Source organism: Alcanivorax sp. S6407 (genome assembly GCF_023016115.1).
In the GTDB taxonomy this organism is placed as follows: Bacteria; Pseudomonadota; Gammaproteobacteria; order Pseudomonadales; family Alcanivoracaceae; genus Alcanivorax.
In genome coordinates this window covers 1-57,671 of record NZ_JALKBH010000011.1, presented here as the reverse complement: position 1 = coordinate 57,671, position 57,671 = coordinate 1, and the positions used below count along the sequence as shown (strand labels likewise).

Sequence of the window (57,671 nt, the reverse complement as noted above, 5' to 3'; positions counted from 1 at the left end):
CTGGCTGAGCAGTTGCGTGCCGCCGGCAAGACCGTACTGCTGACCCGTGAGCCGGGGGGCACGCCACTGGCTGAATCCATCCGTGAGGTATTGTTGGCGCCCGGCGCAGAGACCATGGCTGACGACACCGAGCTGTTGCTGGTGTTTGCCGCTCGTGCCCAACATCTGGCGGAAAAGATCCGCCCGGCGCTGGCGCGGGGAGAGTGGGTGCTATGTGACCGTTTTGTGGATGCCACCTGGGCCTACCAGGGGGCCGGCCGCGGTCTCGATCAGAGTGCGATTGCCGCACTGGAAAAGCTGGTGGTAGCGGATCATCAACCACACATGACCATCCTGTTCGATGTGCCTGTGGAAGTGGGCATGGCCCGTGCCGGTAAACGGGCGGCGCTGGATCGCATTGAGCAGGAAGACCAGGCTTTCTTCGAGCGTATCCGCCATTGTTATCTTGAGCGTGCCAGCGAGCAGCCAGAGCGGTTTCGGGTGCTGGACGCCGCGCAACCGCTGGAGCAGGTGCGTGGCCAGCTCGAGCCGCTGATTGAGGAGATGCTGTCATGGCCGTAACGGCGCCGGTACAGGTGCCTTTACCCTGGCACCAGGACGAAATGTCACGGTTGCTTGACCAGCATCGTCAGGATCGTTTGCCTCATGCGCTGCTGATCAGCGGCCCAAAAGGGATTGGCAAGCTGCGCCTGGCCGAGTCCCTGGCCCAGACCCTGCTGTGCAGCAGCGGCAGTGATTTTCCCTGTGGCAAGTGTCAGGGCTGTCAGCTGAGCACAGCGGGCACCCACCCCGACTATCACCGCCTGAGCCCGGAAGAGGGCAGCAAGGCCATCAAGATCGATCAGGTGCGCCAGCTGGTCAGCTTTGCGACCCGTACCGCCCAGTATGATGGCTACCGGATTGCCATCGTGGCACCGGCGGAAGCTCTGAATCGCAACGCCCAGAACGCCTTGCTGAAAACCCTTGAAGAGCCAGGCAGCAAGACCCTGTTGATGCTGGTGAGTGATCAGCCAACCCTGCTTCTGCCCACCATCCGCAGCCGTTGTCAGCAGCGTACCTTGCCGCTGCCGCCCCGCGAGCAAGCGCTGGAGTGGCTGCAAGGCCAGGCCAGTGACCCGCAGTCCCTGCTGGATGCGGCCCAGGGGGCGCCGCTGCAGGCGCTGGCCCTGGAGCAGGCGGACTGGTTTGCCGAGCGTTCCCGGCTGCTGGAAACCCTGGTCTCGGTGGCAGAAGGGCGTCAGTCCTCTGCCCAAGCCTCGTCAGTACTGGCCAGGCATGATCCCGCCGAGATGGCGACTGTAATCTATGGCTGGCTGGGTCGCAGTCTCAAGCAGTCGCTTTCCGGTGAAGAGAGTGCCGATGCGCAGCTGGCGCCGTTGCTCAAGCGGCTGGCGGCAGCGGTGCCGGCGGCGCGCCTGTTGCGGGCCGCCCAGCGGGTGTTGGAAGGGCGCCGGGCGTTGCTGTCCGGGGCCAATCCCAACAAGGAACTGCTCTACGAGCAGTGGCTGCTGGTGCTGACCGGCGTTGACGCTGCGCCTGTGGGCTACTAATCTTTATTCAACTTTAATAATAAAGTCGTACTGGCCGTTCGGTTGATTACTGCGTCCATAACGACCATGAGGCAAATCCTATGAAGATGCCCGGCGGAAGAAGCGGGATTCTTTCATTGTCCATCAAGGACAAGGCAGTTCTGTATTCGGCGTACATGCCCTTTATCACCAATGGCGGGCTGTTCATTCCCACCGACAAGCAGTACAAGCTGGGTGAGGAAATCTTCCTGCTACTCAACATCATGGATGAGGCAGACAAGATTCCGGTGGCGGGCAAGGTGGTGTGGATCACCCCTAAAGGTGCCCAGGGCAACCGCAGCGCGGGCATCGGCGTGCAGTTCTCCGATCAGGACGACACCGCCCGCGTTACCATCGAGAACCATCTTGCAGGCTCCCTCGAGTCGGACCGACCGACGCATACGATGTAGGAGACGCACCACGCTTCACGCAACACGCAACAACGCGGATGACGTTTCTGCTATTCTTGTACCCTTGAGGCCGCGCCCATGCCTGAGCGCGGCCTTTGACGTTTTAATGCTTGATACCTTTTTCGCGTTGTTGCGTGCAGCGTGATGCGTGTTGCGGTCTTAATGGAGCTTTATATGCCTGCTGCCACTTTTGTGGACTCCCACTGTCACCTTGATCGTCTCAATCTGGAGGCCCATGGCGGGGATTTTTCGGCCATGATGGCGGCGACGGAAGAGGCGGGTGTCAGCCACATGTTGTGTATCGGCGTGGATCTGGAAACCTTTCCGGATGTGCAGGCACTGGCCGAGCAGTACCCGCAGGTGTTTGCCAGCGTTGGGGTGCATCCGCTCTACAAGGAATCCCGTGAGCCTTCAGTGGCTGAGCTGCTGGAACGGGCGGCGCATCCCAAGGTGATCGCCATCGGCGAAACCGGGCTGGATTACTTCTATGCCAAGGAAGAGCGGGAATGGCAGAAGCGATATTTTATTGCCCATATCGAGGCAGCACGGCAAACCGGGTTGCCGCTGGTGGTGCATACCCGGGGGGCCAAGGACGATACCCTCAATCTGCTCCGCGAACATGGTGGTGGAGAAGTGAAGGGCGTGTTGCACTGTTTCACTGAAGATCTGGATATGGCCCGGCAGGCCATCGAGCTGGGTTTTTATATTTCCATTTCCGGCATCGTCACCTTCCGCAATGCGGAATCCCTGCGCGACACGGTCAAGGCCCTGCCCATGGAGAAACTGCTGATCGAAACGGATGCTCCCTGGCTGGCCCCGGTGCCCTTTAGAGGCAAGCCCAACGAGCCGCGCTTTGTGGCCAATGTGGCGGAATGTGTGGCGGAACTGAAGGGCGTCAGTATTGAAGAACTGGCCAGCATCACTGCCGATAATTTCTTCACCCTGTTCAACAAGGCGCAACGATGAATCCTTACCTGATACCTGCTCTGGCCGCGTTTGGCGGCGCTGTCCTGGCGGCATTGCTGGTGTGGCTGCTGGAGCGCCGCCGGCAAGGGCAGCTCGCCATGCAATGGCAGGAAGAAAAGCACCAGCTACGCGAGCCGCTGGCCCAGTTGCCGTTGCTGCGTGACCAGCTGGAGGTGGCAAGCCGTCAACAACGGGAGGCGGAAAGCCATGCCCGGCAACTGTCGGCTGAGAGGGCGCGGTTGGAAGAGCGATTGGCGGGGCAGGAAGAGAAGCTGGCCTTTGCCGAAAAGAGCCGTGAATTGCTCAAACAGGAGTTCGAGAACCTGTCAGCGAAGATCTTCGAGCAGCGCAGCAAGCAGTTGCAGGAGCAGCAGCATCAGGGACTGGATGGGGTGCTGAAGCCGTTCCGTGAGCAGCTCACCGACTTTCGCCGCCGGGTGGACCAGATCCACAGTGATGAGACGCGAACCCAGGCGACCCTGATGGAGCAGTTGAGTCAGCTCAAGGGGCTCAATCAGCAGATGCATGAGGATGCCAAAAACCTTACTGATGCCCTCAAGGGGCAGGTAAAGACCCAGGGTAACTGGGGTGAAATGATCCTTGAGCGGGTGCTGGAGTCTTCCGGGCTGACCCGCGGGCGGGAGTATGAAACCCAGGTGGCCTTCAAGGCCGAAAGCGGCCAGCGCCGCTTGCCGGATGCCATTGTGCGGTTGCCGGAAAACAAGGATGTGGTGGTGGATGCCAAGGTGTCCCTGCTGGCCTATGAGCGCCTGTCATCGGCGACCACCCAGGAAGAGCGCGAGCAGGCCCTGCGTGAACATCTGGCGTCCCTGCGAAGTCATATCAAGGGGCTGGATATCAAGGACTACAGTGGCCTTGAGGGCATCGAGAGTCTGGACTTCGTGCTGTTGTTCATCCCCATCGAGGGGGCGTTCATGGTGGCCATGGAGCAGGACTCCACGCTCTATACCGACGCCTTTGCCCGCAATATCGTTTTGGTAAGCCCTACCACGCTGCTGGTGACCTTGCGCACCATCCAGAATATCTGGCGCTATGAGTACCAGAATCGCAATGCTCTGGATATTGCTGACCGGGCCGGCAAGATCTGTGATCAGGTATCCCTGATTGATGAATCCCTCGGTGATCTGGGTGACAAGCTGGAAAAGGCCCACAGTGCCTGGGAAACCACCCATAACCGGCTTACCCAGGGCCGTGGCAACCTTTTGCGACAGGCAAACCAGCTGGTAGACCTGGGTGCCAAGGCCCGGCGGGCCTTGCCCCGCGCCGACGACGATTCCGACGACACCTCCTCCTGATCTCCTTCCGCCGCCTGGTTGCAGGCGGCTGCTCTCCTGATTCATTTTCCCGTGGCCGGGACCATTCCAATGTGGTGCTGCCTTCGCGTGTGCCTGATGGGTTTTCGCCAGGCTACAGATCCTGAGTAGTCTTTTCGTGTAAGCAATTCTTTGTGTATCAATCTTCGTCAAAAATAAACGCATATGCAGCAAAGTTGTTAGGAAACTACGCTGACTTGCTGGTCATTGCTCATTTTTGCTAATGATTTTTTATCAGCTTACTAATACCTGAACTGAGTCACATAGTACTTTGTCGTTAGTTGGTTAGTATCCTTGTGTATCTTATTCGTAGACAAGGGTATCTATATGTATCGTTTGATGTTGGTTCTGTGTTTCTGTGCGGGGCTCGTTCAGACGGTATCGGCTTTTGAAGCTCAGCCCCGAATCATCGGGGGACAGGACGTAACGACTGCAAGGCCGTGGATGGCCGAAGTGGAAATCAGCCGTTCCGGCAATCAGTCAGAAGCTGCAACCCTGTGCGGGGGTACACTTATCGCACCTCAGTGGGTAGTAACAGCGGCACACTGTGTGGTGGCAGAAGGGCAGCAGGTGGCTCCCAATGTGCTGTTTGTTTCCCTTGGCGGGACCAACCGCCTGGGTACTGCCATGGAGAAACACTCGGTGAGTGCGGTGCTGGTTCATCCTTACTACCGCTCCGACAACTACCACAACGACATTGCCTTGTTGCGTCTGGGTACGGCCAGTCAGCTGGAAACCATGGATCTGGCCAAGTCGGCGGTTACCAAGGATATCGCCGCCAACCCGAAAGAGTCCCTGCTGGCTCTGGGCTGGGGCTATACCAGCAATAACACCCTCCAGCTCTCCGATACCCTGCAGGAAGTACAACTGGATTACGTCTCCGATAGCTACTGCGCCAGTCAATGGAGTCAGTTGTGGAGCGGCCAGATCTGTGCCGGTGAGATGGACCCGGCGCCCCTCGCCCAGGACACTTGCCGCGGTGACAGTGGCGGCCCGCTGATTTACAGCCAGGACGGCCAGCAGTGGCTGGTGGGTATTACCAGCTACGGTCACGAAACCTGTGCCACCAATGGGGTTCCCGCCGTCTATACCCGTATCGACAGCTACCTGGACTGGCTGGAAAGTGCCACTTCCGGTCTGCTGGTGGATCTGGAAACCGTGGGGCTGCCTGCCAGTCAATATCAGGCACCGGGTACCACCGTGACCCTTAATGCCGGACTGGTGAATCGCAGTGTGCTGAACACCGCCACCAATGTGGGCCTCACCATCTACCATGCACCGGGACTGGATGTGTCCGTCACCGGGCTCAAGTGTGTGGCGGAAGGGAGTGATCAAACACGCTGTTCCGGCGGCAAGAATCTTTACGTGGGCGATGACCTCGGAGCTATCACCCTGAAGCTGGCCAATAGTGGTCAGGAATGGGCCGGCAAAGTGGATGTGCGCCCGTCCAGCGATGGCTACGACTACTTCAACGTACCTTCTGAGAGCTTCAAGCTGGTCTTTAGCGACCAGCCGGATGTGGTCCTCAACGTGTCCAGTCAGCGTCGTTCTGATGGCAGTGTGGTGATGACTGCGCGGGTAGAGAATCAAGCCACCCACAGGGCGGCGGCCAGAGTCCGTCTGGGCTTCCAGATGCCCAGTGGCTGGCAGGCGCAGGTGCCGGATGACTGTTACGGTTCATCTCTGGTGCAGTGTGGACTGGGTGATCTGGCTCCGGGCCAGGAGGCCGTGCAGAAGCTGGTGATGGAAGGCAGTGGCAATGGTGTGGTGTCAGTGAAGGTGTGGACCGACAACGGCGATTTCCCTGCCGGAGATACCCAGGCCGCCAGCTACCCGGCGCTGGCTCGTAGCGTGGTGAGTAACAGCTCCTCCAGCAGTACTGCAGTTGCGTCTGATAGCGGTGGCGGTGGCGGTGCCCTGTCAGGGCTGGTGGTACTACTGCTGGTGGGGGGAGCCGCTCGCCGGCGGTTCCACCAGTGACAGATGTCGCTGGCGCTCCGGTGCCAGCGCTCCCTGGTTCCCTGTCCAGGGAACCGCATCCATCCCCTTGGGGACGGCGCCCAGCTGGAACGGCGCCTTGATGATTTCAAAATAGGGCGAATGGTCGAAGTCTGCGGCGGTCACCGCCCGCGGTTGCAGGCGAAGCAGGCGGGCACCGGCCCCATCCTCCTTTACCAGAGGTAGCACCGGGAATTGCACAAAGCTGAAGGCATCGGAAATCACGGTGCCGCTCAGTGCCTTGATCAATTCTCCGGCCCAGCGACGGTAAATGGCCGAGCGCCAACGTAGCGGCATCCAGCGCCAGGGCACCAGGGCCATCAGGCTCAAGGCTGCCCAGGAACGGCCGCCGCCGGCGCCGATACGGCTGATTGCATAGCGCAGCACATCCTGGGCTTCATTGTCGCTCAGGCCCTGAGCCCGGCAGACCCGTAACTGACGACCTTCCAGAGCGGATAATGGCTCCACGATCAGGCCTCGCTCGAGACTGGCATCAATCACCAGTTGGGTGTCCGGTTCGCAAGGGGTGTAGTCAGCCAGCAGGGCGCGCAGAGCGGGATCTGCCACATCGTGCAGTCGTCCTACATACAGAACTGCCCGCGCATAGCGGCTGTCGCCGATCACCTTGAAGGTACGATCGAGACTGCTGTGGCCGGAAACCAGCAACACATCGCAGGAGCGGATAACAGTGCGCAGGCTATCCAGGTCGGCACTGGGCTGACCGCTGTGACTTTCATCGCGCTGCAGTTGTCTACAGCACCATTCATACACCGCCCGCTGTTTGCTCATTGACGCTCGCTGTTCATGGTTTGTTACAGAATGAAAGCAGCTTACAACAGGGCCAGCGCCCGGTCGATGACCGAATATGCCGTATAAAAGTGGGGCGAGAAGCGGATCCCGCCACCTCGTTCTGCACAGACCACGCCCTGCCGCTTGAGTCGCTGAAAAGTATCACTGGGAGCTTCATCAGGTAGTACAAAAGTTACGATCCCGGCGCGTTTCTCCTCATCCACTGGGCTGAGCAGGGTGGCCCCGTGGCGTAGCAGTCCGTCAATCAGGTATTGAATGCGTTCCTGCAAGGCCGCTTCTACTGCCTCCATGCCGGTGTCCTGCAGCAAGGACAAAGAGGCGTCCAGGGCATGGGCCCCGAGCATGTTGGGACTGCCGCATTCAAACCGTTTGGCATTATCTGCTACCTGCCAGTCCGTCTGGCTGTAGTCACCGGCATTGGCAATCATGTGCCAGCCGTGTTGGCGCAGGATGAGCCGGGATTGCAGCTCGTGACGGCAGTAAAACAGGGCGAGCCCCTCCGGGCCGAGCATCCATTTATGGCCATCAGCCACCACGAAATCCGCGCAGGCGGCTTCAGCATCAAAGGGCAGGGCACCAAGAATCTGGATGGCATCCACACAGAACAGGATGTCGCGATCACGGCAGGCCTTGCCTATTCGCGCCATATTCATCAGCAGCCCGGTACCGTATTGCACGGCAGAGAGTGAGACGAGCCGGGTGCGCTCGCCCATTGCATCTATCACCGCCTGTTCCGGATCGTCGTTGTCGAGGCAGACTTCGATGACCTCCACGCCCTGATCTGCCAATGCCTGCCAGGGAATGCGGTTGGACGGAAACTCCTGGTCGCTGATGATGATCTGGTCGCCCGGTTGCCAGCGCAGTCCCTGGGCAATCACGGAAAGGCCTTCCGAGGTGTTTTTCAACAGGGCAATTTCGTCGCGGTTGACGCCGCCAATGAGCCAGGCGAGACGGTCGCGCAAACGCTGTTCGACCTTGAGCCACTGCGGATAGTCCCGTGCTCCAACATGGCAATTGGCATCGGCGAAAGCATGCACAGCCTGTCGGGTCCGTTCTGGCCAAGGCGCCACCGCAGCATGATTAAGGTAGATAAGGTCTTCCTGCTGAGGAAAGTCAGGATGATCCGGGATGGAGGTGTTCATGGTGACTCCTGGCGAACAAATCGATGGGGCCATGCTACCGGCCTTCGCGCCGGGTAAACAGATTGATCGTAATCCGCCGCTGTCGTATGCGCACCAAATCGGAATACGTTAGAATTGTGACTGCAGAACACCGGATGATGCCAGGCAGCCCAGGGCCGCCTGAACCGGGATGGTTTCGGGGCGATGCGCCCTGTTGATCTCAAGGAGATATGGATGGGTGACCTGGAAAAGGCCACGCGCAAAGCGCAGGAATTTCGTCAGCGTGAACGCCAGATTCTGGATGCTGCTCTGGAACTGTTTCTGGAGGAAGGCGAAGACCGGGTGACTGTAGAGATGATTGCTGACCGGGTAGGCATCGGCAAGGGCACCATCTACAAGCACTTCGAAACCAAGAACGAGATCTACCTGCTGTTGATGATCCGCTATGAAGAGGACCTGGCGGAGGTGTTCAAGCAGATCTCGGATGCGGACAACAAGGAGAGGCTGGTGCGGGAATACTTCCGCTTCCGCATTTCTGACCCCAAGCGCTATCAGCTGTTCGATCGTCTCGAGAACAAGGTGATCAAGGATCATGCGCTGCCGGAGCTGGTGGAAAAATTGCACAGCATCCGTGAGGCCAACTTCGCCCGTCTCACCGAGATCGTGGAAGCGCGGATGGCAGAAGGCTCGCTGGAAGACGTGCCACCGATCTATCACATCTGCTCCGCCTGGGCGCTGGCCCATGGGGCGGTGGCATTGATGGAATCCCCGTTCTACAAGCGCCTGATCGATGACAAGGAAGACTTTCTCGATTTCCTTATCGAAATCGGCATCCGCATGGGCAACAAGGGGCAGCGGGGCCCGCGATGAGTCGTACTGATGATCTGTTCTCCCTGCTGGAAAAGGCCGACAGGGATGAACAGGGGCTGCCGCCGGTGGAGGAATGGAAGCCGGAGCGACATGCGGATATCGACATGCGCATTGCCCGCGATGGTACCTGGTTCTATGAGGGCTCGCCCATTGAGCGCGAACGGATGGTGGCGCTGTTTTCCACCATCCTGTTGCGTGAAGGGGAAGACTATTTCCTGATCACTCCAGTGGAAAAACTGCGCATCCAGGTTGACGATGCTCCCTTCGTCGCCGGCGAAGTGCAGCAGGTGGATGGCAAACTGGTTTTCACCACCAATGTGGGCAGCCATGTGGTGGCCTCCGCCGAACACCCTATCCGGGTTGAAACCGATCCGCACAGCGGCGAACCGTCCCCCTACATTACCGTGCGCAAGAACCTTGACGCCCTGATTGGCCGCAGTGCCTTTTACCAGCTGATTGACTGGGGAAGGGAAGAGGATGGACGGTTGGTGGTTGAGAGTGGAGGGGTGGGGTTTGAGTTGGGGGCTCTGGAATAGTTAACAGTTAACAGTGAATAGTTAACAGCGTCGCGAAAAGCGACTTTAGGGTCTTAAACGCATGAGGCCGCGCCCAAAGTTTGGGCGCGGCCTCATACGTTTCAAGATGCACGGCGTTGCTCGCGCAACTGTTCACTGATTCAGGCTGACGCTAATCAACAACAACATCACCAGCACCATACAAGCGCCTTTCCACATTCGCAGCTCGTTGACGCTATTGTCCTTGACCGCTTTTATGTTGCGAACCGGTCGGCGCAGGGCGTCGCGGAATTCGGCGGCGTCGGCGAAGCGCTGGTTGGGTTGGCGCTGCAGCACAATCTGCAACACGTTGTTGATCCACAAGGGGATAAATGCATTGAGTCCCTGCAGTGGCGGCAGCGGCTGGTGGGAGGCTTTTTCATAGCGCCCTTGCCAGGGCAGGGCGCCGGTGAGCATTTCATGAATGATGACGCCCACCGAGAACAGATCACTTTGTTCCGAGGGGGGGCTGCCTTCCACCAGTTCCGGCGCGCTGTAATCGCGGGTGCCAAGGGGAATGCCGGCATTGACCTGTTCCATGCCGCGGCAGTGACAGCTGCCGAAATCCACGATGCGCACCAGGCCATTGCTGTCGACCATGATGTTTTCCGGTTTCAGGTCGCCGTGGATCACATCGGCCCGGTGCAGGGCGCGAATGCCGTTGAGCAACTGGTCTGCCAGATACAGCTTTTCTTCCACCGGGGCATCGGGGTGATCCTTCAGCCAGCGCTTGAGGGTGACGCCGTCGATAAACTCCAGCCGCTGGTAAAGGCAGCTTGGGTTGTCCTGAATGGGCAGGTAGCGCAGCAGGTGAGGGTTGCGCAGGCGGTTGCCCACCCAGCCTTCCATGACAAAGCGCTCCAGTGAAAAGCGATCGTCCTCGAGATTGACTGAAGGGGTTTTCAGAACCGAGCGTTCGCCATCTTGATCTTCCACCAGATAAAGGTGGCTACGCACGCTGGCATAGAGTTCGCGAACCACAGTGAAGCCATCTACCTTGACTCCGGGACTGAGCGGCGGCGGCAGCGGCAGATTCCCGCGCTGGCGCAGCACTTCGTCAGCACCGGCATCCGGTAAGGCATCTACCACCATGACCTGGCAGCTGACATTGTCGTCACTGCCATTGGCCAGGGCAGCTTCCACCAGCGTCCGGGCGCAGAGTTCCGGCTTCTGGCTGGCGCGCAAAATACCCTGCATGCGCGAACGGCTGAGAAAACCGTGTACGCCGTCGCTGGTCAGTAGATAGGTATCTCCCACCTGCACATCGCAACTGCTGTAATCCACATCCAGGCGGGTGTCGCCGCCCATCACCCGGGTCAGAACCTGACGATTGTCACCAATCTTGCGGCTGTGATCGCGGGTCAAACATTCCAGTTTGTCGTTGCGTAAACGCCAGATTCTGGAGTCGCCCACCTGGAAAAGGTGGGCAGTTTGCGAACGCAGAATCAGCAGGGAAAGTGTGCATAAATGGCTTTCACCGGCCTGGGTCTGGCGGCACAACCAGCGGTTTAATGCTTCAAGTACCTTCTGTGCCGAGCGCGGCACACTCCACAGGGAAGGCGTTGAATAGTAATCGGTAATGAAACCCAGCACGCAGGATTCGGCCGCTTCCCGGGCGGCTCCGGCGGTGGACAGGCCGTCCGCCAGTGCTGCCACAATCCCCTTGGTGCGGAGCAGGGCACCTTCCGGGATCTGCATGGCCAGTGCATCCTGATTATGTAGCTTGGGGCCACTGTCAGAGAACTGTCCAATACGTACCCGCGGTGCCAGATCCGGATCCTTGCGGTTGTCTGGCGAACTGTTGCTGGCGGGAGATACCGGTGCGGTTGAAGCGTCCATGAGCAATCCTTTCATCCTGAGCGGGCCGGCCTTGTAGGGCCGGCCCATGTTGGCTCAGCCCACTTTGATAAGCTGAACTTCACCCTTTTCATCAATTTCTGCAATGTGACCTTTCGGCTCATCGAGGAACTGTACCGCAGCCAGGGCAACGGCGGCGCTGGCGGCGATCACCAGGAAGAAGGTGCTGGGATCCACAAAGGTGAGCACAGTCAGGAAAATCACCGCACCGGTGTTGCCGTAGGCGCCTACCATGCCGGCAATCTGCCCGGTAAGACGACGCTTGATTAGCGGAACGGTGGCGAACACGGCGCCTTCACCTGCTTGCACGAAGAAGGAACAGCACATGGTGGCCACCACCGCCAGAGCCAGAGGCCAGGTGCTGCCGATCTGGCTCATCAGACCGTAACCCACCATCAGGCCGGCCAGCAGAATGATCAGGGACTTCTTGCGGCCAAACTTGTCGGAGAGCCAGCCGCCACCGGGGCGTGCTGCCAGATTCATGAAGGCATAACCGGAAGCCAGCAGACCGGCCATTACGGGTTCCAGATTAAAAGTGTCGGCGAAGAACAGCGGCAGCATGGAAACCACAGCCAGTTCGGAGCCAAAGGTCACCAGGTAGGACAGATCCAGAATCGCCACCTGCTTGAAGCTGTAACGGTCATGTTCGTTCACGCCTTCCGCCAGGTGTTCACGATTCACCCGCCAGGCCTGGCCGATCTGCACAATGCCCAGCGCCAGTACCAGTGCGGTCAGGATGTACTGGGTAGAGAGGTCATATAGTGCCAGGTTGGCAGGTCCAAGACGCCATACGATTACCAGCAGGGCGGCATACAGCGGTACGCTCATGGCCAGATAGAAATACAGGTCTCGCTTGGTGCTTACCTCGAGTGCCGCGCTGCGCTTGGGCTTGAAGTAGGACGATCCCTTGGGGGTGTTGCGGGCTTTCCAGAGGAAGAAGAAACCGTATAGCAGAGCAATCAGGCCGGTGCTGGCAATGGCCCAGCGCCAGCCGTCATCGCCGCCGAACAGCATGGCCACGGTGGGCAGGGTAATGGCCGCTGCGGCAGAACCGAAGTTGCCCCAGCCGCCATACACACCTTCTGCCAGACCGACTTCATTGGCCGGGAACCATTCGCCGATCAGACGGATGCCCACCACAAAGCCGGCACCGACAAAACCGAGCATAAGGCGGGTAATCGCCAGTTGCTCGAAGGTGGTGGACATGGCGAATGCCCAACAGGGAATGGCGGAGATGATCAGCAAACAGCCAAACACCTTGCGCGGACCAAAGCGGTCTACCAGAGAACCAATAATCACCCGGGAGGGGATGGTCAGTGCCACATTAAGAATAAGCAGGGCCTTGACCTGTTCGGTGGAGAGGTCGAATGCCTCACGCAGGTGACCCATCAACGGCGCATGGGAAAACCACACGACAAAGGTGATAAAGAAAGCGACCCAGCTCAGATGCAGCAAGCGGATTCGCGGTGCGGAAAAGTTAAGAAGATTCAGTTTGTCGGCGCTCATGATGGCTCCATCCACGGGCGGTTGATCGATGCTGTGGACAAAGCAATAGCCGTGCCAATAGGTAACTGATTGATATTTAATGGAAAAATTAATTTCCGGTGTCGTTTTCAAGGGTTTTGTGCAGGATGATGAGGCTTTTGGCTGCATTGTGGGGCGAAAAAAATGCACGACTCTCGTGCGTAATGGGGTTTTCCGGCCTGTGCTTTATATCTGTGCCAGTTACGGGTTCAAAGATTGTGCTCTTCAGATGGCGAGCCAGGCTACCCGTGGCAGAGATAATGTGTCTTGTGAGCTGCAATCATCAGTAAATTGTGGGAGGTAAAGATCGTTTCTTTGTATAAGGAAGGAGGAGAACGGTGTGGCGTTCGTTGGTGCGCTTGCGGTTTGGGCAAGGTTTGCAGGGCGATTATCGAGGGGCGTACCGGTCTGGCGCGCAGGAATGATTCATAAGGGTGCACGAAAAAGTGCATCCTGGCCGTGCATAAACGCATTAAATAAATGCATTGAAATCATGTTTTTATCCAGAAAATAAAAGAAAAGCAATAAAAAACAGGAGGTTAACAAGTTGGCACAGGCCTTGCTGTACTGGCTCTGTCAGTTACGCACCGCGAGGGTGAGCCTTATGGCCAAGCAACAACTTCTTTTGATCGGACACGGGATGGTAGGTCAGCGTTATCTGGAAGCGCTGGTTGCCCAGGGTGGCCGTGAGCAATTCGACATTACCGTACTGTGTGAAGAGCCGTTGCCGGCTTACGACCGTGTCGGATTGACCAGTTATTTTTCCGGCAAGACTGCCGATGACCTGTCGCTGGTGCCGCAGGGTTTCTTCGCAGAGCACGACATTGCCCTCAAGCTGAAGACCCGTGCCGACAGCATTGACCGCGCAGCGAAAACGGTCACTACCAATACCGGCGAAACCCTGGCCTACGACAAACTGGTGCTGGCTACCGGTTCCTATCCGTTTGTGCCGCCGATTCCCGGTAATGATCGTGATAACTGCTTCGTGTACCGCACCATCGACGATCTGGATGCCATGATTGCCGCCAGCAAGGGTGGCAAGGTCGGAACCGTAGTGGGCGGTGGTCTGCTCGGTCTGGAAGCGGCCAAGGCGCTGCATGATCTGGGTCTGGAAACCCATGTGGTGGAATTTGCCCCGCGCCTGATGGCCGTGCAGGTCGATGATTTCGGTGGCGCCCTGCTGAAGGACAAGATTCAGGAACTGGGCGTGACTGTGCATACCAGCACCGGTACCCAGGAAATTGTCGATGGCGAAAGCTGCAAACACCGCATGGTGTTTGGCGAAGACAAGCACCTGGAAACGGATCTTATCGTCTTCTCCGCCGGTATCCGTCCGCAGGATGCCCTGGGGCGTGCCTGCGAGCTGGAACTGGGCGAGCGTGGCGGCATCGTGGTCAACGACCACTGCGTGACGTCTGATGAAGATGTCTACGCTATCGGTGAAGTAGCACTGTGGAATGGCCGTATCTTCGGTCTGGTGGCGCCGGGCTATCAAATGGCGGAGGTTGCTGCCGAGCATCTGATGGGCAAGGCAGACAATGCGTTCCAGGGTGCCGACATGAGCACCAAGCTCAAACTGATGGGCGTGGATGTGGCCTCCATTGGTGATGCACACGGTAACACTCCGGGTTGCCGTAGTACCGTGTTCATGGACCAGACTGCTGGTATCTACAAGAAGGCAGTGATCAGTGAGTGTGGCAAGAAACTGCTGGGTGCCGTGCTGGTAGGGGATGCCGCCGATTACGGCAACCTGCTGCAACTGTGCCTCAACGAAATGGACCTGCCCGGTGATCCGGCTGCCCTGGTGGCGCCGGTGTCCGATGGCGCGCCGCTGCTGGGCGCGGATGCGTTGCCTGATACCGCCCAGATCTGTTCTTGTAACAACGTGTCCAAGGGGGACCTGTGTGCTGCCATCGATGATGGCGCCATGACCGTGGGTGATCTTAAGACCTGTACCAAGGCCTCTGCCACCTGTGGTGGTTGTGCGGCGCTGGTGAAACAGGTGCTGGACAGCGAACTGGAAAAGCGCGGTGTGGAAGTGAACAACCACCTGTGCGAACACTTCGCGTTCTCTCGCGAAGAGATCTACCACCTGGTACGCGTCGGTGAGATCAAGACCTTTGACGAGCTGCTGGAAAAACACGGTCGCGGTGATGGCTGTGATATCTGCAAGCCCACCGTGGGCTCCGTGCTCGCGTCCTGCTGGAACGACTATGTGCTGGAGAAGCCTCACGCGGGCCTGCAGGACACCAACGATTACTTCCTCGGCAACATGCAGCGTGATGGTACCTATTCCATCGTGCCCCGTGTGGCCGGTGGCGAGATCACCCCGGACAAGCTGATCGTGCTGGGTGAAGTGGCCAAGAAATACGATCTCTATACCAAGATCACCGGTGGTCAGCGGGTCGATCTGTTCGGTGCCCGCGTGGATCAGCTTCCCGAGATCTGGAAGATTCTGGTGGATGCCGGTTTTGAAACCGGTCACGCCTACGGCAAGTCCGTGCGGACGGTAAAATCCTGTGTGGGTTCTACCTGGTGTCGTTACGGCGTTCAGGATTCAGTCGGCACTGCCATCCAGATTGAAGAACGCTACAAGGGCCTGCGCAGCCCGCACAAACTCAAGTTTGCTGTCAGTGGCTGTACCCGTGAATGTGCCGAGGCACAGAGCAAGGATGTGGGTGTGATCGCCACCGAGAAAGGCTGGAACCTGTATGTCTGCGGCAACGGCGGCATGCGTCCCCGTCACGCAGACTTGTTTGCTTCCGATCTCAGCGACGAAGAACTGATCAAGTACACCGACCGTTTCCTGATGTTCTACATCAAGACCGCCGACCGTCTGCAGCGCACCAGCGTGTGGATGGAAAACCTGGAAGGCGGTCTGGATTACCTGAAAGACGTGATTATCAATGATTCCCTGGGTATCGGTGAAGAACTGGAAGCGCAGATGCAACATGTCATCGGCACATACCAGTGCGAATGGAAGACCACCATCGAAGATGAAGAAGCGGTGAAACGCTTCAAGCACTTCGTCAACGATGATGCGACCGATGACAACCTCAAGTATGTGCGTGAACGTGGCCAGCGTCGTCCGGCCTACGAGCACGAGCGCATTGAACTGGTCGAGGAGGCCTGATCATGAACAGCTCTGTAGCGGTGGAATGGAAAGCCGTTTGTCATGTCAGTGATGTGTTGCCGGGAACCGGGGTAGGTGTACGCCTGCCCGGTGGCCAGGCGGCATTGTTCTGTACCCGTGATGGTCAGTTCTTCGCGCTGGATAATCTTGACCCTTTCAGCCAGGCGAATGTGCTGAGCCGGGGGCTGCTGGGATCGTTGGGCGACAAGAAAGTCGTCGCTTCGCCGATCTACAAGCAGCATTTTGATCTGGAGACCGGTCAGTGTCTCGAAGATGAAACCGTCACCTTGAATGTCTATCCGGTTCGGGTGGAAGGCGACGTCATCGAAGTTGCCACTACGGCAGCTAACTGACCATTGAGGGCCAGGCAGTAATGAAGAAACTGGTAGTCATCGGCAACGGCATGGCGGCGATCCGCCTGCTGGAAGAGGTCACTCGGCTGGCACCGGATCTGTATCAGATCACGGTGGTAGGCGAGGAGCCCTTTGCCGGTTACAACCGGGTCATGCTGTCCCCCTTGTTGGGTGGTGGTACCGACGAAGTCACTATCACCACCCACCCGCACCAGTGGTACCGGGACCGGAATATTCGACTCATAACCGGTTCACCGGTGGTGGCTATCCGCCGCCACCGTCGTCAGGTGGTCACTGCCGCCGGCCACAAGCTGGACTACGACCGCCTGGTGCTGGCTACCGGGGCTGCGCCCCGCAAGCTACCCGTTGAGGGTGTTGAATTACAGGGTGTCATGAGCTTTCGCGATCTCTATGACGTCCGCAAGTTGTTGTCGCTCCCGGCCGCCCGTGTGGTGGTCGTGGGCGGCGGCTTTTTAGGGCTGGAGGCCGCTGATGCGCTGGTGAAACAGGGGCACGATGTGACCCTGGTGCACAGCCGCGGCCACCTGCTCAATCAGCAGCTGGATGAAGCTGCGGGCAAGCGTTTGCAGCACGACCTGGAAGCCCGGGGGGTGAAATTTGTCATGCAGGCCCGCACCCAATCCATTGAAGGCTGTGATGAAGACGGTAACGGGCAGAGCAGGGTGGCTGCCGTGCATCTGGCAGATGGCCAGCGCCTGCCCGCTGATTATGTGATTCAGGCCGTGGGTATCGTGCCGCGGACTGAACTGGCCTTTCAGGCAGGCTTGAGCGTTAACCAAGGTGTACGTGTGGATGACACCTTGCAAACGTTTGACCCTGCCATTTACGCCATTGGCGAATGCGTGGAGCACCGCAACCGCACCTTTGGTCTGGTCGCACCCTTGTATGAACAGGCTGCAGTCTGTGCCAGTCATCTGGCTGAACTGGGCCACCGCCGTTATCTGTTTGCCGACAGTGCCACACGACTGAAAATCTCCGGCATTGATCTGGTATCCCTGGGAGATTTCCAGGGCGAGGGTGAAACCCTGCAACTGTCCTTGCCGGGTAGTTATCGTCGCCTGCAGATCGTCGATAACCGGATTATCGGCATGGTGTTGTACGGCGACGTGGCAGACGCCAGTTATTACGAAAACCTGTGGCGGGAGCGCAGCGATATATCATCCCTGCGCCAGGTTCTGCTGCTGGGTGAGGCGTTCTGCAAGGCAGCGGCGAAGCGCGGTGACGGCGAGGAGGAAATTGCCGCATGAGTAGTATCTGTACCACCTGTCCTTACTGTGGTGTTGGTTGCGGTATTCGCACCGATGGCAACACCCTGCAGGGTGACGAGATTCATCCTGCCAATGGTGGCCGCCTTTGTGTGAAGGGCTCCTCCGTGCTGGAAACCCTGGGCGATCAAGACCGCCTGCTGTACCCGGAAATCGATGGCCTGCGTGCCAGCTGGGACCACGCCCTGAATGAAGTGGCCAGTCGCTTTCGTAGCATTGTGGATGAGCATGGCCCGGACGCTGTTGCATTTTATGTATCCGGTCAGCTGCTGACGGAAGATTATTACGTCGCCAACAAACTGATGAAGGGCTACATCGGTAGTGCCAACATCGATACCAATTCTCGCCTGTGCATGAGCAGCGCGGTGGTGGCGCACAAGCGTGCTTTTGGCGAAGATGTGGTGCCCGGTAGTTATGAAGATCTGGAAATTGCCGATCTGGTAATCCTCTCCGGCTCCAATACCGCCTGGGCACATCCCATCGTTTACCAGCGCATCGCAGCCGCCAAGCAGATGCGCCCGGAAATGAAAGTGGTGGTGATTGACCCCCGTCGCACCGCTACCTGTGATCTGGCTGACCTGCACATCGCAATACGCCCGGGACAGGATGTGCCGTTGTTCAATGGCCTGCTGACCTGGCTGGATGATCACAACGCGCTGAACAACGACTACATTGCTTCGCATACCAACGGCTTTGATGCCGCCCTGGCAACAGCCAGGCAACAGGGCAATGATTGGGATGCGCTGGCCACACAGCTCGGCGTTTCCAAGGTTGATCTGACTACCTTCTATCACTGGTTTGCCACCTGCGACAAAACCGTGACGGTCTTTTCCCAGGGGGTTAATCAGGCGCGCAATGGTTCTGATCAGGGTAATGCCATCATCAATGCTCACCTGGCCACCGGCCGGGTAGGCAAGCCGGGTGCGAGTCCGTTCTCCATCACCGGCCAGCCCAACGCCATGGGGGGCAGGGAAGTAGGTGGCCTTGCCAACCAGCTGGCGGTGCATCTGGATATCGATAACCCAGAGCACCACGCTGCGGTAGCGGATTTCTGGCAGACCGAAAACCTTGCCAAACAGAATGGCCTCACGGCCGTGGATCTGTTCAATGCGGTGGAAAGCGGGAAGGTAAAAGCTGTGTGGATCATGGCCACCAACCCGGTGGATTCCCTGCCGGAAGCGGACCGTGTGCGCCATGCCTTGATGGCCTGCGATACCGTGGTGGTGTCCGACTGTGTTGCCAGTGGCGATACCCTGGCCTGTGCGGATATCCGCTTGCCGGCTCTTGGCTGGGGTGAAAAGTCCGGCATGGTGACCAACTCCGAGCGGTGTGTGTCCCGCCAGCGGCCCTTTGTGCCTGCACCGGGTGAAGCGAAAGCAGATTGGTGGATCATTACCGAGGTGGCCCGTCGTATGGGCTATGCCGATGCGTTCGGCTACCAGCATGAACATGAAATTTTTGCCGAGTATTCGGCGCTCACCGCGTTGGCTGGACGGTTTGGCAAGCGGCTCGACCTGACTGCCGCAGCGGAACTGAGCGCCGACCAATATGAAAGCTGGGAACCACAGCAGTGGCCCCTGCAAGGGGATGCCCGTTGCTTCGGCGATGGCCAGTTTTCCACCCCGGATCATCGCGCACGTTTTATCAACTGCGAGAATCCGGTGGTCCACAAGATCGGTGAAGCCTTCCCGATCATTCTCAACAGTGGCCGTATTCGCGACCAGTGGCACACCATGACCCGTACCGGTCGAGCCGGTCGCCTGTTTGCCCACTTGAGTGAACCCTTTACGGCACTGCATCCCAAGGATATCGAGCGTTATCGACTTAGTGACGGCGGCTTTGTGCGCCTGACCAGCAAGGTCGGTGATGCCCTGGTGCGGGTGAAAAGTGATGCCGGGCAACGCCCCGGTACCGCTTTCATGCCCATGCACTGGACTGATCAGTTTTCACGTCGGGCCAGGGTCGATGCCCTGGTGCCGGCACGTCTGGATCCGCATTCCGGCCAGCCAGCGTTCAAGCATACGCCGGTCAATGTCAGCGACTGGCAACCCCGCTGGCATGGCTGGTTGTTCACGGCGGCTACCCCGCCTGCCGTGGAGTACTGGGCCCGAGTTCCCGTCGATGCATTTTTGCAGGCGGGCCAGGTACAACGCTATCGGCTGGCCGGCGATGCGGACCTAACCGAACAACAACTCCATGAATGGATGCCGGAGGCTGCGCAGTGGCTGGCGTTGAATGATCCCTCCAGCGGTCATTTTCGTCGTGCAGCACTGGATCAGAATGGCAAGCTGATTGCCTGGCTCGCCATTGGTGAGAGTTTGCCGCTGTGTGATGTGGAATGGCTGGCAAGCTGCTTTGCTGATGAACAGGACGTGCAACCTTTGTCCATCCTGGCAGGGCAACCCGCCGATGCCGGACCCGATCTCGGGCCGGTGATCTGCAGTTGCCATCAGGTCCGCCAGAAAACCATCGAAGCCCATGTGGAAGAGGGGGCCGACACGGTGGAAGCCATTGGCCAATGCTGCAAGGCCGGCACCAACTGTGGCTCTTGTATTCCCGAGTTGAAAGGTCTGCTTGCCACCAGTGCAGTATGACCCTGTAACATCCCGTCCCGGCAGGCATCCAATCAGCGAATGTCTGCCGGGGTTCCCATGAAAAGTCTCAAGTCTCTGTTCATTTCCGCCCAGATTACCCTTGCGGTGATCACTGTGCTGGTTGCCGTCTGGTTGGCGGTCGGCAGTAACCCTTATGGCTTCACGCTGCTGCTGCCCGCTGCGCCCTTGCTGATATTTCTGGCGCGCCTGTTTCTGTTCCCTACAGCGCGTACCAGTGCAAACCTGCCGTGGGTATTCTGGCCAACCTTGCTGGGCGCGCTGGTGGTACTGGGATTGTTCGCTGCCGGGAAAGCCTGCTGGTTAATGAGCACACTGGCGGTGCTGAATCTGGTGGGCGTGCATTTGTATCTGCGCTGGTACAGCCGATACCCGCAACGTTCCCTTGTTGCTGAAGTTGGCGAACCGTTACCTCCGGTCAGCTTTACTGATCTCGATGGTAGGCAGGTCACCCCGAAAGCATTCGCAGGCAACCCAGTGATTCTGATGTTCTATCGCGGCAACTGGTGCCCGCTGTGCATGGCTCAGATTCGGGAAATCGCAGAGCAGTATCAAGCGCTGCAAAAAGCAGGCGTGCGGGTGGCGCTGGTGAGTCCGCAGTCCCATGACCAGTCCGCGGCGCTGGCAAGACAGTTTTCCGTCGAGTTCGATTTCCTGCGCGATGACAACAATCAGGCGGCGACGCAGTTGGGAATTATCGACAGTGGCGGTACCCCTGCCGGGCTGGAAGTCCTCGGGTAGGACACTGATACGGTAATGCCAACGGTACTGATTCTGGACGGGGAAGGGAGATTGATCTATCAGCACCTGACCGACAATTACCGGCTTCGTCCGGAGCCCTCGTTGTTTATAAAGGTGCTCACAGAGCATGGTTTGATATGAGGAAAGAGTTGAAAGTTTAAAGTGAAAAGTTGAAAGCTGGCTCCGCGCTGCTATTCGCTCACGAGATCGGGTAGTCCGGTCAACACCCGGAAGCGCGGGGTGATTCGTTCCAGATTAACATGACATCTCTCCGCGCTTTTGAACTTTAAACTCCTTCCCGAGCCCTGCCTTTCGAAACTCATAGCTCGCAGCCGTCATTCCTTCCCCTTCAACGACAACTTCGGCAATTCCGTCCCGCACTGTTTACAGAACCGCGCATCCGGGTCATGGGAGTGACGATGGCAGCCGGTGCACTCCCGCTCGTACTGCATGCTGGTTCTTGCTGCCGAGATCTCCGCGGTAACGATGCCGGTGGGCACGGCGATGATGGCGTAACCGGTGATCATGGCCAGGGAAGCAATCAGTTGTCCCAGCGGGGTATGTGGCGAAATATCCCCGTAGCCCACAGTGGTAATGGTGACGATGGCCCAGTAAATACTGCGAGGAATGCTGGTAAACCCGTTCTTGGGGCCTTCCACTACATACATGACGCTACCAAAAATCACGATCACCACGAATACCGAGAACATGAAAATGGCGATCTTGCGGCGGGTACGTACCAATGCCAGGCCCAGCTGGTTGGCTTCGCCCATGAACTTCACCAGCTTCATGACCCGGAATACTCTCAGTACTCGCAAGGCGCGAATGGTCAGCAGGTAGTTGGAGCCGGCCACGACCAGGCTCAGGTAAGTAGGAATAATCGACAGTAGATCGACAATGCCGTAAAAGCTGCGGGCATAGCGCAGGGGCCTCTCACTCACCCACAGGCGTACCCCGTATTCCAGTGTGAACAGAATGGTGAAGAACCATTCTGCGGCATACAGCCAGGTGCCGTAGTCGACATGCAGGCTCGCCACACTGTCCAGCATCACAGCCACCACGCTACCCAGAATCGCGATGATCAGGATCACATCGAACAGCTGACCGGCCGGCGTGTCGGTGCCGAAAATAATATGCCGCCAGCGTTGTCGCAGACTTTCCATACCCTGATCCTGATCGCGTTATTATCCACAAAGCTGTGCGTATTGTGGCTTGTTACGAAACTGATGACCACTTAGTCTGGCAGCATACCTATTGAGCGCGTACCGAGATGGACAAAAACAACAATACCGTGTTTCCGGGTACCAGCTGGCAGAGCAGGGTGGTTATCCGTTCCCTGAAGACGCTGGTGAAGCCGGTGGTCAATCGCATTCGCTTCAGCCGCCGTTTCATGAAGTTTTCCCAACTGGGATTCGATACGGTCACGCTGGCGCTGCCGGTTCACTCCGATGTACATATTTCTCCGGCGCTGGTCGGTGGTGTGCCCGGTGAATGGTTGATTGCCGGCCGTAATGTGCGCTCCAATCGGGTGGTGCTGTATTTTCATGGTGGCGCTTATTTTTTTGGTTCGCCCCGTTCCCATCGCGCCGTGACCTGGCGTATGAGCCAGTACTGCAAGGCCAAGGTTCTGGCGCTGGATTACCGGCAGCCTCCGGACTGGGCCTATCCGGCGCCTATCGATGATGCGGTGCGTGCTTACAAGGCGTTGCTGGAACTGGGATATGATCCTCAGCACATTGTCTTTGCCGGCGATTCAGCGGGTGGAAACCTGTCACTGGTGACCATGCTGCGACTGCGTGAACTGGGATTGCCGCAGCCCTCCTGCGCTGTACTGATCAGTCCCTGGGCGGATCTCACCTGCAGTGGCGAAAGTATTGTCAGTAATAATCGGCGCGACCCCATGATTCCCATCGACGCATTGCGCTTCGTCTCCGGTTCCTACAGCCGTCAGCATGATCCTGCCTCTCCGCTCATTTCTCCCGTCTACGCTGATTATGCAGGGTTGCCTCCTATGTTGATTCAGGTCGGCAGCACCGAGGTGTTGCTCAGTGATGCCGAAAGGGTTGCTGAGCAGGCGGCGAAGGCAGAGGTGCCCTGCCAGCTGCAGGTCTGGGAGAACATGCCTCATGTTTTCCATGCTTTGGCGTCGCTGGTTCCCGAAGCCCGGCAAGCCCTTCAGGAGATAGGTGCCTTTGTGCATGATCACCTCAGTCAGCGTGATGCCGAAGGTCATGTTCGCGCCCACGCCCGGGTGGTGCGCGGGCGACAATGATTAGAGGCTCGCTCCCTTGTCCTGAACTCATTTCGTAAGGTGTGAGGCTTTCAGGCATCCAGCGAGCTCTGCGATGGATTAAGACGGGGGCATGCCTCTCATGGACCCTTGCCGTTACTTCGTGATGAACCAATTTTTGCAGTGTGTAATCTTGAGCGGCTTGCGGACACCAAGCGGTTACGATGACTACGCTTGGTTACATACCGTCAACCCCCTTGCTCTACAGTAGATTGCACATCCCCCGCATAGTCCCCCATGCACATTCCCCAAACAGGGAAGTAATAACGACAAAGCATGATGGAGGGGTTCATCTTGGCCAAACAAATCAAACTCATGGTAGGTACCAGCGCCCTCGCGGCCATGCTGGCAGCCTGTGGTGGCGGTGGCAGCAGCTCCGCACCTGCCGCAGATGCCGGTGCGGCTGCCCGCGCTCTGCCACCAGAGATCGCTGCAATTATCGATCAGGAAAATCCGCTCACTGACGCCCTGTGTCCGCTGACCAGCGCGGCACCGGATGAGCTGGGTAACATCAGCCCTGAAGCCTGTCTTGAAGAAGGGGAAGACGAAGCCGAGGAAGATAGCGGTTACGAGCTGTCCCTCAATCCTGTTGTTCAGCAGTTCTGTCCCGAAGCCGCCCAGGCTTTCGATGCGACCCTGACCTTCAACGGCGAAATGCTGGATCAGGACTTTGTCTATGATACCGACACTTCATTCGATGGCAGCGCTACCTTCCCGGCGGCCTGTCTGGAAGAAGCGGCCGGTAATTTTGGTGACTTCGGTGACATGATTGGCGGTGCCAACCCGATCACTGAAGCTATCTGCCCTGAAGAAGCGGCCGACGGCGAAGTCGATCCCGCGAACTGCTTCAGCGAAGCGCTTGCCGGCGGCAATCTGCCCGGTAGCGGTGAGGGTGGTGATGGCGGAGATCCATTCGCTGATCAACTGTGCCCGGAAACCGGTTCGGTTGAGCCGAACCCTGAAGCACCTACCGAGTGTCTGGATGAGGCGAGCCGTGTCTACATGACCATTGTGGACATGATCACCGCCACCAACCCGCTCACCGAGCAGCTCTGCCCCATTGAGTCTGCCAGTGGCCGATATGATCCACAGGATTGTTTCGCAGAAGCCATCATGGGAGAGGGTGGATTCCCGGGTGATGGTGGTGGCGACGGCGGCGATGGTGGTACTGGCGGTGATGCCAGCAACCCGTTCGCCCCGTTGATGGAACAGTTCTGTCCGGAAACGGCAGCCGCGCCTTTGAGCGAGAGCACTGCCATTGACTGTCTGGCAGAAGCCGGTGGTAACTTCCAGGAGGTTCAGGATCTGCTGACCGGCCCGAACCCACTGACCGAGAACCTGTGCCCGGAAGCGGCCATGACCAGCCCGATTGATCCGGCTGCCTGTTTCATGGAAGCCGCTGGCGGCGGTCTGCCCGGTGGTGGCGGTGGTGATATGGAGAACCCGCTGGCCCCGGTACTGGAGCAGTTCTGCCCGGATACCGCTGCTGGCGATCTGGGTCCGACCACCCCGATCGATTGTCTGACCGAAGCCGGTTCTGCCTTTGGTGATGTGGAAGAGCTGATTGGTGGAGCCAATCCGCTGACTGAAGCCCTGTGTCCGGAAGCGGCCCAGAGCAGCCCGATTGATCCTGCGGCGTGCTTCATGGAAGCCACCGCTGGTGGCATGCCGGGCGGCGACATGGAGAATCCGCTGGCGCCGGTGATGGAGCAATTCTGCCCCGAAACCGCCCTGGATGGCTTGAGTGAAACCACTCCGATTGACTGCCTGACTGAAGCGGGTAGTAACTTCCAGGACGTGCAGGACCTGCTGCTGGGCAGCAACCCGCTGACCGATGCCCTGTGTCCGGTGGCTTCTGCAGACAGCCCGGTGGATCCGGCCGCCTGTTTCGAAGAAGCCGCAGCCGGCTTTGGTGAAGGTGGCCTGCCCGGTGGCGAAGGTAACCCGTTTGCCCCGGTAATGGGTCAGTTCTGCCCTGAAACCGCCATGGCGGATCTGGGTCCGACCACTGCCATCGACTGTCTCACCGAAGCCGGTGCAGCCTTCGGTGACGTGGAAGAGCTGATTGGCGGCGCCAACCCGTTGACTGACGCCCTGTGTCCGGAAGCGGCGCAGAGCAGCCCGATTGATCCGGCAGCCTGTTTCATGGAAGCCACCGCTGGCGGTGGTGACATGGAAAACCCGTTTGCCCCGGCACTGGAGCAGTTCTGCCCCGAGACTGCCATGGCAGATCTGGGTCCGACGACTCCCATCGACTGTCTGACTGAAGCGGGCAGCAACTTCCAGGACGTGCAGGACCTGCTGTTGGGCAGCAACCCGCTGACCGATGCGCTGTGTCCGGTGGCCTCTGCGGAGAGCCCGGTGGACCCGGCAGCCTGTTTCGAAGAAGCCGCAGCCGGCTTTGGTGAAGGTGGCCTGCCCGGTGGCGAAGGCAACCCGTTTGCTCCGGTGATGGGTCAGTTCTGCCCCGAGACCGCCATGGCAGATCTGGGTCCGACCACTGCCATCGACTGTCTGACCGAAGCCGGTGCGGCCTTCGGTGACGTGGAAGAGCTGATTGGCGGCGCTAACCCGCTGACGGAAGCCCTGTGTCCGGAAGCGGCGCAGAGCAGCCCGATCGATCCGGCGGCCTGTTTCATGGAGGCCACTGCTGGCGGCATGCCGGGCGGCGACATGGAAAATCCGTTTGCTCCGGCTCTGGAGCAGTTCTGTCCGACCACTGCAGAAGCTGAACTGAGCCCGACTACCCCGATCGATTGCCTTACAGAAGCAGGCAGCAACTTCGGTAACATCGAGGACATCCTCGGTGGCAGCAACCCGCTGACTGACGCCCTCTGTCCGGTAGAGTCATCTGATGGTTCCGTAGATCCAGCTTCATGCTTCGAGGAAGCGGTTGCTGGTGGCGGTATGGGCGGCGAGAATCCGTTCGGTGGCGCACTGGAACAGTTCTGTCCGGTGACCGCCGGTGGCGAGATTGGCCCGAGCACGCCGTCTGACTGTCTGATGGAAGCGGGCGCCAACCTAGGCGCTCTGGAAGAGCTGCTCGGTCCGCTGAGCGAGCCCAATGAGCTGACCAATCAGGTCTGCCCGGAAACCTCTGCCACTGGCAGTGTGGATCCCACGGCCTGCTTCATCGAGTCTCTGGACAACATCGAGTTCCTGGACATTCCGCTGTCCGAAGAGTGCTCCCTGTTGAGCGGGACCAACGATGAAGGCGACGTCTCCCTGACCCTGGGGCTGGGTTGTCTGCTGGAAGAACTGTCTGGTGCGGATGCGGAGGAGAACCCGCTGACCGGTCTGTTCGATGCTCTACTGGGAGGCCTGCTGTAAGCGCAGCCTAATACCAGCGAAGAAAAAGCCCGGCCTATGCCGGGCTTTTTTGTGGGCGGGTCTGTGGCGGCATCACGCTCCATTCAAACTCGGCGTAACTTTTTCTGTAGGAGCTTGCCTGCAAGCGATTCGAGAGACACCGAGGCAAAGGGTAGAAGCGAGGAGCGATTTACGAGTCGCGAGAAGCAAAAAATCGGGTTTTGTATTTCGAGACTCGAAACTCACCAACCAACTACCCACAAAAAAAAGCCCGGTACCAGACCGGGCTTTTGGGTGACCGCACTGCGGCTTAACCGTTGCGCTTGGGCAGCACGTCGCGCAGCTTGTCGGCCATGTCGCGGATGGCTTTCTCGGTGGTATCCCAGGCGATACAGCCATCAGTGATGGAGACGCCGTACTCCAGATCATCCAGGTTGGCCGGGATTTTCTGGTTGCCGAATTTCAGGTGGGATTCCACCATCAGGCCAACGATGGATTGGTTGCCTTCCAGAATCTGGTTGGCGATGTTTTCCATCACCAGAGGCTGCAGACCCGGGTCCTTGTTGGAGTTGGCGTGGGAGCAGTCCACCATGATGTTGGTGGAGACACCGGCTTTCTCCAGCGCCTTCTCAGCCAGCGCCACAGAGACGGAATCGTAGTTCGGCTTGCCGCCGCCGCCACGCAGAACCACGTGGCCGTACTGGTTACCCTTGGTGGTAGTCAGTGCCACGCGGCCTTCCGGATCGATACCCAGGAAGCGGTGCGGAGACTGCACGCTGAGCATGGCATTTACGGCCACATCCAGGCTGCCGTCGGTACCGTTCTTGAAGCCTACCGGGCTGGACAGACCGGAGGACATCTCACGGTGGGTCTGGCTCTCGGTGGTACGGGCGCCAATGGCATTCCAGGAAATCAGGTCCTGAACGTACTGCGGGGTAGTGGGGTCCAGCGCCTCGGTGGCGGCCGGCAGGCCCAGTTCTGCCACGTCCAGCAGCAGCTTGCGGGCAATGTGCAGGCCGTCCTGAACCTTGAAGGAATCGTTCATGTAGGGGTCGTTGATCAGCCCCTTCCAGCCGGTGGTGGTACGCGGCTTCTCGAAGTAGACACGCAGCACCAGGTAGATGGTGTCCTTCACTTCCTCGGCCAGGGCTTTCAGCTTCTGGGCGTATTCCATGGCCGCCTTGGTGTCATGGATAGAGCAGGGGCCAATCACCACGAACAGGCGGTGATCCTTGCGGTCGAGGATGTTACGAATGGTCTCGCGCCCTTCAATCACGGTCTGACGGGCATTGGCGGAGAGCGGCAGCTCTTCCTTCAGCGCGTTGGGAGTGATCAGCAGTTCCTGCGAGGCGATATTGAGATCGTCTACCTGTTTATCGGTCATGTTGTTCCTGACTAGCTGTCGTTGCCGGAGCCCCCGGCCCGCTCTGTGACGGGCTGCGAAAGCGGGCACTCCTTATATATAGAGGTTCAGGAGTCTAGCGGAAACGGGCCGCCAGAGAAATACGGGACAAGGCTGTTGGTGATATAGGTGGTGGTTATGAGGAGCAGGCTGTTAGCCTCAAGCCTCAAGCCTCAAGCCTCAAGCCTCAAGCTACAAGCTACAAGGCGCTGGGCGCGGGGGGCTCGGTAAGCATTTCTGGGCCATGCCCGCGCTCAGGAGTGGGCAGCTGCCATATCGCCCCTTTGACCCTGGCATTTCAACGCGGAGCAGCTTGCTAGCCGGTTAACCCCAAACCCGGATTCGCGTTGTAGCTTGCCGCTTGCCGCTTGCGGCTACAAAAGGCTGATCAACTCCTCTACATACCCGGGTACCAGCTCCGTGGCCAGACCATGGCGGTGCTCGGCAAAGGCGGTGAGCTGCTGGGAGGGCTCCAGATTCAGCTCGATGGTATGGGCGCCGTGGCGATTGGCTTCTTCCACGAAGCCCGCTGCCGGGTAGACATTGCCGCTGGTACCAATACTGATGAAGCGGTCGCACCGGGCCAGGGCCCGGTAGATGGTTTCCATCTCCAGGGGCATCTCGCCAAACCACACCACATGGGGGCGCAGGCAGCCTTTCTTGCCGCACAGGGGGCAGGGCAGTGCCGGGGTCAGGTCGTGGTCGATGTCCACCAGACCACCACTGGTCTGGCAGCGCCCCTTGAGGATCTCGCCATGCATGTGGATCAGGTTGCTGCTGCCGGCCTGTTCGTGCAGATTGTCGATGTTCTGAGTGACCACCAGTACATTACCCTGTGGGTAGGCCGCCTCCAGTTTTGCCAGTGCCCGGTGAGCCGCATTGGGCTGGATGGCCGGGGTCAGCAACTGGGCGCGACGCTGGTTATAGAAATTCTGTACCAGCAGGGGATTGCGGAAAAAGGCTTCCGGGGTGGCCACATCTTCTACCCGGTGGTTTTCCCACAGGCCGTCCGAGGCTCTGAACGTCTTGATTCCGGATTCCGCCGAGATTCCCGCGCCGGTAAGTATTACAATGTTTTCAGCCATTTATTTGCCCTCGGAAACTCTTGTCCCATGGATACCATCATCGAACATCAGGAAAATCTGACACTCAACGGACGCGGTAATGTCACCCTGCTGCATTTTCATCAGGGCATGGTGCTGCTGGTGGGGGAAGATGCCGTGGGCCTGTATCGCGACCGTGTGGCCATTGATGACCCCCTGGCTAATGGTGTCATTGGCTACGAGAGCATTCCAGCTTCCTTGCAGCCGCAATGGGGGAGTGAGTGTGGCTTTGTCCGTGAGCACCAGTCCGGATACGTTGGGCTGAACGAAGGCGGGGTGCTGTTTATCCGCCCCGATGGCATTGCCCTCTATCCCACAGGGCCGGATGCATTGCAGAATCGGGAGATGAGCTGGTTGATCCCGTTTCCTCCCTTGAGCAGTTAGTAAAGGTGTTGCGGATTTAGCGTCTGACGTCCGACCTCAGACTTCCGACAAAAATTTTTATTTGCCTGTCGCGTGATGCGTGCAGCGTAAAACGGAGTGATATATGGCCGAAGAAACCACTCGCCTGCGCCTGCGGACTCTCACCGAAGAGGATTACCCCGCCCTGGCCAAACTGATGGATCAGGTCTACCACGATATCGGTGGTGCCTGGCCGGAAGACACCATCCGTACCCTGATCCGGATTTTCCCGGAAGGGCAGCTGGTGATTGAAGACAACGGCGAGCTGGTGGCCACCGCGCTCACCATCAAGGTGAAGTACGATCGCTTCTCCAACCCCCATCGTTATGAAGACCTGATCACCGACGACAAGGTCCGTTCCCACGACAAGAAGGGCGATGCGCTCTACGGCCTGGATGTGTTCGTGGACAAGGAATACCGCGGCTACCGGCTGGGGCGTCGGCTTTATGAAGCCCGCAAGGAACTTTGCCGCGAAGAAAACCTGCGTGCCATCCTCGCCGGCGGCCGTCTGCCGGGCTACACCAACTACGCGGATCAGATGCAGGTCACCGAGTACATCGAACAGGTGGAAGCCCGCGCCATCTACGATCCGATCCTGTCGTTCCAGTTGTCCAATGGCTTTGACGTCAAGCGCCTGATGAAGGCCTACCTGCCGGAGGACGAAGACTCCCATGGCTACGCCACCCTGCTGGAATGGGACAACATTCTCTATGAGCCGGAAGATGAAGAGACCGAATGGCCGCGCCGCACCGTGGTGCGCGTGGGTGTGGTACAGCGTCGCATGCGGGAAGCCCGGGACGTGCAGGACTTGCTCAACCAGGTGGAGTTCTTTATCGACGCCCTGTCTGATTACCGCGCCGACTTCGCCGTGCTACCGGAATTCTTCAGCGCCCCACTGATGGGCCTGCGTCCGGAACTCAACTCGGTGGAAGCGGTGCGCTTCCTGGCCAGCTTCACCGATCAGGTCCGTGATGCCCTGGCTGACATGGCGGTGAGCTACAACATCAACATTGTTGGTGGTTCCATGCCGGTGATAGAGGATGACAAGGTCTACAACGTGGCCTACCTGATGCGCCGCGACGGCTCCGTGGAGTCCCAGTACAAGATCCACATTACCCCCCACGAGCGCCGTGACTGGGTGATTCAGGGCGGCAACAAGGTGCAGGTGTTCGAGACCGATGCCGGCCGTGTGGGCATCCTGATCTGCTACGACGTGGAGTTCCCGGAACTGGGACGTCTGCTCGCCGAGGAGAAGATGGACATCCTCTTCGTGCCGTTCTGGACCGACACCAAGAATGGCTACCTGCGCGTGCGCCACTGCGCCCAGGCCCGGGCTATCGAGAACGAATGCTACGTGGCCATCTCCGGCTCTGTGGGTAACCTGCCACGGGTGGACGCGGTGGATATCCAGTACGCCCAGTCGTCGGTGTTTTCCCCCAGCGATTTCTACTTCCCCCACGATGCCATCATCAGTGAGTCAGTGCCCAATACCGAGATGCTGATGTTCGCGGACGTGGATCTGGAAAAACTGAAACTGCTTCATCGGGAGGGCTCCGTGACCAACCTGCGCGATCGACGAGAAGATTTGTACAGCGTGGATTGGAAGAGGAAAGACTGATTAACGCCGTCATTTCGCAGGAGCTTGCCTGCAAAAGATTCCAGTGAAGCAGAGGAATGTCAGGCGAATATTGAGCTCACTCAAGGAGGTTCTTTCCCTCAAGAGTAACTCCCACCCTCCGATACGATTTTGGGGCGTTACTCTTGAGGAAAAACCCGATGCCGCACATCATCTCGATTCGCTTATGACGCCTTCAGTTTGAAAGGATTCTCCCATGCCCACCATCCTCTACGTACTGTTCGCTATCTCCTTCCTGCCCATCTTCCTCGCCTGGGTGGGCGTGTATTTCCGCATCAAGCAATTCAGGCATTTCGATAACTATCATCCTCGCCAGCAGCAGGCAGCACTGGAAGGAGCGGGTGCGAGGACGCAGGCAGCGCAGGCTAATGCCTGGGAGGCGCTTATCGTCTTTACCATGGTGTGCTTTATCGCTTACGCCTCAGGGCTGGATCTGAACCGCCTGGATGGGGTGGCGTTGCTGTATCTGGCGACCCGGCTGCTGCATCCGGTTCTGTATATCGCCAATCTGGCCTGGCTGCGTTCCGGCGTGTTTGCGGTGGGGATGGGCTGCTGTCTGTATATCGTGTATCTGGCGGCGAGCCAGTGAAGATACCTGCGCCCTGGGGAGGGCGCAGGCAGAGGGCATGATTATTGTGTCTGTTCCAGGGCTTCCTGGGTGCGGGCATTATGGCCCTGGTTCAGGCTGTTGATCTGAGCCTCGAATTCATTCATTTCTTCTGCGTTACGCGGTACCTGGGTAGGCACATTCGCCGGGGCATCCACGCTTTCCACCGCTTCGGCGGTGTCGGTGCTCAGGCCGGTGGGAGCGCTTTGCAGTTGGGTCATCACCAGCCAGCCCACGGCCAGCAGGGCGATCAGTATGCCGATATATCGCATTTTGTTGTTTTCCTCTGGGTTAAGCGATGCGGACACGATGTCAGCAAGACGAATTCTGGTCAATGACCGCCGGTTGCGCGGTCTGCTGTAAGTGATCTCTGCACGCTGCCCCCCTGAGGCCGCGGCTCCGGGGGCCCCAATTTGACCTGAATCAATAAAAGGTGACATCGCGCAATGTAACCATTGATGGTGTCATCGTTGCCGCTCTAGGATCGGGGCATTCCGATTCTTTGAAGGGGCATGATAATGACAATTCAGGTAGATCCCATCCGCCGAAACCTCAAATTCGGCTTACCCAAAGACCAGGCTCTCAGCTGGAATCCGGCTGGGCTGCACGTCACCCAGTTCTTCAACACCCTGTCGATCTTCTTCCCGGCCGGGGAGCGATTCTTTATCCAGAGCGTGCGTCATTACCGCAAGGAGATCGTCGGGGACGAACTGAAGGAGCAGATCTCCGCTTTCATCGGCCAGGAAGGGTTTCATACCCGCGAGCACGAGGAGTACAACGAGGCGCTGGTGGCCGCCGGGATGCCGGTGGAAGCCATGGACAAGCTGGTCGTTAACCTGCTGGAGCTGGTCAAGAAAACCCCGCGCTCCTTTCAACTGGCGGCTACCGTGGCGCTGGAGCACCTGACGGCGGTACTGGGGGATGTACTGCTGCGTAACGACACCCTCCTGGAGCAGGTGGAACCGCATTTCTCTGCGGTGTGGCGCTGGCATGCCATCGAGGAAACCGAGCACAAGGCAGTGTGCTTTGATGCCTACGAGCAGGTGATGGGAAAAGGCGTTCAGGCTTATGGGCTGCGCGTGGCGGCCTTCCTGATCGCCAATCTGCTGTTCTGGAGTCTGTATGTGCCGTTCTACACTGTGATGGTGGCGAAGGGCGGGGGCCTGTTAAAGCTGAAAGGCTGGGGCAAGGTGTTGAATCTGACCCTTGGGCGCCCTGGAGTACTGCGTCGGGCCTTGCCGGACTGGCTGGATTTCTTCCGCCCGGGCTTTCACCCCTGGATGCATGACAACCGTCATTTCCTGGATCAGGCCGAAGCTTTGGTCAATGAGGTGAGCAACTTTGATGTCAATCAGGCCAAAGCCGCCTGAGCAGGGAGCAAATCATGAATAGTAAAGTAAAAATCAGTGCGAAAACCCTGAACAAGGAAGTGGCCATTGTCGGTGCCGGTTTTGGTGGCCTGTGCATGGCCATCAAGTTGCTGGAAGCCGGCAATGAGGACTTTGTCATTCTGGAAAAGGCCAGCGAGGTGGGCGGTGCCTGGTACTTCAATGGCTATCCCGGTGCGGCCTGTGATGTGCAGTCGCACCTGTATTCGTTCTCCTTTGCCGGAAAGGCGAACTGGAGCAAGCGTTATGCTCCCCGCGACGAAATCGAGAACTACATCCTCGATACGGTGGAGAAGTATGACCTGCGTCGGTTTATCCGCTTTCAGGAAGAAGTAAACGAAGCGCACTTTGATGATGCTAGCGGCCAGTGGACGGTACGTACCGCCGCCGGTTCCACCATCCGCTGTCGCCATTTTGTGTTGGCGTCCGGACCGTTGCACGTACCCAACAAGCCAAAGATCAAAGGGCTGGCGCGGTTCAAGGGCAAGGTGATGCATTCTGCCGAGTGGGATCACGGCTATGATCTGGTGGGCAAGAAGGTGGTCTCCATCGGTACCGGTGGTAGTGCCATTCAGTATTGTCCGGAGATTGCCCCCAAGGTAAAAAAGCTGTCGGTGTTTCAGCGTTCGGCTGCCTGGGTGATACCCCGCGATGAGCGCGGCTATCCGGCATTTCAGCAGCGCCTGTTTAAACGCTTTCCGGCGCTGCGCAAACTGCATCGGGCAAGGCTCTACTGGAGCAACGAGTCCCGTGTGGCACCAGCTTCCAGTACCCGGGCGGCAAAATTACTGGGGACCCTGTGCAAGCAGTTCATCCGCTTCCAGGTGAAAGACAAGGCGCTGGTGGAAAAGCTGACCCCGGATTACGCCTTTGGCTGCAAGCGGGTGCTGATTTCCAACAAGTGGTACCCCATGTTCAACCGCGACAACGTGGAACTGGTTACCGCAGGCATCCGGGAAGTGAAAGCCAACAGCGTGGTCACCGATGATGGTGTGGAGCACGAAGCAGACTGCATCATCCTCGGTACCGGCTTTGTGGTAGACCCACGTATCTACATGAAGGACTTCCCGTTGACCGGTTTGCCGGGTCGGGATCTGCACAAGGACTGGGCGGAGTCTTCCGAGGCCTATTACGGCATGACGGTAAGCGGCTATCCCAACCTGTACATGCTGGTGGGGCCCAATACCGGTCTGGGTCATAACTCCATCGTGTTCATGATCGAGTGCCAGGTGAACTACATCATGCAGTGTATGCAGCTGCTGAAAGCCGAAGGGGCAGACTATCTGGATGTGAAACCTGCCGCCCAGCAAGCCTTCAATGATGATGTACAACGCCGCCTGCAAGGCACCACCTGGACCTCCGGCTGCACCAGCTGGTACCAGCAGGAAGACGGCAAGAACTTTGCCTTGTGGCCTGGCTCTACCTGGCGTTACTGGCTGCGGACCCGGCAGGTACGCAGTACCGATTACGAGTTTGTGCATGTGGAGGAAACAGTGAAAGAAGCGGTTTCTGCCTGAGTGTTTTTGAGGCATCAAGCAGTAACTGTCAGAGGGGCTTCGGCCCCTTTTTTTGCCGCTCTGCGGCTGCTTCACGCATCAGGCAACACGCAACATGCGAAAGGCAAGCGGGGAAGGGGAGCATTGTGGGAGCGTGCTTGCACGCGAAGCGGTTTTGGTCGAGCCACGGAAAGGCTTCGTTTGCAAAACCCATGGTTAAGGTTGCATGGCAGGGTGGTGATATTCGCTAGCATAAAACCTGCAACTGGTTCGCTTGTAGCCTTTTGCTGATCAGGGCAATCTTGGTCCCGGAATCAACAATCATAATAAGTTCAGGGAAGGATGTTGTATGACTGAGGGGTTGAATACCAACAAGGGGAAATGGTCTCTGGCGGTGCTGAGGGTGTCGCAAACCTCGGCAAAGGTATGGGTGGGTACCTTGTTCCATACCTTGAGAAAGCCTGAGCAAGCCTGTGTGGAATTGATCAAGCCGGACGGCACCCGTATTCGCAAGGACATCGTGAGCAAGGACTGGCAACGACCTTTCCGCTATGTCTACCAGCGTTTCTTCACCACCGTGGAGTTTGAGGGGCTGGAGCCGGATACCCATTATGAGGTGGAGTTCATCCGCCGTACGGATTCCATTTACCGCGAAGTGGAAGAGTGGCAGGTGTTACGCCATGGCCAGTTCGATACCTTGCCAGCAGCGCTGCCCGCAGCCGGTGAGCGGCCGTTCACCGTGGCGTTGGGTAGCTGTTTCTACGCTCACCGTGATGGTGGTCAGGCGGCGGGTTCCTATCGGGCACTGTATGAACGAGGCCCTGAAAATGTCCGGCCCCACGTTACCTTTCTTACCGGAGATCAGGTCTACCTGGATATCGGTTTCGATTCCCTGTCTTTCGTGCGCAGTGAAATTCGTGAGCGGGTAGCGGATGACTATGCGCAGCACTGGCAATTACTGGGCAGTATCCTCAGCCGGGGAGCCACCTGGATGCTGCCCGATGATCATGAATACTGGAATGATTACCCCTTCTACGATTCCCTGATCCCCACCTTGCTGGCCCTGAAGATTGAAGATGTACGTGAGACCTGGACCAAGGCATCGGAAGATGGTGTGCGACGTATTCAGCAGAGCCCCAGGGTGGAAACGTTCGATATTGATGAGCTGTCGTTCTGTCTTGCGGATTTGCGCTCCTACCGGGATGACGACCGTTTTCTGCCGGAGCGGGACTTCGACAGGCTAACCGGTTGGGCGAAAGGTTTGACTGGCCCGGGGGTGCTGGTAATTCCCCAGCCCTTGATCGTGGCACCGAATCCGCTGGAGCGTAATCTGTTGAGCTATCGTGATCAGTATGCCCGTTTGCTGGAGGCCCTGGGTGAAACCGGCCATGATGTGGTGGTGATGAGCGGCGATGTGCACTTCGGTCGCATTGCCACCACCACACTGGGGCCCAACGGCGGCAAGCTGGTGGAAGTCATTGCCTCTCCCTTGTCCAACCTGACATTCCTGGACGGTATTGCTACCTCAACGCCGGAGCGCAATCCCGAGCCTTTCCCCCATGCGTCAGTGCGCCCGCAAGGCTGGTCATCCTATCCGGTCGATTGCCCTGATGCGGTGAGTGTGCGCCAGGGCTGGTGGCTTTCTGCCTATCCGAAAGATCGCACCACGGAACATTTCATGACGGCAGCATTTCATCGAAATGCAGAGGGGAGGGTGGCACTGAAAATGGATGCCTGGCGAGTACGTGAACGGGACGATGCCAATCTGCCAAAACGGGACTTCAATACCGTTGAGGTCACGCTTTCCTGATCGACGTTACTTGCAGCCAGGTTCGCATTGTCACAGACGCAGGGGGCGTAAAGCTCTCTGCGTAATATCCTCGTGATATCGCTTGTTTGTAAATTTCTCTGGCACTCCAGTATCAATTTTCCTATCTGATACCTACTTCACAGTCGTCGCCTTTTCATAGGCAGACGATGCCCTCCATACGCCAAGCGTAACATTCAGGCTCAAGCCTGTTTGGGTAGCAAGGATGCTACCGGTGTCAGTCAACGACACACCCACAACAAGCCATGACATGGAGGTCAAAATGGCGACCAAGGACCGTTCCAATTCCGGCGAACGCGCCGTCAATCCGTCTGCATCCCTTTCCCCCACCAGAAAACATCTGGAGGCGATCACTCATCGTGTTCACCGCTTTGAAGCCGGTATCAGCAAGCTCGAAGCGGAATCGGCAGCATTGCGCAAGCGCGGTGATGAGAGTGGGGCAGCCAGCCTGGAACGCAAGGTGCGCGTGCTTCGCGATGAGCTGCTGGAGCTGCAAAATGAAGCGGCCAGATCACCGGAAATTGCCAGTGCGCTGGGCCTGGAAAGCCGGCCACTTGCCGAACTGGATGAGCTGCCAGCGGTGGTCAAGGCGGCGAAGTTTGAAACCATGAATATCGAACTGGCCGCGAGTGAGTATGCCAACCTGACGCCGGTTGCCAGTGAATGGCCCCGCGGTGGCCGCATCATCAAGGATGGTGTGGCGGAACCGGTGCAAACCGTTGGCAAGGTGAGAATGCTGGTCAATGGAGAAAACGGTGAAGCCGCCGGCAATGTGCCGTTTCGCCTGGAGGCAAAGGATGCCGAGACCGGTAAGCCGCTGATTCTTCGTCACGGCAACACCAACAAGTTCGGTTATGCGTCGGTGAATCTGGGGAACTTTCCTGTCAATCGTCTCTCCGACATGCAGATTGTGGTGGGGCAGGGTAATGATGATGACGGCGGCATACAGCGCAGTCCGATCATGGAAGCTTCCATTGCCACTCACCGGGATCTCGGCGTGCCGCACCAGGTATTTCTGCGCCCTGACATCCTGGAAAAACTCAAACCCCGTTTTCCGGATCTTGATGGCCCGGACATTCCCGGCACCATCGAAGACCCGGATGACATTGATATCAAGAATTCGCCCCGTTCATTTGGCCTCAATGAGGAACACGTGGACGGTAATTGCTGCCTGAGGCCGCGCACCGAGTTTCCCGCCCGGGAATATCATTTTCGTCAGATTGTGCGGCTCAAGGAACCGGATCTGAATTTCCGTGAGAAGGCCATTCCCCGTCAGGAGGTGCGCGCGCCGATTCCGTTTGGCGATGAGTCTGCCTCGGTGTACGGCCTTACCGGCGGCAATATCCTGCTGGGCACCGTGAATATGTATCGGCAAGGCTGGTATCCGGTAGGGCGGGGACTGGGCGAACTGCTCTATTCTCTGGCGCTGGCTCCTTGCGAGCAGGTCAATCTGGCGTTTATCGACTGGTCGCGGACCCAGCGGGATACACGTGTGGAATCCCGTGTGCAGCGCGAGCAGATGGAGCATGAGCTGAGCCACGACCGGGCCATCGAGGAAGTGGTGGATTCGGTACTGACAGAAAAACAGACCGGCGAATCCCACAGCGGGGGTGGCGGTGCCAGCCTTGATCTGGGTTTCTTCAGCATTGGCGGTGGGGGTGGTGGCACCTCCAGCACCACCACAGGACGTCGCAGTCTGCAGGCGTCCACCCTGCAGGATATTTCCGATGATGTGACCCAGCGTGCCTCATCGGTGCGCTCCCAGCGTTCCACCGTGGTGACCACGTCTTCACAGCGGGAATCCGAGCGCATCCAGACTCGCACGGTGCACAACCATAATCGTAATCACGCGATGACGGTGCAGTACTTTCAGGTGCTGTCCCATTACGCAGTGAAGACGGAGCTGGTCGAGGAAAAGCCGGTGGTGCTGGTGCCCTATGATATTGAGCCGGATATCTTTGATGATATTCCCAGCTTCAACAAATACGTGCTGGCGCCCAGCCGTCCGATCACCCGCTTCCTGGACCGTCATTCCCGTCTTTTGCGCCGCATGGTGCCGCGCAGCTATCGCAAGAGCTTTGAGGCGCTGTCGCGACTGCTGCATTGCCGTGATGTGTACGATATCGAGCAGCCTTACGCCACCTTTTCTCGCTGGCGCATCAATCTGAACAAGGCCTGGCGTCCCGGACTGACACTGACCATCGAAACCGAAGATGGTCAGAGTTACCCGCTTTATCCCCGCGGCGGCAGCGCCAGCAAGGCACCGGTGGACTTTGTCTCTGATCCGGTAAGAACGGATGATATTGAAGCGATCCGCATTGGTTTTGATCCGGTGGAAGCCGCTCGTGTCATGGGCGGGGTTGGTGGTTTCGGTATTTTCGGGGAAAGCATCAAGGATTTGCTGGAGCAGGCCATCAGCCACAAGATCAGCAGCGTGGAAATCATGGCGAGGACCGACCGTTCCCGCTTTGTGCCTGAGCGCCAGAGCTTTCGTCTGGATGTGGCAGTGACGGAAACCACGCTGACCAACGATAACCCCCATGCCAGCTTTGCGATTACACCACCATCGGTCAGCTTCGAAGGTTACCGGGGACGTGAGCATGAGGATTACTGCCGACTCAAGAAACTGATCGCCTATATCCAGTCACGACCCATGCGTTTTCTGCGCGCCATCTGGTTTTTTGAAGATCCGGATCGCCGTGCCATGCGCTTTGACCGTTTCCAGTTTCAGGGCAACTCCCTGCTGGACAGTATCGTCAACAAGCCGGTGGGGGTACTGGGCAACTATGTGGCGTTTGAGCTGCTGGAAGGTCATCGTCTGGTTCAGCTCGATGCGCCCAACTATATGGTCTCCAGCCGCATGGTCAGCTTGCCCACCCGCGGTGTGTTTGCCGAGGTGTTCCTGTCCTGCTGCAATGCCACCGAAAAACGGGATGTGGAACGCTTTATCGATCCAGAGCAATCCTGTCAGAAATCGGCACCGGAGATTACCGGGGTGACTCCGGGCTCCCGGGTGCAGGGTAGTGATACCCGGCCGACGGATTTCGCCACACCGATGATCAATCTGCAGAATGCGCCGGCGGTACCCAACCCCAATGGCATGACCGCCGGGCTCAATGTGATGGGCACCCCGGATATTTTCCGTGATCTCTCCCGTGGCGCCGAATTACTGCAGTTCATCAACAATGCCACCAAGGAAGCCTTCACCAGTACCCGTCAGCATCGTGCCGCCATGGATGCCATTGCCGGGGATGTGGTGCGTGGTCTGGTGTCTGCCTATACCGGCACGCCGATCAGCTCCAGCGGCTCACCCTCCGCGGCCAGCTCCGGTACCACCGGCATCCAGTCTTCACCGTCCGGTTCCGGCACCAGTGGCGGTGGTAGCAGCACGGCGGCGGCTGGCGATAACGGTACCCTGCAGGCGCTCACCGGTGAGATGGTCCGGCAGAGTTCCCCTTCCCAGGTCAGCGATCATGTGCAGACGGTACGCCGCGCGGTAGAGAGTGGTTTGCTCAGTGAAGGGCAGGGCAACGCGATTACCAACTCGCTGCTGGGGGGAACCCAGGGCGGCGTGGCGGACAGTACCGCTCCGGTGATTATCCTTACCGCACCCACATCCCGTGACGGGCTGGCGTTTGGACCGGCCACCGGCGACAAGAGCGGCACACTGACGCTGGACGTGAATGTGAATGGCGCACCGGAAGGCGCCGCAGGACGCTGGACTCGGCCCAACCCGGATGCCATGGCGCTGTCAGATCAGGATGCGGAGACGGTGACGGTGACCCCCTTGATCCCGGGCCGCCAGGAACTGGACTACACCGTGCGTGACACCAGTGGCACCGCCCTGGCCAGCATCAAGGTGCCGTTGTCGGTGCCGCAATTCGTGGCGGTGCGTGAGGAGGCCGCCGCGCTGGATGCGGTGCTGACCCACTTCAGTCTTGATGATGTGAAAGCGGCGGTGCTGCAGGTAGCGAAGCAGACGTGCGACCTGTTGTTGAATACCAGCAATGTGCGCACCATCTGGGAACTGGCCCCATTCAATGAAAGCCTGCCGGCGCAGTTTGCCAGTGGTGGGGCAGCGGCGAATCGGGTCACCGTGGCGACCTTGCGTGGTAATCCTCCCTCCGCCGGGTTGGCAGGGCTTACCTCTCCGGGAACCGGTGGCATTGGCCCGACGGTCCATGATGAACCCATCTCGGTATGGCCCGGCGCCTTCGACGATGCTGTGGCCGGCGGTGCCGCCGGCGATGTGGACGATGCTACCCGGCAGATTGTGCAAACCATCCAGGGACTGGATTTCACCGATATCAGGCTCAAGCAATTGGGTATCGATATTATTGGCCGCCTGATGGGCGAGACCCTGGCCCATGAAATTCTGCACAGCCTGTTGGGCTTCCTGATCCCGGGCGGCCACCACACCCCGGCCATTGCCAGCGATATCATGAACAACGGCTTTGACCGTAGTTTCCAGAACCGCACTGGCTTCGAGATTGTGGATCTGCCCAACTTCCCGGACGAGGGCAGTTATGTGGATAACGGCATCGGGCTGATCAATATCCCCACCGCCACCACGCAAGCCTTGATTGACCAGCATTTCCCTGTGTCGATCTGATCGGTGGCCAGCGATATGCCAGCATGTCGATAACCACTTGACCGAACAGCAATGGCCCCGCATTCGTGCGGGGCCATTGTTTTATGGCTGCTTCGCAGCTGACGGATGCATCGGGCCGCCCGCAATATGCGAAAGGAAAAAACCAGGCGGAACCAATCTGTGTGATCGGGTTAGCGCGCGAAACGGGTTTGGCCGAAGTTGTGAAAGGCGTCATCTGCAAGCAAGTTGTTCGCTTCGCTCACCCTTCGGGCCGCACTCCGTGCGTTACTTCGCTACGCTATGTTCCCACATCAAGATCGAAACTCCTCTCCGGCCATTCCTTGCCAGCCTTTTTTTGTCGTCTTTCCTTGATGCACCCATTGTTCTTTTGGCCTGGTGTTTGTCTCCCTTTGCCATGCTCAACCTGACAGAATAAGAGCAAAGCGCTACCTGGTGTTGACGCTTGGGATGGTGCAATTGCCGTTGACGGAATCAATGAGGAAGGGAATATGCAAGCGTTACTGGTTCGACTTGTGGCACTGGTTTTTCTGCTTTACGGAGCAGGTTTCATTGTCGCGCCGGCGCCACTGATGTTGAAGGTGGTGGGAGAGGTGCCGGTGGCATCCTCAGCCTGGATTGATATGCGCGCCACGTATGGAGGGCTTTCGGTGGGGGTGGGTGTGATCCTGTGGGTGTTGGCGGGCAGTGCAGTTACGCTACGAACCGGTGCCCTGGGTGTCACTGTATTGATGGTCGGTATGGCGCTGGGCCGTGGTGTTGGTATTGCGGTGGACGGCAACCCTAACGGTTATATGCTGCTGTATCTGGCCATGGAAGCGGTGGCGGCGATCCTTGGTGTGTGGGCCTGGGCGAGCCTTCGCGCTGTGGAGCCCTGAGGCGACCAGCGTGCTCAACTTTCTCCTTCCTGAGTGTGCCTGATCGTTTCTCGTGTTCAAAAAAGGCCTCGCAGTCATGTGGGGCCATTACGGTCAGGGTGTTCATCTACCGTTATTTTGTGTGTCCCCGCCCGGATAGCCCCCTGCTAACCTGCCATCTTCCAGACGAAAACAGTAGCGGGGAAGTGGCGAGATGAAATGCATTGTTGTTGGTGGCGGGCTGTCCGGGATGGCTTCAGCGGTGTGGCTGGCAGAGGCCGGGCATGAGGTGCTGCTACTGGAGCGGCGAGCTGCCCTGGGCGGGCGCACCATCGCGATTCCCCAGAAGGCGATCAATGATGTGCCCGACAATGGCCAGCATGTCTTCGCCAGCGGCTACGAAAATCTGTTTCGCTACCTCGACAGTGTGGGCACCCGACAGCATGTGAAATTTCCCGGCCACATGACGGCACGGATGCCCGGCGGCAAGACCCGGCGTGCGGGGTTCTGGGGGCTGGAAGGCTTGCGTGCCATGGTCGGTGATCTGCCCGGTGTCTCCGGGCTGGATAAACTCCGCACCGCCCGGGCACAGACCCGATTGTTCCGCGAAGCACTGAAGCAGCCGGCGGATCTTGATCAGATTACCGCCGAGCAATGGTTTGACCGCTGTGGCTTGCCGCATTCTGCGCGACGGGCCATGTGGGACGGTATTGTCATCGGGCTGACCGGAGACAAGACGGATATTTCCTCGGCCAAGGTGCCTGCCGATCTGCTGGTGACGGGCATCCGCAAGGGCATCAAGATGCGCACCCCGGTGTCGATCGGTTTCCCCACCGTGGATCTGGACACCCTGTTTGTGCATAGCGCCGAGCGTTTCTTCCAGGACCATGGCGTCACGGTACGCACGCGTGCGCCGGTGAAGAGCGTGGACATCGATAATGGCAAGGTGCAGGGGGTCACGCTGCTGGACGATGAGGTGCTGGCAGCGGATGCGGTGATCTGTGCGGTGCCGGTGTGGCAGGTGAAGGATTTGCTGGTGCAGATGCCGGAGTACCACAAGATCGAGAAAGCGGTGGAAGCCCTGACGCCGGTGCCCATTGTCAGCGTTAATCTTTATCTGGATCGCGATATCGGTATGAAGGACTGGGGCGAGATTCTCTACGACGGTGAAGGCATCCTGGAACAGGTCTGGGACCGCCAGCGCATGCATGGGCGAGATCCGAAGGACAACTGGTTCTTCTCAACCACGGTGTCAGCTTCCTACGAATTGATCAAGAAATCCAATGCGGAGATCGTGACTATCCAGATGGACATGCTGCGCCGCTACTATCCGAAGGCACGTGATGCCAACGTGGTTCACAGCCATATCGTGCGCATGCCCAATTCCACCTTTGCCCAGCGCCCCGGCACCGCTGGCGTTCGCCCAGAGCAGAAAACCTCAGTACAGGGGCTGGCGATCGCCGGTGACTGGACCAACACCGAATGGACCACCACCATGGAAGGTGCCTGCCAGAGTGCGGCCCGTGCGGTGGAGGCGCTGCTGACTTCCTGACCATTGTGCCTAACCCGGGCTACAAGGGCGTATGATAGGGACATCGCATTGTCTGGCTGGTTATCCCGGGGGCTTTCAGGGTGGATGAGTATCGCGCGCCGCAAAGTACGCAGTTACTGGATAGTCGTATCGAGCCTGCCAGTGCCGTTAGGATCGGGGCATTGGCCGCCGCACAGGTGGCGGGGTTCTACAGCGCGATCGTGTTTCTGTTGATGATCACCGTGGGGAAAGCCGATCTGTACAGTCTGGTATTCTGGGTCGTTTTCACGCTTGCCAGCACCCTCATTGCTGTCCTGGTTACCCTGAGTTTTGGCTTGCTGGTCAACCGTCTGCTGCGTCTCGCCGGGCAACCAACGCCTTTGTGGTTCTGTACTGCGGTGCTGTTGATGGCGGGGCTTTTCATGTCACTGGGTGAATGGGGCGGCTCCAGCCTGATCGTGGTTGGCTGGGGGACAGGTCTCTACGGGGTTCCGGTTGCCTGGTTAGCCAGCACGCGCCTGTTGAATCATGAACGTCTATACCGAGAGTCAATTTCCCGACAATGACCACCCGCTATTTTCGTCTGGATCGGCTGCTCAGTGAGCAGCTGCAGATCAGCCGCTCGCGGTTGCGGCCGTTGCTTGCTGCCGGCCGTGTGCGTGTGAATGGTGAAATCGAAAAAGATCGCCAGCGTATTGTCGGCCCGTTCGAGCAGGTGCAGGTTGACGAGCGGATTGTGCATGGCAAAACGCCGCTGTACCTGATGCTCAACAAGCCTGCCGGCGTGGTAAGCGCGACCCGGGATGAACAGCACACCACGGTAGTGGATCTGGTGCCGGAAGCGCTCCGCGACGCGCACCTGCACCTGGCTGGACGACTGGATTACAACAGCACGGGACTGGTGATTCTGACCAACGACGGCAGTTGGTCACGGCGTCTCAGTGAGCCGGATACCGGAGTCTGGAAACACTATCGGGTGACGCTGGAGTTGCCGCTGGATGAGCATGATGTAGAGGCTTTTGCGGCAGGCATGCGGTTCGAATTCGAGGGGCTGGTTACGCGCCCGGCGCGTCTGTTGATACGGGCTCAGCAAGAGGCGGACGTGTGGTTGCAGGAAGGGCGTTACCACCAGATTCGGAGGATGTTCGCGCAGCGTGGCAACAAGGTGAAAACCCTGCATCGGCTGGCGGTGGGAAATTTACAACTGGATAAAACGTTAGCGCCCGGCGAATGCCGGGCGCTGACGGAACACGAGGTGCAAACGATCGCGGATTAAACCAGCGGCTGGCCCTTGGCCAGGCGACGGCGGAAGTCGCGTAGCGGCACGGTGAATGCCAGCTGGCGAATCGGGCGGGGCAGTACCCGGATAATGCCGGCGATGATGCGCAGGGTGCGATCGAATTTGCGCTGCTTCTTGTCGCTCCACTCCAGTTTCATCTGCTCACGCACTTCTGCCGGGAGGAAGCCGGCGGCCATAAAGCGATGAAAACGGCCGAACAGGAACTGGGACACCGGGGTCAGGAACTTCAGATCGGCAATGATCATCAGGAACTCGCGCACCCGATCGTCGATGTGCAGTTTTTTCAGGCCCTCCTGCCAGTAAGCTTCAAATGCCTCCAGATCTTCAGGCCACATGTCTTCGCGCACCTGCAGGGTAGTGCCCAGCGGGCGAGCCAGCTGATAGAACTCTTCATGCTCGGCGCGAGTCAGCGGACGGCGAACCTTCTGATAGGTATCGATAAAACCCCAATACAGACAGGCGGCTACCCACAGCTGCAGATCAGTGTCGAAGGCATTGTATTTCACCGGCGACGTTTCGGTGGAATGCACATGGCGGTGTGCACCATTGACGGCACGGCGGTAGGCGAGCTTTTCTTCCGTGGTACCCATCATGGCCACAGAGAGATAAGTGAAGGTGGTACGGGCACGTTTCAGCGGGCGATGAATAATGGAGCCGCTCTTCACCCGGCTTTCTGCAACACCATAGCCAACACCAGGCAGGGCCAGCTGCATGATCACGTTGGCGCCAGCAGACAGAAACACGGTCAGATCCAGGATGCCGGGATACTTCTGGTCCAGCTCCTTGGCGGTAAGGGGCGTGGGCCAGTCATTTTCAAGCCGGGTCTTGCCCTGAATCGGAGAGGCTTGTGCGTTCATATTGTTGTTCCTCGAAGGCCGAACATGTCGGTCATACGCTCGTTTGATTGGCATGCTATCGAGGATGGTTTCATCACACAATGATACAAATACAATCTTATGTATCTGTTCGGAGAGGATCAGCAGAGTCGGGGGCTAGTGCAGTATTTTGCTGCCTTTATCGATGCAAATGGGTTTGTTTTCGATGAGGTTCAGGGGGTAGACGCAGGCTATTTTTTTGTATTTTTGTCGACAAAACCCTATATCAGGCCAGTTTGTTGACCCTGAAAACCCATCATTTCGGCTCAGCAGCCATAAATCCTTTCTTCTGAGCTTCCCTGAGTGTAACCGATCCACACACATTGCCCCGATTTGGGCTGCCAGGAGGGGTTACGAGGGCAGGAGGCCGGTTCGGTTAGTCTCGAAGTATTGCAACAGGATGGCAGAGAAGGGGGGCTGTGTTGCCTTGGCGAGCCTGATGCACGTTGCAGCGGCAGAGCGGCCACAAAAAAGCGCCCCGGAGGGCGCGTTTTCAGTGATACCAAGGTCGGTGCGAATTACATGTTCGGGTAATTCGGGCCACCGGTACCTTCCGGCGCCACCCAGTTGATGTTCTGGGTGGGATCCTTGATGTCACAGGTCTTGCAGTGCACGCAGTTCTGGGCGTTGATCTGGAAACGCTTGTCACCAGTGTTCTCGTCCTCGACCACTTCGTACACGCCAGCCGGGCAGTAACGCTGGGCCGGCTCGTCCCACTTGGGCAGGTTGACCTGCAGCGGTACGTTCGGATCTTTCAGCGTCAGGTGACAGGGCTGATCTTCTTCGTGGTTGGTGTTGGACAGGAATACGCTGTCCAGCTTGGCGAAGGTCAGCTTGCCGTCCGGCTTCGGGTAATCGATTTTCTTGCACTGGTCCGCTGGCTTCAGGGTGTCGTGATCCGCCACGGTGTCGTGCATGGTGATCGGCAGCTTGCCGTTGAACAGGTTGATGTCCACGAAGGCAAACGCAGAACCGATGAAGTTGCCGAACTTGTGCTGGGCAGGGCCGAAGTTGCGCTGTGCGTGCAGTTCTTCGTAGACCCAGCTCTTGTCGAAGGCTTCTTTATATTCGGTCAGCTCGTCGCTGCCACGGCCGCCTTTCAGGGCTTCCGCCAGAATTTCGGCAGCAATCATGCCGGACTTCATGGCAGTGTGGGTGCCCTTGATCTTGGCGAAGTTCAGGGTGCCGGCGTTACAGCCTACCAGCAGACCACCCGGGAAGGTCATCTTCGGCAGGGACTGCAGACCGCCCTTGGCGATGGCGCGGGCGCCGTAGGACACACGCTTGCCGCCTTCCAGGTGCTTGCTGATTTCCGGATTGGTCTTCCAGCGCTGCATCTCGTCGAACGGAGACACGTGCGGGTTGGAGTAGGCCAGATCGGTGATCAGACCCAGGGCAACCTGGTTGTTCTCGATGTGGTACAGGAAAGCACCACCCGGGGAGCCGGACTCGCTCAGGGGCCAGCCAGCGGTGTGCACCACCAGGCCTTCCTGATGCTTGGCCGGGTCGATGTCCCACAGTTCCTTGATGCCGATACCGTAGTGCTGCGGATCGGTGCCTTCACGCAGGCTGTACTTTTCCATCAGCTCTTTGCCGAGCTGACCACGACAGCCTTCGGAGAAGATGGTGTACTTGGCGTGCAGCTCCATGCCCGGCATGTAGCTGTCTTTCTTCTCGCCATCGTGGCCGATACCGAAATCACCGGTAGCGATACCTTTCACGGATCCATCTTCATTGTAGAGGATCTCGTTGGCGGCGAAGCCCGGGAAGATCTCGATGCCCAGGCCTTCGGCCTGCTCACCCAGCCAGCGGCACAGGTTGCCGAGGGAAATGATGTAGTTCCCTTCGTTGTGCATGGTTTTCGGAACGAACAGGTTCGGCACCTTCTGTGCCTTTTCCGGACCCGTCAGGTAGTAGATTTCGTCACCGGTAACCTTGGTGTTCACCGGAGCACCCATCTCTTCCCAGTTGGGGAACAGTTCGTTCAGGGCGCGCGGCTCAAGCACCGCACCGGAGAGAATATGGGCGCCGATTTCGGAGCCTTTCTCTACCACAACAACACTTATTTCCTGCCCGGTTTCCTGGGCGATCTGACCCAGACGGCAGGCAGTTGCCAGACCGGAAGGACCGGCGCCGACGATGACGACGTCGACTTCCATAGATTCGCGTTCCACAGCCTTCTCCTCGCTATCGGATTGCGTTTCGGCCCGGAAGCCACTGAGAAAGAAGTTCTGGAGAGGGGAAAACATCCCTTGTCACAGAAAATCTTTCTCAGCAGCCGCCCGTGGCCAGACTTGGGGTGGCGCGGAGTATATAGAGATAGAGGTATTCGCACCACTGCTCGGGTTTCTCTGATTGACCCTGATGACCGTTGATCCTGTCAGGACAGGCAGCTTCTATATATAGGAAGCGGGTGTCACGGGGCCGTGATCAGAGATATTTTCAAACAACTGTTTGGATTATCTCTTGCTAGATGCTTGATTTTCAAGAAAATGGCCGACCGGGAAGTCACAATAATACTGACCTATTTGCAGCAAAATCATCTGCTTACAGATTTTCGGCCTATTGACCTCATGTGGCCGAGCGTTCAAGATAGCGGCTCTTTCGCGGGGGTGGACCCGGCAACGGCGTCATGTCGCCTCCTTCTACAAGTCACCCAATGGAACATTCCGAGGATCCTATGAAGGTTCTTGTACCCATCAAGCGAGTCATTGACTACAACGTCAAGGTTCGCGTGAAGGCGGACAACTCTGGTGTTGATCTCGCAAACGTCAAAATGGCCATGAACCCCTTCTGTGAAATCGCTGTAGAAGAAGCGGTGCGCCTTAAAGAGAAGGGTGTGGTTACCGAAATCGTTGCCGTTTCCATCGGTCCCAAGACCGCTCAGGAACAGCTGCGTACTGCCATGGCTCTGGGCGCCGACCGCTCCATCCTGGTAGAAACTGACGAAGACGTTCAGCCGCTGGGCATTGCCAAGGCGCTGAAAGCTATCGTTGATGAAGAAAAGCCTGAGCTGGTTATCCTGGGCAAGCAGGCCATCGACGGTGACAACAACCAGACTGGCCAGATGCTGGCTGCTCTGACTGGCATGCCGCAGGGTACCTTCGCTTCTGAAGTGAATGTTGCTGATGGCAAAGTGAAAGTAACCCGTGAAATCGACGGTGGTCTGCAGACTGTTGAGCTGAGCCTGCCGGCCGTGGTTACCACTGACCTGCGTCTGAACGAGCCGCGTTACGCGTCTCTGCCGAACATCATGAAAGCCAAGAAGAAGCCGCTGGACACCAAGACCGCTGCTGATCTGGGCGTTGACCTGACTCCGCGTGTGACCACCGTTAGCGTTGAAGCACCGGCTGAGCGTCAGGCTGGCATCATCGTTGGCTCCGTAGACGAGCTGGTCGAGAAACTGAAGAACGAAGCGAAGGTGATCTGATGAGTGTACTAGTTTACGCCGAACACGATAACGCCGCGCTCAACAAGGTCACCCTGAGCGTAGTTGCTGCTGCCAAGGCTATCGGTGGCGACATCACCGTTCTGGTTGCCGGTAAAGGCTGTGGCGCCGTTGCTGAAGAAGCTGCCAAGATTGATGGCGTTTCCAAGGTACTGTGCGCTGACAACGATGCCTACGAGCACCAACTGGCCGAAAACGTTGGTGATCTGGTTGCCGAAGTGGCTGCCGACTACACCCACGTTCTGGCTGCTGCCACCACCACCGGCAAGAACTTTGCTCCGCGCACTGCTGCTCTGCTGGACGTGGCTCAGGTTTCCGAGATCTCTGAAGTGATCGACGCTGATACTTTCAAGCGTCCGATCTACGCTGGTAACGCTATTGCTACCGTGAAGAGCTCTGATGCCAAGAAAGTGATCACCGTGCGTGGTACTTCTTTCGATGGCGTTGCTGCTGAAGGTGGCTCTGCTGCCGTTGAAGCCCTGGACGTTGCTAAGAACGCTGGCACCTCTTCCTTCGTTGGTGAAGAGCTGGCCAAGTCTGACCGTCCTGAGCTGACTTCTGCCGAGATCGTGATCTCCGGTGGTCGTGGCATGGGTAACGGCGACAACTTCGAAATCCTGTACAAGCTGGCTGACAAGCTGGGCGCTGGCGTGGGTGCATCCCGTGCTGCCGTAGATGCAGGCTTCGTACCGAACGACATGCAGGTAGGTCAGACTGGCAAGATCGTCGCCCCGAACCTGTACGTTGCTGTAGGCATCTCCGGTGCCATCCAGCATCTGGCCGGTATGAAAGACTCCAAGGTCATCGTTGCCATCAACAAGGACGAAGAAGCCCCGATCTTCCAGGTGGCTGACTACGGCCTGGTGGCTGACCTGTTCGAAGCAGTACCGGAGCTGGACGGCAAGCTGTAATACAGCGCGCTGTCCGCACCACAAAAACCCGGCCTTGCGCCGGGTTTTTTGTTTTTAGCTACAAGCTACAAGCTACAAGCTACAAGCTACAAGCTACAAGCTACAAGCTACGCTTGGATTGATAGAAAACCCGGGAAAAGTTCCCGGGTTTTCAGCTTTTCTACGAAGCCGCTGTAGGAGCGCCGTTCAGGGCGCGAACCGAGCGACAGCGAGGAACTGAGATGCAGCAGGCACAGATCCTTGTTAGAACCTGTGGGAACGTAGCGCAGCGGAGTAACGCACGGAGTGCGGCCCCGAAGGGGTGAGCGCAGCGAATAACTTGCCTGCAAGCGATCCGAGCCCAGGCGAGGTAAGGATTCCAGAGCCGACGTTCGAACTTCAGGAACTTGAGGTGCGAATCTGCGGTTACGGTGGTCCCCCCTAGGTGACTCGACATTTGCTGATATGTCATCTCACTTTGGCACGTGCGTGTCCTCGCCGCGACGTACCCTGACGAGCATAAAGGCCCAAAGGGGGAGCTGGCTCCCCCTCTGGACTCCCCGCCACCCCGACTCCGTTCGGCCTGCTCCGCAGGCACACTCCGGTACTTACACAGATTGAGAAGGGGATCTGGCGGACGCAAAAAAGACTCGCTCCGCTCAGACAGGTTTTTTGCTCTTCGCCGCCAGATCCTTCCGTTCCTCGACTCACTCTAACGGGGAAGATGCCGTGCTGATGGTATTGGTGCGTTATCATGGCTAAGCGAGTGAAAGCAGGAGGATTTGCATGTCTTCAATTAGTCGTTTCTACGAAGCCGCTGTGGGAGCTTGCCTGCAAGCGATCCGAGCCCAAGCGAGGTAAGGATTCCAGAAGCGCGTTTCGAGTATCAGGTTTTGCCTTTCGAAACTCGTTCCTCGCAACTCGAAACTGATTCTCCTCACCAAGGCCCGGATCGCCTGCAGGCACGTTATTCGCTACGCTACGTTCCCACAGCAGCTTCGTAGAAACGGAGGATGCATGTTTTCAGGAAAAACCGCCCTTATCACCGGCGCCTCCAGTGGCCTCGGTGAGGAAATGGCCCGTCAGCTGGCAGCGCAGGGATGTCATCTGATTTTGGTGGCGCGGCGAACTGAGCGACTTAATGCGCTGGCCGCACAATTGTCTGCGGTGACGGTGGACGTGATCACCGTGGATCTTGCCGATCCACAAGCTCCCACCAGGATTTTCGACCAGGTTGCCTCTCTGGAGCGGCGGGTGGATATCCTGATCAATAACGCCGGTTTCGGCTTTCAGAAACCGACGCTGGAGATGTCTCTGGACGAACAGCTCGGCATGGTGGATGTGAATGATCGTGCCTTGCTGGCGCTGACCCGCCTTTTCGCCGCGCCCATGGCTGCGCGAGGCGAGGGCTGGATCCTCAACGTGAGCTCGGTGTCGGCCTGGTTTCCGATTCCGGGTATGGCAGCGTATGCGGCCAGCAAGGCCTTTGTACAGACGCTGGGCAGGGCGCTGCATGAAGAACTGAAACCTGCCGGCATCACCGTGACTACCCTGAGTCCCGGAGGCACACGTACAGAGTTTTCCAGCAAGGCCCGTGGCCAGATGGATCCGTCACTGGAGAAGGCGATGATGCCGGTGGCGCCAGTGGCAAGGGCAGGCCTGCAAGCACTGGCCAGGGGAAGGGCGGTGGTGGTCCCTGGCGCTCTCTATCGCGCCATGACCATGTTGACCCGCTTCCTGCCAGAAAGTTGGGTAGTGCGCCTCGCCGGCGCGGTGATGGGAAGGCATGAGTAAATCGAGTTGAAAGTTTAAAGTTCAAAGTTAAAACGCGGATCAGGTTGCAGGTTTTGCAAGGCCGTGCCCGCGGGCGAGGGTAAGAGCGCTGGCACGACCTTCCAAAACCGGGGCGCTTGCCCGCGCTTTTCAACTTTGAACTTTAAACTTTCAACTGCTCCCGCCCCCGCGGTTCAACCCGCTATCCCAGACGCCCCTTTACCTCCTCAGCAATGGCCAACGCCGCCGTCAGCCCCGGGGATTCGATACCCAGCAGATTGATCATCCCGCTGAGCCCGTGACTGCCCACATCCTGAATCAGAAAATCGGTTAACGGCTTGTTCTGAAGGTAGAGCTTGGGCCGGATACCGGCGTAGCTCGGCTGCAGCCGGTCCGGGTTCAGGTCTGGCCAGTATTGCTGGACGGCATCTACAAACGTCGACTTTCGTTCCGCATTGATTAGGTAATCCGGGGGCAGGGTGGGAGTGATCCATTCCACATCCGGGCCGAAGCGTGCCTGATTAGCCATATCCACGGTGAGGTGCACCCCCAGACCGTGGGCTTCGGGCATGGGGTAAACCAGTCTTCGAGTGGGGCTGCGGCCCGACAATGCAAAATAATTACCGCGCGCCTGCCGTTGTTCAGGAACCTGATCGGTGGGGAAGCCTGCGGCACTTTCCAGCAGTGACGTGTTGTACAAGCCGGCGGCAAGGATCAGCTGCCGGCAACGTAAGGTGAAATGCTGTTTGTTGCTATCCGCCACCAGCAGCCTGTAGTCGTTGGGTTCACATTCAATACGTGTGACCTGGTGGCATAGCGTAATCAGGGCGCCATTGAGGTGTGCATCCTGCTGCAGCTGTGAAAGCAGTGAGTGGCTGTCGAAGATTCCGGAGCCAGGACTGAGCAGCACCTCGCTGGCGTTCAGCCAGGGCTCCTGCTGTTGCCATTGAGTGCGGGACAGACGCTTGAGGGCGGGGGCTCCCACGGCTTCGGCATTATCGTGCAGTTGCTGGAGCTGGGCTTCCTGTCCTTTCTGCGCCACCAGTAACTTGCCGCATTGGCGGTAAGGCACTCCTGTCGCCTCGCAGTAACGATAGAGTGCTTTACTGCCGGCAAGGCATAGCCGCGACTTGAGCGAACCGGGAGGGTAGTAGAGGCCGGCATGAATCACTTCGCTGTTGCGCGATGACAGGTGCTGACCGACACGGTTTTCCTGCTCCAGCACCACCACGGAACGGTCTGCTGACAGGGTTCTGGCCAGCGCGAGGCCTATGGCTCCGGCGCCAATGATGGCGGTATCAACGGTTTCCATATGGATGCCCGAAATCGGGCGCATTCTGCACCATGGGTGTGGTCATGCCCTGTTTTGGAGCCGTGAGGTCTGCAGCCCCGGTTAAATGGGGTCTTTGCTATGCCCATTCTGGCACAGGACTTGCTGAAGTGCTTTCAGGGGCACGCCTGTAGTGTGCTTCAGGACCAAGGAAGACGCCATGCGTTCATTAAAGTTGCCGGCGGTGTCCGGTTTCGACGAGATGATAGCGCCGGGCGGTGAGGTGCGGCCTCACTACACGAGTTATCACGATTGGTTGCTGCGACAGGATCGCGGCCTGCTACAACGCAAACGCAAGGAAGCGGAACTCCAGTTTCACCGGGTAGGCATTACCTTCAATGTCTACGGCGAGGACAGCGGCACCGAGCGGCTGATTCCTTTCGACACCCTGCCGCGGGTGATTCCTGCCAGCGAGTGGGATCTGCTGGAGCGCGGCGCCATCCAGCGGGTCAATGCGCTCAATCTTTTTCTTCACGACATCTACCACGACCAGAACATCATCAAAGCCGGTCGTATTCCTGCCGAACAGATCTTTGGCAACAGCCAGTACCAGCCATGCATGCAGGATGTGGATCTGCACAATCAAGTCTATTCCCATATCAGCGGCGTGGACCTGATCCGCGATGGGGAAGGGGACTGGTATGTGCTGGAGGACAATCTGCGCACTCCGTCCGGGGTGAGCTACATGATCGAGAACCGGCGCATGATGATGCGTCTGTTCCCGGAGCTGTTCGCCGAACAGACCGTGGCACCGGTGGAGCATTACCCCAGCCTGCTGCTGGAAACCCTGCAGCAGAGTGCCAGTTACAGCCACCCCACGGTGGTGTTGCTGACGCCGGGGCAGTTCAACAGTGCCTACTTCGAGCATGCCTTCCTGGCCCAGCAGATGGGTATCGAGCTTGTGGAGGGCGCGGATCTGTTCGTCAAGGATGGCTATGTCTATATGCGTACCACCGCCGGCCCGCAGCGGGTGGATGTGATCTACCGCCGCATCGATGATGATTTCCTCGACCCGCTGGCTTTCCGTTCCGACTCCATGCTGGGGGTGCCCGGTCTGTTGTCAGTGTACCGACAAGGGAATGTGGTACTGGCCAATGCGGTGGGTACCGGGGTGGGGGATGACAAGTCCATCTATCCCTACGTGCCTGACATGATCCGGTTCTACCTGGATGAGGAGCCGATCCTCAACAACGTGCCTACCTGGCAGTGCCGTAAACCGGATGACCTGAAAGAGGTGCTGGCGAAATTGCCGGAGCTGGTGGTCAAGGAAGTTCACGGTGCCGGTGGCTATGGCATGCTGGTGGGGCCGGCGGCCAGCCAGGCTGAAATCGAAATGTTCCGGGATCGACTCAAGGCGGACCCGGAAAACTATATCGCCCAGCCGACCCTGTCCCTGTCCACCTGTCCGATTTTCGTGGAGGAGGGCATCGCGCCTCGCCATATCGATCTGCGTCCCTTTGTGCTTAGCGGCAACGAAACCCGGGTGGTCCCCGGTGGGCTGACACGGGTAGCCATGAAGTCCGGTTCGCTGGTGGTCAATTCTTCCCAGGGTGGCGGCACCAAGGATACCTGGGTACTGGAAGGCGGGGAGGAAGGCGCATGCTGAGTCGTACCGCTTCAGACCTTTACTGGTTGTCCCGCTATTTCGAGCGGGCGGAAAATACAGCGCGGATGCTGGATGTGGTGTGGAACCTGTCATTGATCCGCTTTGCCGTGGACACCCAGGCAGAAATGGCGGCGCCTCTTGCCATTACCGGCACGGCGGACCATTACGGATCCCGCTACGGCAAAATCACCATCCAGAATCTGCTGTTCTTCTTCACCCTGGATGCGGACAGCCCGGCCAGCATCTATTCCTGCCTGCGACAGGCCCGTGCCAGCGCCCATGCGGTGCGCGGCAAGATCACCTCGGAAATGTGGGAAAGCGTCAACAGCACCTGGCTGGAGCTCAAGGAAATCCGCCAGACCGGGTTGCAGGCCTATGGTGAAACCGCGTTCTTCGAGTGGGTGAAGAATCGTTCCCACCTGTTCCGCGGGGCCACCTACGGCACCCTGATGCGCAGCGATACCTTCCGCTTCCTGCGTCTGGGGACCTTCATCGAGCGGGCAGATAACACTGCCCGGATTCTCGATGTGAAGCACCGCGATGGCCAGAACCAACCCAACACCACCCTGGATTACTACCGCTGGCATGCCTTGCTGCGCTCGGTGGGGGCCTATGAGGCGTTCCGGGAAATGTTCAGCGAAACCATCAATGGTGAACGGGTGGCGGAGTTGTTGATCCTGCGCCCGGAGGTGCCTCGTTCGTTGTTGTCATGCCTGCAGATGCTGTGCGAGCTGCTGCCTGCCATCGAAGGTAATGCTGGGCTGGAGGCCAAGCGCCTGGCGGCAGTCCAGCTGGCCCGTCTCCAGTATGGCGATATGGAGCACATCATCGATATTGGTCTGCACGACTATCTGACGGATTTTCTTCGCCGCATCAATGAGCTGGCGGACACCATTCAAAGTGAATATCTGGAGCTGGTATGAAACTGTCAATCCAACACAGCACGGAATACCGTTATTCAGAGCGGGTAAAGCACAGCACCCAGTATCTGCGCCTGACGCCGCGGCCCTCTGCCCGGCAGCGGGTACTGAGCTGGGAGCTGGATTTGCCGGAGCATGCAGATGAAGGGTCGGATGGCTACAACAACATCCTCCATGTGCTCACGCTGGACAAGCCGCATCAGCAGATCGCCCTGACGGTAAAAGGGGTGGTGGAGATCACCGATGAGGACAGTGAAGACAGTGATCATCGCCTGTCTCCGCTGGTGTTCACCCGTCCGACTTTTCTTACCGAAAGCAACGAGTCGCTGGAAGAGCTGGCCCATCGGCATGACGACCTTGCAGGCCTGGCCCGATTTGAACGATTGAGTGAATCCATCCTGCAGGGGATGCCGTTTACTCCCGGGGTAACCAGTGTGGCCAGTAATGCCCGTGAAGCCTGGAAGCTGGGCAAGGGGGTCTGTCAGGACCATACCCATGTGTTCCTTGCCTGTTGTCGTGCCCTGGGTATGCCGGCCCGCTATGTGAGTGGCTATCTCTACAGCAAGGATTCCGAGCATGTGGCCAGTCACGCCTGGGCTGAAGTCTGGCAGGATGATGGCTGGCACACTTTTGATGTGACCAACCAGACCAGCCAGCCACGCCACCACCTCAAGCTGGCAGTGGGCATGGATTATATGGATGCCTGTCCGGTCCGTGGTGTACGCTTCGGCGGTGGGGTCGAGTCGCTGGAAGCGGTGGCACTGGTCAACCGGACCGTGTCGGAAAGCATGCAGTGACAGGCCGGGATCGTTATCGGAGCAGACAAGCATGACCTATTGCGTGGCGATGTCCCTGGAGAAGGGGCTGGTATTTGCTGCGGATTCTCGCACCAATGCGGGGGTGGACCAGATTGCCACCTTCAGGAAACTGCATAAATTCATGATGGATGGTGAGCGTGCCATCGTCATTCTCAGTGCAGGTAACCTGGCCACCACGCAAAGTGTCATCAGTCTGTTGAACATGCGCCTGAACAGCGATCAGCCCAACCTGTTTGGTGCCCGGTCCATGTATGAGGTGGCCACCATCGTCGGCAGCACCTGCCGGGAAGTCATCCGCAGGGATTCCGGGCAGAGCCAGGGCAACGTGGATTTTGGCAGCAGCTTTATCGTCGGCGGCCAGATTCATGGTGAGCGGCACCGGCTGTTCCAGATCTACCCGGAGGGCAACTTCATTGAAAGCACTCCGGATACCCCTTACTTCCAGATTGGCGAGATCAAGTACGGCAAGCCGATTCTCGATCGGGTAGTGGATTACCAGCTGCCCCTCAAGGATGCGGCCAAGTGCGCCTTGATCAGTCTGGACTCCACTATCCGCTCCAATCTCTCGGTGGGCCTGCCCCTGGACGTGCTGATCTATGATACGGACAGCTACAGCCTGGCGAATCATCACGATGTCACCGACCAGGATGCGCATTTCCATGCACTGGGTGAGGCCTGGTCACAGGGATTGCGTGAAGCCTTTGCCCAATTACCGGATGTGGAATGGTGATCTGCCGGGGCGCCTTGACGCCTTTTGTGGCGTCATCCATCGCTTCTTCCCTCTGGGTTGATTAAAAAACAACCTTTCCTCATGGCTTCTTCGCCGCTCTCTGCGGTACCTTCAATGTCGGTTGAAGGAAGAGGGGAGGCTTTGGGCAGAAAATAGCCGTTCGTGGCTGAAAATTAATCGTTTCAGGCCCCGTGAGCCGGCTTTTTGGAAGAATTTCCGATTTCTTCATTCTGGTCGGAAAAAAGTGTTGACGCCCCCGGAAAAATCCCTAGAATGCGCACTCCTCGACGGGGCAACAACGCAAAGCGCGGCACCGGACGAGACGCTCTTTAACAATCAGGCAAGCAAACGTGTGGGACCTGTTCGGGACGGGATCTTTAAAAGAT

Annotated in this window: 44 protein-coding genes (1 of these 44 running past the window's edge); 33 read left to right on the top strand and 11 right to left on the bottom strand. The window is 58.2% G+C overall.

Annotated elements, in window-relative coordinates; all coding sequences use genetic code 11:
* The 6 genes from tmk to MWU49_RS16960 all read left to right on the top strand — a co-directional run.
* On the top strand, positions 1 to 561 hold the 3' portion of the coding sequence (gene tmk / locus MWU49_RS16985; RefSeq protein WP_246974692.1) for a dTMP kinase. Its footprint begins 66 nt before the window's first position; the window shows 561 of its 627 coding nt (coding positions 67-627); the start codon falls outside the window, past its left edge; its stop codon occupies positions 559 to 561.
* A complete protein-coding gene (locus tag MWU49_RS16980) occupies positions 552 to 1,550 on the top strand; it encodes a DNA polymerase III subunit delta' (RefSeq protein WP_246974689.1) in 999 nt (332 codons plus the stop codon). The genes tmk and MWU49_RS16980 overlap by 10 nt, the downstream gene beginning before the upstream one ends.
* Positions 1,551 to 1,630: 80 nt before the next feature.
* Entirely contained in the window at positions 1,631 to 1,978 is a 348-nt protein-coding gene (locus MWU49_RS16975; protein ID WP_035233973.1) for a PilZ domain-containing protein, read from the top strand.
* A 174-nt stretch (positions 1,979 to 2,152) separates the two neighbouring features.
* A complete protein-coding gene (locus MWU49_RS16970) occupies positions 2,153 to 2,944 on the top strand; it encodes a TatD family hydrolase (protein WP_246974686.1) in 792 nt (263 codons plus the stop codon).
* On the top strand, positions 2,941 to 4,260 hold the full coding sequence (gene rmuC / locus MWU49_RS16965) for a DNA recombination protein RmuC (protein WP_246974683.1): 1,320 nt from the start codon (positions 2,941 to 2,943) through the stop codon (positions 4,258 to 4,260). The genes MWU49_RS16970 and rmuC overlap by 4 nt, the downstream gene beginning before the upstream one ends.
* A 345-nt stretch (positions 4,261 to 4,605) precedes the next feature.
* On the top strand, positions 4,606 to 6,258 hold the full coding sequence (locus MWU49_RS16960) for a serine protease (RefSeq protein ID WP_281502371.1): 1,653 nt from the start codon (positions 4,606 to 4,608) through the stop codon (positions 6,256 to 6,258).
* Here the strand turns inward: MWU49_RS16960 and MWU49_RS16955 are convergent.
* Together MWU49_RS16955 and MWU49_RS16950 are read right to left on the bottom strand one after the other, a co-directional pair.
* Positions 6,214 to 7,065 (bottom strand): hypothetical protein, encoded by an 852-nt coding sequence (locus MWU49_RS16955; RefSeq protein WP_246974677.1) that lies wholly within the window; start codon positions 7,063 to 7,065, stop codon positions 6,214 to 6,216. The two genes, MWU49_RS16960 and MWU49_RS16955, sit on opposite strands and share 45 nt — an antisense overlap.
* Positions 7,066 to 7,106: 41 nt before the next feature.
* Positions 7,107 to 8,228 carry an aminotransferase class V-fold PLP-dependent enzyme gene (locus MWU49_RS16950; RefSeq protein ID WP_246974674.1) on the bottom strand — a complete coding sequence of 374 codons (1,122 nt, stop codon included), beginning with the start codon at positions 8,226 to 8,228 and terminating at the stop codon, positions 7,107 to 7,109.
* Positions 8,229 to 8,441: 213 nt separating this feature from the next.
* On the opposite strand from MWU49_RS16950, the gene MWU49_RS16945 reads away from it, so the two are divergent.
* Positions 8,442 to 9,077 (top strand): TetR/AcrR family transcriptional regulator, encoded by a 636-nt coding sequence (locus MWU49_RS16945; protein WP_246974671.1) that lies wholly within the window; start codon positions 8,442 to 8,444, stop codon positions 9,075 to 9,077.
* Complete coding sequence (locus MWU49_RS16940; protein ID WP_246974667.1) at positions 9,074 to 9,613, top strand: DUF1285 domain-containing protein; 540 nt, start codon at positions 9,074 to 9,076, stop codon at positions 9,611 to 9,613. The genes MWU49_RS16945 and MWU49_RS16940 overlap by 4 nt, the downstream gene beginning before the upstream one ends.
* 132 nt (positions 9,614 to 9,745) lie before the next feature.
* On the opposite strand, the gene MWU49_RS16935 is transcribed toward MWU49_RS16940, so the two are convergent.
* Both MWU49_RS16935 and MWU49_RS16930 read right to left on the bottom strand, forming a co-directional pair.
* The gene (locus MWU49_RS16935; RefSeq protein ID WP_246974664.1) at positions 9,746 to 11,470 is read right to left on the bottom strand and encodes a bifunctional protein-serine/threonine kinase/phosphatase; all 1,725 of its coding nucleotides are present in this window, start codon (positions 11,468 to 11,470) and stop codon (positions 9,746 to 9,748) included.
* 54 nt (positions 11,471 to 11,524) lie between these two features.
* Positions 11,525 to 12,994 (bottom strand): NarK family nitrate/nitrite MFS transporter, encoded by a 1,470-nt coding sequence (locus tag MWU49_RS16930; RefSeq protein WP_246974661.1) that lies wholly within the window; start codon positions 12,992 to 12,994, stop codon positions 11,525 to 11,527.
* Positions 12,995 to 13,616: 622 nt separating this feature from the next.
* Here MWU49_RS16930 and nirB point away from each other — a divergent pair.
* The 5 genes from nirB to MWU49_RS16905 are packed head-to-tail and all read left to right on the top strand — an operon-like array spanning position 13,617 to position 21,137.
* On the top strand, positions 13,617 to 16,145 hold the full coding sequence (gene nirB / locus MWU49_RS16925) for a nitrite reductase large subunit NirB (protein ID WP_246974657.1): 2,529 nt from the start codon (positions 13,617 to 13,619) through the stop codon (positions 16,143 to 16,145).
* A 2-nt stretch (positions 16,146 to 16,147) separates the two neighbouring features.
* Positions 16,148 to 16,498, top strand: coding sequence for a nitrite reductase small subunit NirD (gene nirD / locus MWU49_RS16920; protein WP_246974655.1), 351 nt, complete (start codon positions 16,148 to 16,150; stop codon positions 16,496 to 16,498).
* A 20-nt stretch (positions 16,499 to 16,518) separates the two neighbouring features.
* Entirely contained in the window at positions 16,519 to 17,766 is a 1,248-nt protein-coding gene (locus MWU49_RS16915; RefSeq protein ID WP_246974653.1) for an FAD-dependent oxidoreductase, read from the top strand.
* The gene (locus MWU49_RS16910; RefSeq protein ID WP_246974651.1) at positions 17,763 to 20,378 is read left to right on the top strand and encodes a nitrate reductase; all 2,616 of its coding nucleotides are present in this window, start codon (positions 17,763 to 17,765) and stop codon (positions 20,376 to 20,378) included. The genes MWU49_RS16915 and MWU49_RS16910 overlap by 4 nt, the downstream gene beginning before the upstream one ends.
* Before the next feature lie 57 nt (positions 20,379 to 20,435).
* Complete coding sequence (locus tag MWU49_RS16905; RefSeq protein WP_246974649.1) at positions 20,436 to 21,137, top strand: peroxiredoxin family protein; 702 nt, start codon at positions 20,436 to 20,438, stop codon at positions 21,135 to 21,137.
* Positions 21,138 to 21,472: 335 nt separating this feature from the next.
* Here MWU49_RS16905 and MWU49_RS16900 read toward each other — a convergent pair whose 3' ends face one another.
* Positions 21,473 to 22,300 (bottom strand): ion transporter, encoded by an 828-nt coding sequence (locus MWU49_RS16900; protein ID WP_246974647.1) that lies wholly within the window; start codon positions 22,298 to 22,300, stop codon positions 21,473 to 21,475.
* A gap of 107 nt (positions 22,301 to 22,407) precedes the next feature.
* On the opposite strand from MWU49_RS16900, the gene MWU49_RS16895 reads away from it, so the two are divergent.
* Together MWU49_RS16895 and MWU49_RS16890 are read left to right on the top strand one after the other, a co-directional pair.
* Positions 22,408 to 23,409, top strand: coding sequence for an alpha/beta hydrolase (locus MWU49_RS16895; RefSeq protein ID WP_246974645.1), 1,002 nt, complete (start codon positions 22,408 to 22,410; stop codon positions 23,407 to 23,409).
* A gap of 312 nt (positions 23,410 to 23,721) precedes the next feature.
* Complete coding sequence (locus tag MWU49_RS16890) at positions 23,722 to 26,757, top strand: hypothetical protein (protein WP_246974642.1); 3,036 nt, start codon at positions 23,722 to 23,724, stop codon at positions 26,755 to 26,757.
* A gap of 289 nt (positions 26,758 to 27,046) precedes the next feature.
* Here MWU49_RS16890 and MWU49_RS16885 read toward each other — a convergent pair whose 3' ends face one another.
* Both MWU49_RS16885 and cobB read right to left on the bottom strand, forming a co-directional pair.
* Entirely contained in the window at positions 27,047 to 28,120 is a 1,074-nt protein-coding gene (locus tag MWU49_RS16885; RefSeq protein WP_246974639.1) for a 3-deoxy-7-phosphoheptulonate synthase, read from the bottom strand.
* 392 nt (positions 28,121 to 28,512) lie between these two features.
* The gene (gene cobB, locus MWU49_RS16880) at positions 28,513 to 29,223 is read right to left on the bottom strand and encodes a Sir2 family NAD+-dependent deacetylase (protein WP_246974635.1); all 711 of its coding nucleotides are present in this window, start codon (positions 29,221 to 29,223) and stop codon (positions 28,513 to 28,515) included.
* Between the two features lie 27 nt (positions 29,224 to 29,250).
* Between cobB and MWU49_RS16875 the strand changes: the two genes are divergently transcribed.
* From MWU49_RS16875 to MWU49_RS16865, 3 genes are all read left to right on the top strand, one after another.
* On the top strand, positions 29,251 to 29,625 hold the full coding sequence (locus MWU49_RS16875) for a hypothetical protein (RefSeq protein ID WP_246974631.1): 375 nt from the start codon (positions 29,251 to 29,253) through the stop codon (positions 29,623 to 29,625).
* A 103-nt stretch (positions 29,626 to 29,728) separates the two neighbouring features.
* Positions 29,729 to 31,261, top strand: a complete 1,533-nt coding sequence (locus MWU49_RS16870; RefSeq protein WP_246974628.1) for a bifunctional GNAT family N-acetyltransferase/carbon-nitrogen hydrolase family protein — start codon at positions 29,729 to 29,731, stop codon at positions 31,259 to 31,261.
* A 214-nt stretch (positions 31,262 to 31,475) separates the two neighbouring features.
* Positions 31,476 to 31,868, top strand: a complete 393-nt coding sequence (locus MWU49_RS16865; RefSeq protein WP_246974625.1) for an MAPEG family protein — start codon at positions 31,476 to 31,478, stop codon at positions 31,866 to 31,868.
* A gap of 41 nt (positions 31,869 to 31,909) precedes the next feature.
* Here MWU49_RS16865 and MWU49_RS16860 read toward each other — a convergent pair whose 3' ends face one another.
* Positions 31,910 to 32,158 carry a hypothetical protein gene (locus tag MWU49_RS16860; protein ID WP_246974623.1) on the bottom strand — a complete coding sequence of 83 codons (249 nt, stop codon included), beginning with the start codon at positions 32,156 to 32,158 and terminating at the stop codon, positions 31,910 to 31,912.
* A gap of 246 nt (positions 32,159 to 32,404) precedes the next feature.
* On the opposite strand from MWU49_RS16860, the gene MWU49_RS16855 reads away from it, so the two are divergent.
* From MWU49_RS16855 to MWU49_RS16820, 8 genes are all read left to right on the top strand, one after another.
* Positions 32,405 to 33,256 carry a metal-dependent hydrolase gene (locus tag MWU49_RS16855; protein ID WP_246974621.1) on the top strand — a complete coding sequence of 284 codons (852 nt, stop codon included), beginning with the start codon at positions 32,405 to 32,407 and terminating at the stop codon, positions 33,254 to 33,256.
* A 14-nt stretch (positions 33,257 to 33,270) separates the two neighbouring features.
* On the top strand, positions 33,271 to 34,791 hold the full coding sequence (locus MWU49_RS16850; RefSeq protein WP_246974619.1) for an NAD(P)/FAD-dependent oxidoreductase: 1,521 nt from the start codon (positions 33,271 to 33,273) through the stop codon (positions 34,789 to 34,791).
* Between the two features lie 328 nt (positions 34,792 to 35,119).
* Positions 35,120 to 36,580 (top strand): hypothetical protein, encoded by a 1,461-nt coding sequence (locus tag MWU49_RS16845; RefSeq protein WP_246974617.1) that lies wholly within the window; start codon positions 35,120 to 35,122, stop codon positions 36,578 to 36,580.
* A gap of 280 nt (positions 36,581 to 36,860) precedes the next feature.
* Positions 36,861 to 41,210: a hypothetical protein gene (locus MWU49_RS16840; RefSeq protein WP_246974616.1), complete on the top strand. Its 4,350-nt coding sequence runs from the start codon at positions 36,861 to 36,863 to the stop codon at positions 41,208 to 41,210.
* A gap of 488 nt (positions 41,211 to 41,698) precedes the next feature.
* Positions 41,699 to 42,085 carry a DUF4345 family protein gene (locus MWU49_RS16835; RefSeq protein WP_246974614.1) on the top strand — a complete coding sequence of 129 codons (387 nt, stop codon included), beginning with the start codon at positions 41,699 to 41,701 and terminating at the stop codon, positions 42,083 to 42,085.
* 193 nt (positions 42,086 to 42,278) lie between these two features.
* A complete protein-coding gene (locus MWU49_RS16830) occupies positions 42,279 to 43,616 on the top strand; it encodes an FAD-dependent oxidoreductase (RefSeq protein ID WP_246974610.1) in 1,338 nt (445 codons plus the stop codon).
* A gap of 80 nt (positions 43,617 to 43,696) precedes the next feature.
* Positions 43,697 to 44,161: a hypothetical protein gene (locus tag MWU49_RS16825; protein ID WP_246974607.1), complete on the top strand. Its 465-nt coding sequence runs from the start codon at positions 43,697 to 43,699 to the stop codon at positions 44,159 to 44,161.
* Positions 44,158 to 44,871: a pseudouridine synthase gene (locus MWU49_RS16820; RefSeq protein WP_246974603.1), complete on the top strand. Its 714-nt coding sequence runs from the start codon at positions 44,158 to 44,160 to the stop codon at positions 44,869 to 44,871. The genes MWU49_RS16825 and MWU49_RS16820 overlap by 4 nt, the downstream gene beginning before the upstream one ends.
* On the opposite strand, the gene MWU49_RS16815 is transcribed toward MWU49_RS16820, so the two are convergent.
* Both MWU49_RS16815 and MWU49_RS16810 read right to left on the bottom strand, forming a co-directional pair.
* Complete coding sequence (locus tag MWU49_RS16815) at positions 44,868 to 45,752, bottom strand: oxygenase MpaB family protein (RefSeq protein WP_246974600.1); 885 nt, start codon at positions 45,750 to 45,752, stop codon at positions 44,868 to 44,870. The two genes, MWU49_RS16820 and MWU49_RS16815, sit on opposite strands and share 4 nt — an antisense overlap.
* Positions 45,753 to 46,288: 536 nt before the next feature.
* On the bottom strand, positions 46,289 to 47,944 hold the full coding sequence (locus tag MWU49_RS16810; RefSeq protein WP_246974597.1) for an electron transfer flavoprotein-ubiquinone oxidoreductase: 1,656 nt from the start codon (positions 47,942 to 47,944) through the stop codon (positions 46,289 to 46,291).
* A gap of 506 nt (positions 47,945 to 48,450) precedes the next feature.
* On the opposite strand from MWU49_RS16810, the gene MWU49_RS16805 reads away from it, so the two are divergent.
* The 3 genes from MWU49_RS16805 (at position 48,451) to MWU49_RS16795 (ending at position 51,902) form a co-directional block, all read left to right on the top strand.
* Positions 48,451 to 49,200, top strand: a complete 750-nt coding sequence (locus MWU49_RS16805; RefSeq protein WP_246974594.1) for an electron transfer flavoprotein subunit beta/FixA family protein — start codon at positions 48,451 to 48,453, stop codon at positions 49,198 to 49,200.
* Positions 49,200 to 50,129: an FAD-binding protein gene (locus MWU49_RS16800; protein ID WP_246974591.1), complete on the top strand. Its 930-nt coding sequence runs from the start codon at positions 49,200 to 49,202 to the stop codon at positions 50,127 to 50,129. The genes MWU49_RS16805 and MWU49_RS16800 overlap by 1 nt, the downstream gene beginning before the upstream one ends.
* Before the next feature lie 996 nt (positions 50,130 to 51,125).
* The gene (locus MWU49_RS16795; protein ID WP_246974588.1) at positions 51,126 to 51,902 is read left to right on the top strand and encodes an SDR family oxidoreductase; all 777 of its coding nucleotides are present in this window, start codon (positions 51,126 to 51,128) and stop codon (positions 51,900 to 51,902) included.
* A 181-nt stretch (positions 51,903 to 52,083) separates the two neighbouring features.
* Here MWU49_RS16795 and MWU49_RS16790 read toward each other — a convergent pair whose 3' ends face one another.
* The gene (locus tag MWU49_RS16790) at positions 52,084 to 53,217 is read right to left on the bottom strand and encodes an NAD(P)/FAD-dependent oxidoreductase (protein ID WP_246974585.1); all 1,134 of its coding nucleotides are present in this window, start codon (positions 53,215 to 53,217) and stop codon (positions 52,084 to 52,086) included.
* Positions 53,218 to 53,371: 154 nt separating this feature from the next.
* Between MWU49_RS16790 and MWU49_RS16785 the strand changes: the two genes are divergently transcribed.
* From MWU49_RS16785 to MWU49_RS16770, 4 genes are read left to right on the top strand one after another with little or no spacing between them, the layout of a single operon-like run.
* Complete coding sequence (locus tag MWU49_RS16785) at positions 53,372 to 54,817, top strand: circularly permuted type 2 ATP-grasp protein (protein ID WP_246974582.1); 1,446 nt, start codon at positions 53,372 to 53,374, stop codon at positions 54,815 to 54,817.
* Positions 54,811 to 55,740, top strand: a complete 930-nt coding sequence (locus tag MWU49_RS16780) for an alpha-E domain-containing protein (RefSeq protein ID WP_246974579.1) — start codon at positions 54,811 to 54,813, stop codon at positions 55,738 to 55,740. The genes MWU49_RS16785 and MWU49_RS16780 overlap by 7 nt, the downstream gene beginning before the upstream one ends.
* On the top strand, positions 55,737 to 56,534 hold the full coding sequence (locus MWU49_RS16775; RefSeq protein ID WP_246974576.1) for a transglutaminase family protein: 798 nt from the start codon (positions 55,737 to 55,739) through the stop codon (positions 56,532 to 56,534). The genes MWU49_RS16780 and MWU49_RS16775 overlap by 4 nt, the downstream gene beginning before the upstream one ends.
* A gap of 31 nt (positions 56,535 to 56,565) precedes the next feature.
* The gene (locus MWU49_RS16770) at positions 56,566 to 57,285 is read left to right on the top strand and encodes a proteasome-type protease (protein WP_246974573.1); all 720 of its coding nucleotides are present in this window, start codon (positions 56,566 to 56,568) and stop codon (positions 57,283 to 57,285) included.
* Positions 57,286 to 57,671: the final 386 nt, after the last annotated feature.

Coding starts and splice junctions, on each gene's coding strand:
- MWU49_RS16980 (WP_246974689.1), top strand. CDS start 552: ATGGCCGTAACGGCGCCGGTACAGGTGCCTTTACCCTGGCACCAGGAC.
- MWU49_RS16975 (WP_035233973.1), top strand. CDS start 1,631: ATGAAGATGCCCGGCGGAAGAAGCGGGATTCTTTCATTGTCCATCAAG.
- MWU49_RS16970 (WP_246974686.1), top strand. CDS start 2,153: ATGCCTGCTGCCACTTTTGTGGACTCCCACTGTCACCTTGATCGTCTC.
- rmuC (WP_246974683.1), top strand. CDS start 2,941: ATGAATCCTTACCTGATACCTGCTCTGGCCGCGTTTGGCGGCGCTGTC.
- MWU49_RS16960 (WP_281502371.1), top strand. CDS start 4,606: ATGTATCGTTTGATGTTGGTTCTGTGTTTCTGTGCGGGGCTCGTTCAG.
- MWU49_RS16955 (WP_246974677.1), bottom strand. CDS start 7,065: ATGAGCAAACAGCGGGCGGTGTATGAATGGTGCTGTAGACAACTGCAG.
- MWU49_RS16950 (WP_246974674.1), bottom strand. CDS start 8,228: ATGAACACCTCCATCCCGGATCATCCTGACTTTCCTCAGCAGGAAGAC.
- MWU49_RS16945 (WP_246974671.1), top strand. CDS start 8,442: ATGGGTGACCTGGAAAAGGCCACGCGCAAAGCGCAGGAATTTCGTCAG.
- MWU49_RS16940 (WP_246974667.1), top strand. CDS start 9,074: ATGAGTCGTACTGATGATCTGTTCTCCCTGCTGGAAAAGGCCGACAGG.
- MWU49_RS16935 (WP_246974664.1), bottom strand. CDS start 11,470: ATGGACGCTTCAACCGCACCGGTATCTCCCGCCAGCAACAGTTCGCCA.
- MWU49_RS16930 (WP_246974661.1), bottom strand. CDS start 12,994: ATGAGCGCCGACAAACTGAATCTTCTTAACTTTTCCGCACCGCGAATC.
- nirB (WP_246974657.1), top strand. CDS start 13,617: ATGGCCAAGCAACAACTTCTTTTGATCGGACACGGGATGGTAGGTCAG.
- nirD (WP_246974655.1), top strand. CDS start 16,148: ATGAACAGCTCTGTAGCGGTGGAATGGAAAGCCGTTTGTCATGTCAGT.
- MWU49_RS16915 (WP_246974653.1), top strand. CDS start 16,519: ATGAAGAAACTGGTAGTCATCGGCAACGGCATGGCGGCGATCCGCCTG.
- MWU49_RS16910 (WP_246974651.1), top strand. CDS start 17,763: ATGAGTAGTATCTGTACCACCTGTCCTTACTGTGGTGTTGGTTGCGGT.
- MWU49_RS16905 (WP_246974649.1), top strand. CDS start 20,436: ATGAAAAGTCTCAAGTCTCTGTTCATTTCCGCCCAGATTACCCTTGCG.
- MWU49_RS16900 (WP_246974647.1), bottom strand. CDS start 22,300: ATGGAAAGTCTGCGACAACGCTGGCGGCATATTATTTTCGGCACCGAC.
- MWU49_RS16895 (WP_246974645.1), top strand. CDS start 22,408: ATGGACAAAAACAACAATACCGTGTTTCCGGGTACCAGCTGGCAGAGC.
- MWU49_RS16885 (WP_246974639.1), bottom strand. CDS start 28,120: ATGACCGATAAACAGGTAGACGATCTCAATATCGCCTCGCAGGAACTG.
- cobB (WP_246974635.1), bottom strand. CDS start 29,223: ATGGCTGAAAACATTGTAATACTTACCGGCGCGGGAATCTCGGCGGAA.
- MWU49_RS16875 (WP_246974631.1), top strand. CDS start 29,251: ATGGATACCATCATCGAACATCAGGAAAATCTGACACTCAACGGACGC.
- MWU49_RS16870 (WP_246974628.1), top strand. CDS start 29,729: ATGGCCGAAGAAACCACTCGCCTGCGCCTGCGGACTCTCACCGAAGAG.
- MWU49_RS16865 (WP_246974625.1), top strand. CDS start 31,476: ATGCCCACCATCCTCTACGTACTGTTCGCTATCTCCTTCCTGCCCATC.
- MWU49_RS16860 (WP_246974623.1), bottom strand. CDS start 32,158: ATGCGATATATCGGCATACTGATCGCCCTGCTGGCCGTGGGCTGGCTG.
- MWU49_RS16855 (WP_246974621.1), top strand. CDS start 32,405: ATGACAATTCAGGTAGATCCCATCCGCCGAAACCTCAAATTCGGCTTA.
- MWU49_RS16850 (WP_246974619.1), top strand. CDS start 33,271: ATGAATAGTAAAGTAAAAATCAGTGCGAAAACCCTGAACAAGGAAGTG.
- MWU49_RS16845 (WP_246974617.1), top strand. CDS start 35,120: ATGACTGAGGGGTTGAATACCAACAAGGGGAAATGGTCTCTGGCGGTG.
- MWU49_RS16840 (WP_246974616.1), top strand. CDS start 36,861: ATGGCGACCAAGGACCGTTCCAATTCCGGCGAACGCGCCGTCAATCCG.
- MWU49_RS16835 (WP_246974614.1), top strand. CDS start 41,699: ATGCAAGCGTTACTGGTTCGACTTGTGGCACTGGTTTTTCTGCTTTAC.
- MWU49_RS16830 (WP_246974610.1), top strand. CDS start 42,279: ATGAAATGCATTGTTGTTGGTGGCGGGCTGTCCGGGATGGCTTCAGCG.
- MWU49_RS16820 (WP_246974603.1), top strand. CDS start 44,158: ATGACCACCCGCTATTTTCGTCTGGATCGGCTGCTCAGTGAGCAGCTG.
- MWU49_RS16815 (WP_246974600.1), bottom strand. CDS start 45,752: ATGAACGCACAAGCCTCTCCGATTCAGGGCAAGACCCGGCTTGAAAAT.
- MWU49_RS16805 (WP_246974594.1), top strand. CDS start 48,451: ATGAAGGTTCTTGTACCCATCAAGCGAGTCATTGACTACAACGTCAAG.
- MWU49_RS16800 (WP_246974591.1), top strand. CDS start 49,200: ATGAGTGTACTAGTTTACGCCGAACACGATAACGCCGCGCTCAACAAG.
- MWU49_RS16795 (WP_246974588.1), top strand. CDS start 51,126: ATGTTTTCAGGAAAAACCGCCCTTATCACCGGCGCCTCCAGTGGCCTC.
- MWU49_RS16790 (WP_246974585.1), bottom strand. CDS start 53,217: ATGCGCCCGATTTCGGGCATCCATATGGAAACCGTTGATACCGCCATC.
- MWU49_RS16785 (WP_246974582.1), top strand. CDS start 53,372: ATGCGTTCATTAAAGTTGCCGGCGGTGTCCGGTTTCGACGAGATGATA.
- MWU49_RS16780 (WP_246974579.1), top strand. CDS start 54,811: ATGCTGAGTCGTACCGCTTCAGACCTTTACTGGTTGTCCCGCTATTTC.
- MWU49_RS16775 (WP_246974576.1), top strand. CDS start 55,737: ATGAAACTGTCAATCCAACACAGCACGGAATACCGTTATTCAGAGCGG.
- MWU49_RS16770 (WP_246974573.1), top strand. CDS start 56,566: ATGACCTATTGCGTGGCGATGTCCCTGGAGAAGGGGCTGGTATTTGCT.